Raw genomic sequence first — 57,671 nt, 5'->3', positions numbered from 1 at the left:
CATCCGCGTTAATTCTGTTCATCCTGGTCTTATTGAAACGCCTTTAACCGCAGATATCTTAAAGGATCCAGTCCAGAAAGAATATTATCTTTCGAGGACGCTCCTGAATCGACCTGGACAGCCAGAAGAAGTTGCTAAGGCTGTTCTTTTCCTTAGCTGTGATGATGCCTCCTTTATAACGGGATCTGAGATGGTTATCGATGGGGGATTTACGGCTCAATAGGGAGATGTTTAAAAGACACTATTTCTTAACTGGTTGGTTATAAAAGGAATTTTGTCATTTTATGACCTAATCGAAGAGAAGAGCCATAAAATGTTCGTCAATATAGTGATCTTCTCCCGCACGTTTGAACCAGTCTTTGAAGGTACCCTCATGTTTAAAACCAAGCTTTTGGTAGAACTCTCCCGTTTTAGGATTGTCAGCTTCGTAGGATAGTTCAATACGCTTAACGCCGCTTTTCTTCAAAACTTCTAGTACTTCCAAAATGAAAGTTGTGCCGATCCCTCTTCTCTGAAAAGCAGGATTTGTGGCAATGGTTTCAAGGGAGGCTACGTGATGCCGTCGAGAGGTATACCTTGTGGTTCTGCATGTTGCTGCTATTTTGCCATCCAATTCATAAACATAAAGATCATGAGCTGATGTTAATTCATCAAACACGGGCAAGAACTCTGTCTTGGACATTGTTTCAAATCCAAGGAAGGGATTTACGGATTGATCCATATAAATCTCATATAAATCATCAAAATCAGCTTTTGTTGCTTTTCTTAACATCGTATATCCTTCTCATTTCCTTGTAGGGGCATGTTTATGTGGGCAACTCTTCAGGATTCATTCCATCCTGGCAAGGTTAGTACTCTAATATAAAATTATCCCGGCCTCTGTACAACGCCCCCTAACACCGTGCATATTGAATGAGTTCTGTGCGACAGTATCCCAATCTCTTCTTGCCTTATCAATATGTTGATATAATTCACGAAGCAATTTTTCCTTCGTTGCCCATAAAACGACAAGCTCTTGCGGCAGGTTCTGACCATATTGGATTTCATCGACACCACTTGAATCAGAGAATTGATTATGAGGTTCATGGCTGATTTGATTGACTTTCCAGAACAAGCAGCGTCCCTCAAAATTGAGTTCCACTGTCCCCTCGCCTTCCCGAAAGCCTGCTTCGGTGAAAGCTGGTTGAACAACAGTAGATTCATAGAAAGAAAGCTGTGCGACTTTTTCCTTTAGAAAAGGGTTGTCTTGAAAAATCAAACCATTATCACCCTTCCAATATCCCCGTTCCTTAAAATACTGATCAACCTGTTCAGGCGTCATGTCCGGCACGGGACCCGTCCCTAATTCACCCACAATTTTTCGCAGTACAGATTTTGGTGTAGACTCATGAGCTGCCCGCAATTCGCCCTCCATGGCTTGCACCCCAGGTGTATTTGAAACCATTCCTATAAGAGCGACCCTGAAACCAAGGATATATTTTCTTAAAGTAATCGTCATCGATATGTTTCCTTTTAATTTTTGACCTCTTGAGGTCATCGTTGTATCAAGCATATTAATAGTTGTCTGTTCACCACTAGAATATTTTTATCCGAAGATTTATGTCTCATGATTCATCAATGAATCTGCCAAACCAGAATAGTGTCGTTCATTTTCTATCAGATTTCTCAGATTTTGTCTCGCAAATTTCAATGGTTCTTCATAGAGACTCATGGCCTCTTTACATAATTATTTTGAAACAGGCATATCTTTTCCATTTGTCCTAATGGCGGATATTATCCATATATTGTGTCGACCATTAACTGGACTCGTGCGACGTTCGATTTTAACGTCTTTAAATCCTATTTTCTCTAGGTATTCTTCAATATATTTTCTGTTAGTTAGCATTGTATACTCTTGCAGAGCAAACATAGACAATGATTCCGTTGGACTTTCAAAAAACAAAGGTATTTTTTCTTTATGATATAGGTATTGAATGATCTCTTTGTTTAACGTGCTTTTGATTTCCTCAGGTGTTAAGAATAAAAGTTTCGTAATGTTCTCTATCGCTAGCTGGAGTCCGTCGATATCATATCCAGACCACTTTTCTAGATTTTCAGTATTAATTAAACTGTGCAAAAGATTCATAAAAACATCTCGGTAAAAGAAGCAGTGAAAGGGATTAAGTTTTCGAAGAGGAATAACATTTGGTGGTAGCGCCCACACACCGGGCATCGTTTTAAGTATCTCAATTTCTGAGTCAGTTGATAAATTTGGCCAATGTTCGATTTCTAGCGTAGCACCATCACACATATGCTTTGCTAGATTTTCTATAGCCCGAGGCATAAACAATCCCCATTTTTCAAGTCGAGAATTAGAGTGTTTGGAAGATAAAACGCTGGTACCCATTTTCTGAGTAGTTGGAAACAACTCCATATAAACGGCGCGTATGGGAACATTTTTGTTAGGTTTAAACTTTGTTGCATCGCGCTTTATATGGCTTTGGCCTGGAATAGCGCAAGGCAAAATATCGAGTGTTGTGGCTTTCCCATCAAAAGTTTTCGTATGCGAAAAATCGACCTCTTGGCCAACCATCCTTTCAAAGAGTTGAGTTGTAAGCCCTTTTTCGCGCGTGCTACCGACGACCAAATATAAACCGTCTTCCTTAACCTCATTCATTGCTTGGGCTTGAGGTAGGGAGAGAATCATTAAAAAAAATAATGTAATCGTATTTTTCATAAGGTAACCTCCTAAAAATATGAGATAATTTACATGTTAAACAAGTTTTGTGAGGGACATATCAAAACGCAGTAACAAGTCAACTCGTTGCTTATGTAATTAGACTATATGTATCATTCATCAGTATCATTAGCCATAAAAACAATTTCATAAAATTCTGCTAATCATAGAGGTGCTCCTTCATGTCCTTGAGCTGCAGGACTTTGGTGCCACTTTCTGATTTCAGAAGGTTGGTATGGTACCCTACTTTCTATTTCATATATCAATCCCAACCTAAAGTGAGCATCAGGGATGTCTTTCTCTATCAGATTTCTAAGATTTTGTCTCGCAGATCTCAATGGTTCTTCATAGAGATTAATGGCCTGATTCAAGGCATGTATATTTTTTTCGATGATATAATTAAGGCACAATGCCTTCCCTAATAACAATGGCGGATGGGGTGAGATTACAGCACGAAGCTTCCAGTCCTTAGCTATCAAACAGGGGTTGATCTTTATACGGTTTCTAAAGTGTTGGGACATAAAACATTGCCACGACAACAAGGTATGCTCATTTGGAAATGAAGCAATTGTTGAATGCAACGAATGTCGTTGATCAGATTTGGCAGGAGAAGAGTTAAGGGGTGCTACAATCCTCACTTATTCTATTCAGCCACCAGAGAATTGATACTTTTTCAGACTGATCTTTGAAGAGCAATTTTATATAATTATATATTTTTTTCTAATTATGCTATAAAGGGAATCGCTCGTAGTTTTTCATCTTTTCTTAAATATAAAAAAGGTGCTAATTTGATCAAATTTTATCGTTCTCTATTCGTTTACTTACTCATCTTCTTTTGTGTAAATCAGTATGTTGTGACTTCCATATTTGCTATGGATGGCTTAGAGAAACCTCACGTAGACTACACCCCTCAAAAGGAAGGGTTGCCTCCTTACGGGGGGGCCAGGCAAAGAGAAACTATCGGAAAGGTCCGAGTTTCTTCCTGTATCTCCTTAGGGGGTGGGGTTATGGACAAAATAAATCAGGTGCTGAAAGGTGCTGATCAATTCATTGTTTGCTTTATGTATCGTTTTGATTCCCCAATTCTTATGAGAACCTTGGAAGATAAATACATTAAATCTGTCCAAGAAAGCACTCCTATGCCTGTTCTAGTTTTTCTGGATCATAATCAGACATACGAAAATCAGATTGAAGGTTCACAATATTATAATTACGTTAGGCGCCTAATTGATAGCGTTCCCACAAGCCTAGTAAAGCTTGGGAGCAGAGCTTTTCATCAGAAAGTTATTATTTCCAAGAAGGCTGGAGAAGAAGCCATTACCATCTTGGGTTCAGCAAATGCCACTTTTGAAGCAGATAATATGCATTCAGAAGATATCGTCCTCATTCAAAGCAATAAACTTGCTGCGTTCTATTTTGATGAATTTGGAAGGTTGCTCAGAAGTGAACCACAGAAAAAATCTACTGCGGAAGCATTCCCAGAGCAACAGGTAAGAGTTTTTCATGAGCACAGAGTGGAGGAAGGAAAGAGCAACATTGACCTGCTCACAGCATTGAGAAAGGGACTGCTGCGATCAGAGAAAGTAAGTATGGAAGGATATCTAGGGGATATTGTCTCTTTAGCAATCTCAACTGGTAATCCTGAGTTGGAAGGGACACAAAAATGCTTGGAAGTCGTTAACGAGGCGCTTGGAGCACAAGATAACGCTGCACTGTTGCTATTTGAGAATTACATAAGTTTAAATGAGGAATTAAAAAGAGGAGCTATATGGAGAAACTTAACAAGCCTCAATCCTAAATTTATCGTGCTCGATAATAATAAAAATAACCGAGGTGATGACAAAGAGAAAAGTGATGGTGCCCAAGCCTTAAGGGTGAACGATAACACAGTAATATTGTTTAATCCTTTTACAGGAAAAAAATTTCACCATAAGCTTATTGTTCGATATCCTCATAAAGGACCACCCACCGTATATACTGGGTCGTTTCATATTTCCACCAATGCGATAAAAAGAAATTCTGAGACCATTATAGGGGTTAGAAGTGAGGAACTGGCAGATGAATATGTAGCTTCTCTTTTGTTAAATTCAGGCTTAGGAGAACGTCCTGAAATTTGGACATTTATTAACGATTATCTGAGTATATTAAGGAGAAATGTCCCTTTGTTTTCTGAGCCGCAAGAAACAAAAGTACTACAAGCAGCTCGAATGTTATATGTAAAAACCCAAATTAATATGGGTAGATTCGCAGATCGATTAGATCGGGTCAGATCATACGTGGTAGGAACGGCTTCAAATGGAGATGAACAGTTGAAAATTAGTGGGTGTTTTGAGCACTACATGGTTTGTTTCAAGGAAGAGGAATATGCAGAAGGCAAACTAAAAGCGATCAATGATTTAAAAGAGAAGATTTTTAAGGAAGAAGAGATTTATAACATCTGGTTAAGTTATTTAACAAACTTGAGAAGAAATATAAAAGGGGTATATAAGGAGGTGGAGAAATTACCTACATACTCTTCAGGGCACCCAGAAATATGGTTGGAAGAGATGGGTACGTGGTTTGAAATGGAAACTAAAGAATATAAAGAGAAAAAACTAAAGATTAAGGAGGATATGGGCCTTATTGAGCGTTTGTATAGAGCCTTAAATGATCTTTATGGCTATAAAGCCACATTCATGCAGTATGTTGACCTAAGTGATGTTTTAGGCAAAATAATTCAGTAGTTTGAACTAACGTTAAGCAGGCTATGCCATCTAAAAACTTAATGCTTTATAAGTTTGTATTTATGCGCAAGCTGGTGCTGGACATTTTCACTAAGCCCCGTAGAATAGGCTCTAAGCATCTTTAGTTTAGTCTCTTCAAGAAGCTCATTTGCCACTTCGTCAGTCACTTCTTTATTCTGACGGATGTCTAGTTCAAGGAGGTTTGGCAAAGTCAAAACTCCCCTAAGACCTGCATTGGTAAGGCCAGTAGAGAAAAGAGAAAGAGAGGTAAGAGTTTTTAACGGTACGATAGAAAGGATGCCATCTTTGAGTCTACCATTACAATCTAAAATTAACATTCTTAATTTATTGAACCCACCAATCCCTTGAATTTGGTCAGGACCTAAACCGCAAACTGTTAAAGAGAGAACTTCTACCTCTGGATTAATTGTTTCCGGTGAGATGGTCAATGGACCATCGTTTACATATTCACCAGCTTCTTCAACAACCTTATAAACCCCGTTTAAATATATTTCCCTACTTTTTGTAACTCGAAGTTGATCTAATGCTTTAGCGTCACGTGGTCCCGTAATTTTTAGTGGATCAGGATTTATACGTTCTTCAGCACGTGTTTGTCTGACTGGAGATTGATGTGGGGAGACACCGGTGAAATACCCACCGGGACTTCTTTGAACAATGACTTCCTCAGAAGCGGTAACATGAGCCGTCGTGCAGAGTGTTAAAATAAGAAATAAGTTGGAAGTCTTAAGTGAAATCATTTTTTCCTCCTGATAAAACAAAATAGGGGAGTAGAATAGCATTTATATATATAGTCCTCTTTATATTGATGTTCAAGGTAAAAAGATAATACGCTTCAAGATGCGTGGCGTAAAATTCGCTCGTTAACAAATCTTGAAGACGTGCGCATTCACGATTTACGTCATACCTTCGCTTCTCTAGCCATCAAACAGGGGGTAGATCAATATACTGTGTCTAAGCTGTTAGGGCAAAAACATAGCCACGACGACACGTTATGCACACTTAGAGATGAAGCAACTCTTAAAGGCAACGAATGTTGTTGATCAAATTTGGCAAGACAAAGGTTAATGTAAGTCTTCTTATTGCTAAAAGACTGGGTTATAAGTAGGTAGCGTACTATCGACAAAGGTTTCTGTGGAGAATATGGAAACAAACCTACCCACTACTCAACCAAAAGCTTTATACACCTTATTCTTCGTGGAGCTATGGGAGAGGTTCAGCTATATGGGTCTGAGGGTGCTGCTCATCCTCTACATGACATCCGAGCTAGAGTATTCTGACTCATTTTCTTATGGCATTTATGGGATGTTTTTTACGCTCGTGTATGCCTCCAATCTTCTCGGTGGATATCTTTCTGATCGATACTTAGGCAACAGGAATGCGATTTTGATGGGTGGGTTCATCCTTCTCGTTGGCCACACATGTTTAGCGTTGCCCTTCAAGGAACTTTTGACCATTGGCCTTGCCTTCATCATCATAGGAACAGGGTTTTTTAAAGTAAATGTCTCCAGCCTTTTAGGTCAATATTATCATGCGCATGACCCTCGGCGGGATAGTGGGTTTACGATCTTTTATATGGGAATTAATATCGGCGGCCTCCTAGCGCCCCTCGCCTGTGGTTATGTCGGAAGAGTATATGGCTGGCATTATGGATTTGGGTTGGCGGGAATTGGTATTGCCCTTGGAATGATTACGTTGATCCTTGGTAAAAAATCATTGGGAGAGATGGGCCTTAGCCCGGATGAAGAAAAGCTTCATGAACAATATTGGTTAGGGATATCACGGTATCAATGGATTCTTATTTGTAGTCTTCTGAGTGTTCCTGTTCTCGCTTTGTGTATCCATCATCATGATAATATGGAGGGTATTTTGTATGTGTTCGGCGGTGTGATGCTCTTTTCAGTGATTAGGATAGCGTTGACCTGTAAGGGGGATGAGCGGAAGAAAATGTTTGCGCTCATTGCTATGCTCCCCTTCTATTTAGCGTTCTGGGCCAGCTTTGAACAGGCAGGGGCATCCATTAACTTATTCACAGAGCGCCATGTCGACCGAAGCTTTATGGGTATGGAAATATATACGACATGGTTTCAATCTCTTAATCCCCTTTTTATCATTGTGGTTGCCCCATTTTTGTCGAGTCTCTGGCTTTATTTAGGTAGGCGAGACAAAGAGCCCCTAACGCCCATAAAGTTTGCCGTAGCCCTCTTTTTAATTGGACTGAGTTTTGGGGTGTTAAAGTTGGGCGTACTAGAGGCATCGAGAGATGGCATGACATCCATGTTGTGGGTTGTCTCTGCATACTTTTTACAATCAACCGGGGAGCTGTGTTTGTCACCTGTGGGGTTATCCATGGTAACCAAACTCGCACCCGCTCGATTTGCAAGTTTTATGATGGGCTCTCTTTTCCTATCTATGGCATTTGCTCATTTTGTCGCCCAACAAATTGCCAAATATTTCACCGCTGCTCATGAAGTTGATGTTGTCCAAGACATCACAGACAAAGGAACCTCTCTTATGGTATTTGGGAATATTTTTGACTTCTTAATTTACTTTCCCATCCTCATGGGCTTGATATTGCTGTTGTTCTATCCTTTTTTAAAAGGCGTATTTAAACAATATCAATAGAAATCTAAGAAATTTTAAATCAAAGAGCCTATTGATTAAAGCCTGATACATAGTGTCGCAGGAGCTTTAAATTCCTATATGTTCTGCTGAGAAGAGCTATAATTCTAGATGCATCTTAAGAACAATAAATATGAGTAAGAATCATGTTAGCATCTTATCAGGATTTAAATTCTCAATTAATGACTGAAGGTACGGTTGTGGTCTCACAAGAGGATTTGCCAATTTCCTCAGGTGATTGGGAAACATTAAGTTCTCTCTTGGACAACCAGACTTACGAAAGAGTTGTTCAGGGCGATACCGATGAACGAACTTCGGTAAGTGTATATAGAATTAAAAAAGCTGGCGATTCGCATATTCGAAATCAACAAATCGTAGATATCATTAATACACCAAAAATTAAATCTAAACTTGCCGGTATTATGGGAGTTGAAGACTATAAGATTGATCGATGTCAATGCAATCTCTATTATGAAGGTGATTTTGTAGGTAAGCACGTCGATAAAGAAAGTTGTAGCAATCATACCTATGCATTTATGGTGTTTCCTTGTGATGAGTTTGAAGGTGGTGAATTTTGTGTTTATAATCCTGAAAATTCCCAGCCCTATGTTTACAAACCTGAACCACAAACATTAATTCTTACGAGATGTGATTTGCTCCACGAAGTTAGAGAAATTACAAAGGGTAAAAGGCGGGCGATTGTTTCATTCTTACAGCTTCCTCATTAATGAAGCTTATCTTTGATATATTCATACAAGATATTGATCGTTTTCGAACTTGCTCGCGTTTCCGGAAAACAAAAACCGATCGGGATATTGGGCCCATCAAGTAGGTCTGGTAGTATTCTGATAAGTCTCACGGGAGATATGCTAACCGCTTTCTGTGAAATTGAGCCAATTCCCACCCCGTTTTCAACCAGTTGATAGATAGCAACGCCTGAATTTATGCAGATATTAGCTTGCTTCCCCTCTGGTAGGTATTTTAAATGCCAGTTTACGTCTTTATAGGGAAAAGGGACATCGTTTCCGAAACCTATGATAGTATGACTCCGAAGTTCTTCAATTGTTTTAGGCATCCCTTTCCGTTTGATGTAACTTTCGCTGGCATATAAATTCATTTGATAATTTGTTAATTCAATTACCTTTAACCCCTTTTTTATACTTTCAAGAGTAGAAATTGATACATCTGCATCTCTCGATAAAAGGTCAAAGGATTCATCTGAAGCTTTTACGGCTATTTGAACTTCAGGATAGGCAGCGTTAAATTCTGTTAATGCCTCTGTTAACCATAAGGCAGCAATAGAATTCGTTGTTGCTATTGTAATACTTTTGCCAATGGATTTTGTGTCTTCTTCATATTCTAATAGTTTTTGATCAGTGAAGTTTAAAATGTCGTTTGCATATGAGTAGAATTTTTCACCCTCTTCACTGATAACGATTTTATTGTCCTGATTTTCAATAAGCTTAAACCCGAGTTCCTTTTCAAGATTCAGGACTCGCTTTCGCAAGGTGGCATATTTAACTTTTAGTAAGTTCTCTGTGTCATGAAGATTGCCGGTTTTTACAAGCTCACAAAAACTTCTCAGCTTCTCTATGTCCATTTTATCTTTTCCTCTGCTGATAAAACTTTAATAAAACGATTAAATTATGGGCATTTGACAAAAAGTAAAATAATGTTTGACCTTTTGTCAAATGCATGCTATTTATATACACAATACGCATGAAACTTATGCCATTTCGTTCTAGGAAGACAAAAGTATAGGTTTCTTTTGCACTAATCATACGGCTAATACGATTAGGGGATATTTTCGCGAGTATAAGTTTAGCAAATTTTCCCCTCCAACTTAATCAGCTTGCCTGTAGGATCTAACAGTATTCTATCCGAAATATAGAAAGCTGTCTTCTCCTATCAAGCTAGGGTTTGAAAGGGATAGACATGCGACAGACTACAACCCAAATAGAACGATCCACGTGCTCTGGAATCCGTACCAGTGTGGGCTATTGCCATTACAAAGCTCAAAAACTAACCCTATGGAAAGGAAAGTTTAATGCTTAAATTAATAGTCAACAACACCAATCCCATACATAGAAGTGCCTTGTCCCAAGGTCTTGAAGCAAAGTCAACTCCTACACTATCTCCCCATCAAAATAGATTCATTGTTGATATTCAAGAACTGTCTCAAAATCTATTTGTTTTTAGGGCTCAAGACTTCGTCCATGATTTAACATGTGAAATGACGTTGGAGCTGTCAGAAGGTTTTGCAATTTCAGAGGAAGAAGAGTATCTAGTGCGCATCTTGACATGCAACTTTCCCAGCATCGATGTATCGCGGTTTAATGAGAAAGTAGGCGTCGATGAATATCTTCAAGGGATCCTGATGGTTCAGTTTCAACTTAAAATATTGGAGCACCTTTTCTTGTTTTGTGAGGAGAAGGAGGCCGTCAATCTTATTCTGACCTTCAATGAGACCGATCTTGATTATCTAGAAATATATCGAGGATTTTTCATCTTTGAAGAGGAAGTTATAACGGCGAGGGGAATGCAAACAAAGATTATCATTCCAACAGAGGCAAAAACATATGATGATGTGATTGATTTTATAGATGACGTTGACACTGATCTTCGTCAGACCTTATGGCATGGCCAAAAATTTAATCCCGTTTTTCGCAAATATCTCATTAACCACTCCCTATCTGTGCATTGAGGGAAGATCAGACCATGTTGCCCTTAGAGACTTCTCCTTACTTTCGGGATTTAGATTGGGAAAAGCTCAAAGCCTTTTATTATGTGGCTAAGATGGGGAACATTTCCCATGCCGCACCCTTAATGAACCTTACCCAATCGGCTTTCAGTCGTCATATTACCGGGCTTGAAAAACACTTAGGGTTTCCGTTGTTTGCGCGCAAAAAAGGCGGGGTCATTCTGACGCGAAGAGGCGAGGATCTCTTCGGGATTGCCGAGAGCGTTTTTATAGACATGAAAGAATTTACCAGCCGTAACTATGAACCTGTAAAACAAGGAATCAAGCGAAACATTCGAATTGCAACCAGCCAAAATCTTGCGGCCTATCTCATCAACGATCTCATCCTGGAGTATAATAAAGATCATCCCAATTTTGTCTTTGAGATCATTGGGGTAGATCAAGCTATGGATGTTATTTTGTACGATGTAGACCTTGCAATCCAGCCCCATGATCCAAAGACAGATGAGGTGAAATGGCAAGTTATCCAAGAACCGTTTTTTACCCTCGAGAAGAAACTGTACGCGAGCACTCGATACCTGGAAAAGTACGGCGAACCCCAGACCATTGATGACCTGAAAGACCATCATTTTATTGTTCCTTCAATCTCTGAGGTTGATTCCTTCGAGGGTGCGAAAAGGGTTTTAGAACTCAGTACCGAGAGTGGCGATAGACGTAACCACGTATTCCTCTCCAACTCTCTTGAGTGCCTAATTGAGGCAGCACAACAGGGCAAAGGCATCATCAGTGCCTATGAGAAAACGAGGATCGTTCAAAACTCAAGTCTCAAAAACATCCTTCCCCATGTGATCCTCAACGTCCGTCAGGAATATTATGTATATCCGGTATATCTTAAGGAAGACAAGGATATCATGGATCTCAAAGAGTATTTGAAGGGAAGGATTGGCTATTGGGGTGAGATTACCGCACGAAGCTGCGCTTCTTAGCGTTGCCTCGCAAGCTCGGCCCGAACTCTCGACTGAGTTCTCATCTCCTGCCCAACCTTATAAAGAAAAAGTCTAAACATCCAGAGACGCTTCGCTTTTGCTCTGGACCTTTAGACTTTTCCTTTATTTGGCGGATGGGGTGAGATTACCGCATGTCGCTTACGCTCATGCGTTGCCTCCCGTTGGTCGGCCCGAACTCACATTTTAGATTTTCGTGAGTTCAAATTTCACACGCGATCAATATTATTATTAGGTAAGGCAAAATACCTTACCTAATAATAATGGCGGATGGGGTGAGATTCGAACTCACGAAGGGCTTGCACCCTCGCCGGTTTTCAAGACCGGATTATTCTCAAATCTCTGTGTTTCTCCCTCCGGCTCCTTAAGGATATATATTATTGAATTTATTGAACAAATTTAGTATTAAAATCCTTTTCAACGTTTTTGAGATGATCCTCGTTCTTCCTTTTCTGGTACAAATATGGTACAAATAATTCTGGAGGGAAGATAAATGACGAGATTTACCAAGAGCTATTTAGAAGCCTTAAAGCCAAAAGAAAAACTCTATGAAGTTTGGGATACAGAAATCAAAGGCTTGGGATGTATGATCCATCCTACGGGCAAGAAAACCTACTATTTTTTATACCGCTTCAACAAAGGCAAACGTAAGCAACGCTTGAAAGTTGGTGTTCATGGTCATATTACGTGTGACATCGCGCGTGAAATTGTTCGAGGGTGGATGGGCGATCTGGCTCGGGGAATCGATCCCAAGGAACAACACAAAAAAGAAGCATATATTGGCAAACAATATATAACAATGGAAGCATTTTTAGACCTCTTTGTTGAAAAGCATAAGAAGGTTCATAATAAACCAAGCACGGTAAAAAAGGATGTCGAAAGAATTAAGAGTGCGATTATCCCTTTTCTGGGGAGAATAAGAGTTTCAGAGGTTACCCAAGAAGATATTGTAAAATTTCAAGATCATCTCAAGAATGTCCCAGGGCAATTCAACCGCTGTCACGCTCTTTTAAGAAAAGCGTTTAATTTGGCAGAGCTGTGGGGCCACCGTTCAAAAAACAGCAACCCATGCTATGGGATTCAGAGGTTCATCGAGAAAAAGAAGGAACGCTTTTTATCAGAAGAAGAACTTATCAAATTAGATGAAGTTTTGAAGGTACAAGAGGCTGTCAAGGTGACTTCTCCTTATTCCCTAGCTGCTATTCGGATGCTGCTGTACACAGGTTGTCGGCTTAGTGAAATTCTGACATTAAAATGGGACGACGTTTTTTTGAAGGATGGTTATATCCATTTGAAAGATAGTAAAACAGGCGAAAAGCGAATTCCCCTCAATGAGTCAGCCAAAGCTGTTTTAGCAAGTTTAACACAGGAGAAAGATAATCCTTACATTTTCGTGGGCTCCAAACCAGGGACTTGTTTAGTAACGCTTCAAGATGCTTGGCGTAAGATTCGCTCATTGGCAAATCTTGAAGACGTCCGCATTCACGATTTACGTCATACCTTCGCGTCCTTAGCCATCAAACAGGGGGTAGATCTATATACTGTGTCTAAGCTGTTAGGGCATAAAAACATTGCTACGACCACAAGGTACGCACACCTAGAGATGAAGCAGCTGCTCAAAGCTACGAATGTCGTCGATCAAATCTGGCAGGAAAAGATTTAAGTAGATTAAAATGATTAAAGGTAACTCACTCGTGCGGTAACAAACGTGTATAACACTTTCTAAGACAGCTCACCTCAAAACACTCCCCTCACCTGCCTTAACAAAAACTCTTTAATATGCATAATATCTAGATCATCTTTGAGATGTTCGGGATAGATAAAATATTCCTGGCGTTTATCGAGAACCAGGTCGAGTAAGATGTTTTGAAGGTTGGCCTTTTGTAGAATGGTCAATTTATCAAATGAACAAAGGATACCTTTGCCTTTCTGGGCTGCTTCGATGAGACATTCTAAAGAATTCGACATAAAGATTGGGTCACGTTCTTGTTTTTCTTTATTAGGATTTTCTTCTATACCCAATCCTAAAATCCACCTTGCTTCATCATAAGGAAAGGCTTCAATAACAGAAGGCATAATAATATGATGGTTTCTAAGTTCTAGTACTGTCTTCGGCTTGCCATATTTTTCCAGATATTGGGCACTCGCATATAATTTTTTTTCCAGGGTGATAAATGGTTTCTGGATCATCCTTCGATTCAAAAATTCAGTTTGAGATGTATTGAGACCATGAGGCCAAATTGCAAGATCGATATCATTTAAGATGATATCCAGAACATCCTCAATTCCAATGACTTCAAACATAAGATCAGGGTACCTTTCATGATAGGTGAGTATATGATCATTGATGAGATACGCCACAAGGGCAGGACTCGCTGCTATCCTTATTTTACGCTTGTGCCTAAGGTGTGAGGGTGCGTAGATATAGCTGGTAAATTTCTTCATGCTGAAGAAGATATCCTCTGCAATCTTTAATAATTCTTCCCCCTTTCGGGTCAATATGACCCCATTTCGTTGACGAATGAATAAGGGATAACCTAGATGTTTTTCCAAGGCTGTGATGCTGCGACTGCAAGTGGATTGAGTGGTATTAAAGAATGATGCCGCATGAGATATATTCCCGACCTTGGCGACATAATAGAAAGCCTTCAGTTTTTCCCAATCCAGGTTAAGAAAATAGGGGGATGTTTCTAAAGCTAACATTCATCCACCTTCAGAAATTTAGGACAGTATGGGATTTCAAGTATTGCTTAAGCGAGAAGTTGCTTTTTTGCTCTCGCCATAATACGCGACAAAAATCAATCTTAAATTCATCCATAAAATCTATTACATCATCGTAGGTTTGAGTGTCAGCAGGAATGATGATCTGGATACAATCGCTGTGTGAATTGTTGATTTGTTTTTCAGAAATGCTGAATCTGCGAAAGATGTTCAAATAATCAAAAGTACGCTCACAGAAATTTAAGACAATGTATGTAGCCTTCTTCTCTTCACAAAATAAAAGAAGTTTCTCCAACACAGACATTTGGAAAATAACCATTAATGCCCCATGAAGATACTCATCGGAAAGTATGTGCTCATCAAATTTATCAATACTAATATACGGAAAATCACCCCCTATTATATGCTCTAGAGGAGCTTCAGAGAGATTTTGGCTATAATGAATGTAACTTTGCTTTAACTCTAAATACATTTCCACTCTGAGCTCATTCTCGATGTCTTGGGCTCGAAAAACAAATATATTCTTGGAAAGTTCGCGGATATCCGTCGCAATTGCTTGGGGCTCTGGGGGGTTGGTTGCAATTTGATAAAAATAGCTTTCTTGTTGGATCAATCTCTCTTGAACATGATGGGTATTATCAATAATCAACTTAAGCATCATCATTTTCCTTCCGATTAATATGGTTTATATTATGAATTATGCATCGAAAACGTATTTATGTCAATAAAAAATATACAAAATACGTTTATTGCCCAAAAACGTAAGAAAATAGGCAATCTTTAGTTATATCAGAAGGTGGTTTCGGGTAGTTATTACCTTTTCGACCTTGGGGGGTCTTATTCGTATTGCCTTTAAATACCTGGAATTATAAACTACCTGCCTATGTGAGATTGTTGTTCTTTACCTATAAGGTACCTTGGAACTTCCAACAGGACAGGCTCCAGAAACTTAGGAACTGTATTTATAAAACTAAAATTATTAAAAAATACGTTTTTTATTTGGCTTGGTATATATGAAGACAAATAGCAATTGTTTTTGTATACTAACAAGGATCGATATAAAAAATGAGATTGGCTGACAAAGGGAATATGGCGCGCGTTACTTCTTCAAACACCCCTACACTTGTATCTCAATCTACGGTTGGGTCCAAGAAGAAGCAAATAGCTGAACGCCTTAGGCAAGCTCGATCTCTTGTAGCTATGTCTCGAATCGATTTTTGTATTAAACATAATCTCAATCCAGATACCATTCAGTCCTGGGAACTGGGTCGCACCATGATACGCGACGCTAATGCGACAAAGTTTTGTGAGGCGCTTGCTCAAGAAGAAGTAGTTTGTTCAGAGAATTGGTTAATTGAAGGAGTAGGGCCGCCTCCTAGTCGTTTGTCATCTGAAACAGAAACATTTTATAGTCCGCAATTGTTTGTTCGATGGCTAAAGAGTAAGTCTTCTAACCCATTCATTTCAATGGTACAGGATGAAGCCATATTCTTCCAACAAAACTGCCAAGAAAAAGGATTGGATCCAATCATAACGAATCTCATCGATAAAGCTATGAATCCAGATTATGATAAGGGAGAATACATCGGAGCCATAAGAATAGCACCTGAGCAGGTAGTTAGTCTTAATCAAACAATTTGCCTTATTGAAACAAAGCCTGATTATTTCTTAGTTCGGAAGCTTTTAATTGAAAAAGACAAATATATTTTAATAGCATCGGATACAAATTATCCGATTCTCTATCAAGATTCTGTTGTAAGTGTCGGGGAAATTATCTGGCGTCGTAAAGTGCCGCATGCCATTCCTAAGAGAAACAAGATGCGCGATAAATAGCATCGATCCTAAATTATCTGCTATGAACCACTCTTAGCGTTTTGAATTTAGGCTTATCGTCAGACTCTGAACGATTCTTGTAATCATGGAATGATAGAATTCTTTCTTTTTCTATGTCTAAGATATTCTTTCGAAACACATGATAATAGTTATCCCGTTCCCCTTCTAAAACTTCAGGGGTATAAGAATATTTCTCCCATTCTGAACCTTGTGGAATATCAATTCGATGACGATCGTGGAAGCAAATCATTTTTTTATAATCTGCAAGTTCTCTTGCTAAACGATTTGGAACAGTATCAAACTCTAATGATTCTTTCCACCCGTCTAACTGGGATTTGCTATAGGTAAAAAGACCATAGTAATTTGATTTTTCATCAAGAAGCAGAAAACTTCCGTTCATCTCAAACAAATAATATTCTACAATTTTGTTTTTAAGGAGAAGCTTTTCGAAATAATTAATAAAAGCTGGATCCTCTATAAAACTTATACCAGGTTCGAAAGTGGTTGCTCCAAGCATTAATTGAGAGATATTTAAAAAATATGCTCGTTGGGCTTCGGCTATACTTTCATTTAAAAGTTCAAAAACATGTGGGTCTTGTTTCTGAATATAGCGATTAATGAGTCCTTTATTAAATGCTTGGACCGCAAGAGATTCATCTCCTTCTCCCGTTAAAAGTATTTTTTGAATGTAGGGATTTTTAATTTGTGCACAAACTTCTAAACCATTCATTTTTGGCATCTGATAATCAATAATAACTGTAGAAACATGCTCAAATCGGCTTGGATTATAAACCTCTTTCATCAAATCATATATATTTATATCTAATCGCTTATGTTGCCATTCTTCCTCGATGGGTTGAGAAATCAAACGCTTTTCAAATAGGTCTACCTTATATTCTTCATTCAAATACGATAAGGCTGCATGAGGTCTATCATAAAGCTGGTATGAGCATTTGGAATTATCTAAGCCAAGGGTTAACTTTTTAAACGATGAACGATCATCGTCTATAAACAATACTTTGGTAGGAAACATACAAACAGGGAGTTTTTGCATTAACAATTCCTTTCAGAGACTAACATAGCAGATGCTCGTGTGAATTTATAAATCCTCAAGTACATCGTCCGCTATTCCATTTCCATATATGTCCTATGTATACATAATTTATATATATTTAATAAATTAAGTATTAAGAAATGTCAAAAAATTAAATTGCCCATAACCCTATGGATTTATGGTTTAGGAAATCTAAGTATGAAGGTCGTGTGCTCATTCTCTTTTGATTCGCAAGCAATAGAACCACCAAGGCTTTTCATAACAGATTGACAAAATGAAAGGCCTATTCCTGTTCCATAATGGGTTTTGCTATAAAATGTATCAAATATGTGAGGAAGGATTGATTCAGATATCCCACTGCCTGTATCTTTGAAATAGAGTATGAAATCAGATGATTCAATCTCGCTCCATAGCACAATATAACCATTGTCGGTTTCTTTAACATAATACAAAGCATTCTTTAGAAGATTGAATAATACGTGCTTGATAAGAAGCTTATTGCCATAAAAGCTAAAGTCTTTAACATCCTCCCATGAAATGATTACTCTTTCCTCTTCAATTAATGGGTAATCCCTTATTGCTTCCTCTATGCACTCCTTAATAGATATAAGTTTTAAGTCTTTTTCTAAATTTTTAGGGTCCTTCAGATTCATCAGCAGCATATCAATAACCATAGAGGCACTTAACGTAATTTTCTCTAGATCTTCTGGTGTCTCAGCAATATTCTTGAGCTCTTCTTTAGAAATTTTGGTACCTACTTTATTGGCAGATCTTGCCTTTCTATAACCATCTACGAGCATTGGAAGAAATTTACTAATCACTTTTGCACTCGCTCGAATTCCTAAAAATGGAGTCCGCATTTCATGGGCTACGGTACCAGCTAAGGATTTCAATGCGAGCAGCTTCTCCTTCCGTATCTTTTCTTCTTTATAAACAAACAATCCGACATAGATAAGCATCCCAATATAGCTTGCGAGTATCCCAAAAATATTATCAGGTAGCTGGGGATAATATCCAAAGTAGAAGAAATAATATTTCCAAGCACTCACTATACCTATGAAAAGTATTAAAGAAGCGCTAATCCAGTCAGTAATAAAAATAAGTAAAGTTAAAGATATTAGGGCATTAAGACACCAGATCAAATCAAAATTGTTTTTGAACAACATGAATCCAAAGAAAAAAGGAAGTGTGTAAATGAGAGTGAGATTCCAGTAAATAGGCATGAATAATTTGGCTTGTAGAGGCCAATAGCGTGACAACATCAAACCTAATGATAAGAAAGTAGCGATAATTCTTAATGCAAAGTCCTCGTAAGCATTAGGGGCTGTTAAATATATATTTATAAAATAAAAGGAGGAAAAGCCAAAAAAGGAAATAAATCCATATAGGAAAAATCTGTGCTCTGCTTGGTATGTTCGCTTTGCAATTTCATGCCAGATTTGTCTGAGAAGAGGGGTGACCGTCAATGATTAACCTTTCTGTAAGTTAATCATATAATAATCAAGATTTCCCTCTTTGTACATTTTTATAAAATTTTCACCCCAGCCAACATCTAGGACTTGCTTGCACCATTTATCAAGACCTGGAAAAACCTGGTTGCCTATCTTTAGGACTTCTTTGACCTGGAAACCTTGTTCTTCAAAGTTATTAATCACTTCTTGAACGGGTATTAATAAATCAATTCCTTCATCGATGAGAGGAAAGTGGGCTCGATTCATATCAAATCCCTGGTTACTTGTTGAGAAATGAGCGGCAATAACCAATTGTCCTTGATGCTTTAAGAGGCGCCAAGATTCTTTTGCAAATTCAGGAATAGAGGGAATGTGTTGTGCAGATTCAACTGCATAAATTTTATTGAATTCACCATCAGAAAAGGGTGTGGAACCAGCTGCTGCTACTTCAAATTTTAAGTTTGAGGGGACTTCTGAAGAGAATAGATGCAAGTGTTTGGCTCTGTCTATTTGATTAGGTGTAATGTCAATGCCGACAACATATTCAGGCCCATATTTGTCAACCAACTCCCTACACCCATAACCTCTTCCACAGCCAACCTCTAAGATTTTATCGTCGAATTGTATATCAAGGTGTTCAAACACTAACTCATATAGGTCGTGTGATGATCTGATCCTTTCTTCTTGAGTGATTTGTCGACAATTTAAGTCTACATTCTTCCAATACCCAAAATTTATATAACCACCTTGAAATGCTGGTTTTTCGCCTAGATCATTCGTCCCATAGAGTGACTGTATAGCTGCCTTATTGTCGATTTTCATATTTTATTAGCTCGTTTTAGTGGTACATCTTTTCATTTGAGCAAACCAGCAAGCCAGTATTGAGTCCTTCACCAATACTTGGAATGATCTCCTCATTAGAATATGTAAACTGGTCTGTAATGCATTTGACAGAGTTCCTCACAAGTTTCTCGTAAGTTTGTATGACAAATATCAATCGCTGTTTAGAAAACGTATGTTTTACGCTTGCTATAATCTCATCAACTGGTGGACTTGTTTTTAATAAATCCAGCCCATCTTCGAAAGAAAGAGCTTGGCCCCAGGGAGGAGCAATAAGAACAATGAGGGGCTTATTATCAGGAAAATTCATCTTTTTGATATAGTTTAAACTATTTCCAAAGAAAACCTGGCACCTATCACCCATAATTTTTAGATTATTTTTTGTGTGAATATAAATTTCTTTGTTATTCTCTATGCCAATTGCTGGAGGAAATCCAAGAGCTTTTGCTGAGTGATATAATAAATTCCCAGAACCAAGAAATAAATCTAAAATGACGGCTTCTTCACGAGGGAAAAAGGCTCTTTTTAGTTTTTTTATGGATTTTGCCATTCCGATGCTATGGGCATCGATGGAGCACTCAATAGCACTCCTCCCTAGGATTCGAATACCCATGTTATAAAACGACTTAGGTTTTTTGCCGAAGAGGGACAGTAGCCCTTCATCTCCATAATATGAGCGACTTATAAACAAAATTTCATCAAGGGAGAGGACCCTACTTTGAGAAGACAACAACTCGCTTCTTATATCTTGAATTTGCAGAACCGAAGAACTGGTATTTAATAAATTGCTTTGAATAGGCATCGAATATCACTTAATGAGTTAGGTATTTATTGACTTACAAAGAAGCGCTAAGCTTTGTAATTTATTAATTATTTTGTAGTATATCTGACATAACATACGCTTGTCCCTGCGGCAGTTTGTCAGTTGGGATGCGTTATTTGGGATCACTTATTGAAATTTGGGCAGGAAACTACAGAAAGCCACCCTATATCGCCTTTACGCCAAACATTGATTTAGATTTAACTCAAGAAACGGAGGTGTGTCGATTGATGCACTTTTCACCATGTGCTGGTGAGGGGGGGTGATCCCGAGATAAATTATAAGATCGCCAAAAGTTAACTGTGCACTGCGTTTTCTTGCATTTCAGATACTAAAGTGTTAATACATTACTACATAGTTTAAGTAAAATGTCATAACAAATATTAGACAAATGGTGAATATGGAATTGAGAGTTTGTGTTAAGTGTGAAGAAGAAAAGCCTTTAGATGCATTTGCCAAGGTGTACACTTTAAGGAATCGAGGAAAAAACTATTATCAGCACACATGTTTGATATGCTATAGAGCTGCTCATGCTGAAAAGGAAAGAAAAAGACGAAAAGATAAGCCAGAGGAATATCGGGCTGCACGAAAAAAACATCGTGCAGCAAACCTTGAACATTGCAGAATGTTAAGAAGACTATCAGGCCATAAATTAAAAGAGCAAGCCTATAATGCTTATGGGGGATACGAATGTGTGTGCTGTGGAGAAACAGAAAAAACCATGCTATCTATCGATCATATAGACGAAGATGGAGCAAGGCATCGAAAAGAAGTTCTTAAGGTTGTGCGTCCTACGACATTTTGCCGAGGCTCAAGCGGAGACAATTTATATCGATGGCTAAAAAACAACGATTTTCCACCTGGTTTTCAAGTCCTCTGCTACAATTGTAATATTAGCAAGCATAGGAATAAGGGAACTTGTGCGCATAAGTATGCTAATAACATAACAACTAATCCCATTTAGGTGTTTTTACACTAAGCATAAGCTCACTTTTTTATTGCTGATGCAACTAATCTTTCGCAGTATTCTAACAGCAGATCGTTAAGATTCATTGTGCTCAATACCTTTATATCTGATGCATCTTTCATCAGTGCTAATAATTGATCCTTTGTGCAATTTTGGTAGCTCTCGACAAAAAATTTAAAGTGTTCGTATGGATCATCCTTTTTTGTTGGGCGATGCTTTAAGGAACCAAAAAAACCCTCCTTATGTGCTTGATAATCGTTGTATTCCTGTTCAGACATTGGTTTTGTCATAATTAGAGAATTTTTATTGGCTGTTTTGATTATAAAATAAATAGTTTTCTCTTCCTCAAGAACACAAGCCGTTGTTACGGTTCCAATTATCCCTTCTTGTTGATTTAGATTGTTAAAGAGGTATGTTTCACCGATAACAAGACGTTCAGATTCTCTACTAAAGGCAACGGATGGTAAACTTCCATCAAAAGTCGCTGGGAGCTGAGGGTATGTTTGAAAAGCCTTCATTATGTTGTGAGCGTCAGCGTGTTTTTGTTCAAGTCGGTATATTTCTGAAAGACGATAGCTACCTGGTTTTCCAAAATCGTCAATTCCTAAGCCATGTGCTAACATTGAGTGTCCAGGCCGCTCTTCTGTTAGGGATCGATGAAAACACATGTTGGTCACAAAAACATAAGCTTTTTCGTCTGTTGTGATGGTTTGTTCTCTTTTTTCAAGTTTTTTTACGGCACGCTCTACCCACAATGGAGGATCTTGTTTATCAGATTCTGCGTTAAGGTCTATAAAAATTAATCGCTCATCAGTCGCCGGTTTTTTTAAAGCTTGATTTAAGTGAGGAATTAGCTCAGATGTTGGGTCGACTTTTGTAGCTCCATTAGCAGTTTTTCCCAAAATACCGAGTACCGCTTTCATCTTCGCTTCTACCCAGTACTTTTTACCAGTTATTGTTGAAATTGCTGCAAATTCACAATGTTTTGAACTCCGATCGGTTTCATCTTCCAACACCAAATCAAAGCCAGCTCGTATCAAGCAATTAGCAATAATTAATTCATAGTATGCTCCTTGAAAATTATTAGAATCTTTAAGTCTTTTAATCAGTAGAGTTTGGAGTTCAACATTGTGGTCTAAAAGATATAGGCTGTAGGCGAGACCAAGATAACAATAAACAATCCCTGTCATAACAGCAGACTTAATTTCTCCACTTTCTATTAAACCTCGTTGTTGAAAGCGGCAATATTCTTCGTGCCATTGCATTATAGGGTGTCTTTGATCGAAAGGTTTTTCTGTTTCAGCTTCTCCCCAAGCCGATCCTAAAGTCACTTTTATGTAGTAGGATAAAAAATCAGGAAACGTTATCCAGTTTGGTGAAGAATGAATGGTATTTCCAACAGCAACAATCTGTTGATTCTTAATTTTTGCTCCAATAATAGGCTTACCGAGGCCTTGCTGTCCTTTACGGATGAGTTCATCAGCCTCATGCTGTTCAATTGCTCTCAATATTTCGGGCGGTAGTGATGAGAGGGGAGAGCTAAACTTATGCACATTTTCTGCACTTAAGGGGTTGCCGCAACACTTTTTGTATTTCAAGCCACTTTTGCAAGGACAAGGTTGGTTGCGACCAATTTTCATAATAAATCCAATAAATGTCTTTTTCTTGTTCCCATACGATACAGCAAACTTTACTGTACTCATAGGTTCAAGTTTTCTGAGAATAGATCTTGTGCTCTGAGCTTTCAAGTTTCCAACTAAATTTAAGTTCTTATCATATCTCGTAAATATTTAATCTTTAGGGTGTAATTTACCCCCCATACCCCCCTTAAATTTTCATTGTAGATGTATGTTAAAAACATATAAGTAAAATATATGCGATCATTCATTTCGAAAATTTGAGAAATGCGCGCTTACATGTTGCAATGCAACTTCGCTCAGTCGCAAGCGACGATACTTCCAATTTTAGATAAATTGTTATATCATAAAATCATGGCGAATTATCATCTCACAGTTAAGGCAATATCAAGGAATGGAGGGCGTTCTTGCGTTGCTGCATTGGCTTATAGAAGTGCAGAGATCTTGATAGATCAACGTACCGGTGAAAAGCATGATTATAGAAACAAAGAGAACGTGGAATATGTCGAAATTGTTCTTCAAGATAATTCTCCATTATGGATTCAAGATATTGCAAATGAATGCAAAACCTCTCGCCAAAGGGCTTTACAAAAATTGTCAGATATTTTTGAAGCGGCTGAGAAACGAAAGGACGCGCGGGTCTATCGAGAAATCGAGTTTGCTTTACCGCGTGAGCTTACAAAAGAACAAAACATCGCTTGGGCACGGGAGTTTGTGCATGACACCTGCGTGGCTAGGGACATGCTGGCCATCATGAATTTCCATTTTGACATCGACAAAAAAACAGGGGAGGAAAAGCCTCACTGCCATGTGCTTCTCTCCACGCGAGAACTCATAGAGGCTGGCTTTTGTTCTCATAAGCAAACAGATTGGGATCACGTTGAGTTGGTGGAGGAGTGGCGGGAGCAATATGCTCAATATCAGAACGCTGCCTTAAAAGCCCATGGGTTTGAGGAGCGAGTGGATCATCGATCCTATGAGGATCAGGGATTGGAAATCGATCCTCAACCCAAGCGCGGAAGGTCTCTCCTTGAGATGACTGGTCGCGGTATTCACAGGGAAAAAGCTGAACTCTTTGATATGGTAAGGCTACGCAACCAGTTTAGAATCCTCAAAAATCCTGAACTTGTTTTTTCGATTGTTACTGCCAAGCATTCGACGTTCACCCGCCAGGACATCGCCAAAGTTCTCAACCGATATATCGACGATGCGGATCAGTTTCGGATTTTGCATGATCGTCTTATGGGATCAAAAGAACTGATTGACTTGCAATCATCTTCGGCTCAAGGAGAATCCAAAGAGCCTGTTTATACCACCCGAGAGATGTTGCGCACCGAACTTGGTCTCATGCGTAACGCTGAAGCAATGGCGGCACAACAAACCCATAAGGTTGATACCAAAACTGTTGATGAGGTCATCGCTAACCATAACGCGAAACTTGCCAAATATGGGGGCTTAAGCACTGATCGAGATCTTGCTATCCGGCATATGCTGAACGGCGAGCAGATATCATGTGTCGTTGGCTACGCCGGTGCGGGTAAAACAACCTCTTTAGAAGCCGCGAAGGAGGGATGGGAACAAGCGGGCTACAAAGTCCTCGGATTAGCCCCAACGGGCAGAGCTGCCCGTAATATAGAGGCCTGTGGCATCCGCTCCATGACCATTCACAAGTTCCTATTGTCTCAAAGCCAGGATCGGGAACAAATCTCTCCAAAGACCATTGTGGTTCTGGATGAAGCGGGCATGGTTGATAGCCGCCGTTTTGCGGAGTTGCTGTCTATTGTTGAGAGTGCGGGGGCCAAGATTGTGCCCATGGGAGATGGAAACCAGCTTCAAGCCATAGAGGCAGGCCCTGCCTTCCGCCTCCTGACGGACCGTATTCATCCTGCAGTCTTGGAGACGGTTGTGCGCCAACAAGAGGATTGGCAGCGGGAAGCAACTCGTCTGTTTGGTTCCGAGCAGGCGGGAAAGGCTTTGGATCTCTACCAGGAGAAGGGAGCCCTTAAGATTGTTGAGGATAAGGGCACGAATTCTGGGCCAAATCAATTAGTGGATCAATATTGTCTTGCCCGTCAGATGTCAGGGCGTATCTGGAAAGAGATGATCGCGGATTATGAGCAGGAGCATGGAAAGGTTACGTTTGATGAGATTAAGTTTGAAACCTTGTCCAAACATCAAGATTTTGACTTTTATCAATCTTGGAAAGGCAAACGAGAGGCCTTGGTTGAAGGCATTCTTACCAATTATTCAGAGCAAAAAGGTGTTTTAGAAGAAAGGGGTATCGATACCAAACAATTCGGTAAGTTAGCTGCAAAATATATAGCGGCTGAATTAGGGCAGAAGGGCTCAATCTTGCAAGAAGTAGAATCCATTCTACGGACGATGAGCTATGAGAATATTTGCGATACACGGGTTGAGACGAAACAAGCACTTGTTGAGGCTTGGGCAAGACATCGCAATGAAACTCCTGCGCAGTCACATCTGATGCTGGCCTTTACCAATAAAGATGCCGCGAGTCTAAATCAATCGGCCCGTCAGCTGATGAGAGAAAAGGGAGAGATTAATGGTAGAGAGTTTACCTACAAGACTTGTTACTTGTCGTACGATGATTTTGGAAAAGAGACTCGGACCTATGAGAACAAAACATTCGCTTGCGGTGATCGTCTTTTATTCACCCATAACGACAAGGGGTTGGGTGTTACAAATGGAACGCTGGGAAGGATTGTAAAACTTGATCAAAACAAGATCACGGTCAAAACGGATGAGGCAGGAAAGGTTGTGTCCTTTGCCCCTAAACTTTATCCATATATCGAAAACGGTTGGGCAACCACAATTCACAAAACGCAAGGGGTGACAGTGGATCATGTGAAGAAACTTGCCTCATTTGAAGAATATCGGAATCTGGCTTATGTGGGCATGAGCCGTCATCGGCATACCTTAGAAATCTTCGGCTCCTCTCTCGATTTCTGGCGGGATGAGAAGGTTGTTGATCGTCTATCTAGAGTCCAAGAGAAACTGTCGGGCTTTGATTACTTGAGTGGAGAAAAGATTGAAGAGCTTATGAAAGAGGATACAGAAGTGCTTTGGCATGAGAAAAAGCTTCAAGAGGGAAAGGATTTGTTGAGTGCAGTGAAGATAACCGCTCTGGATGTGGTCGGTCAAATCCTGGATCATCAGAAAGTGAACGTAGGCCTCGATACTCTTATGTCGTTGGATCATAGCGAGGAAAAGCGTTCAAGCGAGTTATTTCAGGAAGCTATTTCGTTAGAGGGAGAAGAAGGAAGATTGAACAATATGAGGCAATCGTTTGAAAAGAAGCGCTTGCCATTCCATCAGAATTGGTGCTCAAAGATGGGGTTCTTAAATCAACACAAACGATTGCCAGAAACTGCCGAAGAGATCAGTACCGCTTTTTGGCAGGGTGAACGTTTAACGGTGATTGAAGGACGACTGTACTATGAAGCGCTGGAACGTGGTACGGAGATTAAACAAGATGACTTTATTCAACAGGCACGGCAGGAACTCCTTAAGAATCAGAAGGCACCCGATTATATTATGGCCTATACAAAGGCATCAGAATTTACCCTACCCCAGCAGGAACAATTTGAGCAGCATGTCCTGTTGCATCGGGATAAGACAGGGACTGTCCCTGAACCAAAACATCTCGAGGTTATCTGTACGGTGATAACAGCTCATTCTCAGATTCGAGGGCAAGGATCGGAAATTGACATTAATAAATCAAAAGACGACAAAGTTGCTTCTTATGAAGCGCTGATCGAGCAACAAGCGATTATTCATAGAATGGGCAAAGCTAAAGACGATGCGCGTTATGAATCACTAAATCTCCACGAGGTTAAAGAGGAATGTGCCGAAAAATCCCAGCGATTTACAGAGGAGGTTCAAATGCAAAACAACTTATCTCAATCAACAAACCGATTAAAGCAGCGCGGAATGGATTTCGAGCCTTAAAAAAGCAATATTTTATAGTGTGTTAAGATACATCCAGAATCACTTTATAAGAGAAGCCTTTTTTAAGAATCTCTGAACACGTTTGTTACCTTTTTCCTTTTCTAGCTCTCCTACCGGAATACTTGTACGTACACGAGATATTTCAAGTTGATCGCATAGTTTCACATAAATCTCTGAGGCATGCACTAATCCAACTATGGCTGTATTTATAGCTCCTTTTTCGGTTTTTTCTTTTAACTTTTGAGTCATTATTAAATCTCTTGGTTCAAGAGCCCAATCAGATTTCATAACTGCATCAATAGAAATTTGATTCCCGGTTTCTCTTGCCGCTTTTAAATGGGCTGCAAATGTTTTATCAAACTCAGCACTTTTGTAAGTAAATGATTTGTGACTTATAACTTCTTTAAAACTTGCATCGATAGGGACAATCTTTATGTTTGGATCACTAGAAAAATCTCTTAGAATTTTTAACAACCAAAAACGGTTTTTTATTAAGCCAGGCTGAGCTAATTTGGGGGCTTGAAATATGTTTCCATAAATACGCCCCGCTTCAGCAGGTCCCCCAAGATGCTCTTCTACACTTGGAAGATGATGCCTATAAAAATTTTCCAAAAATTCCTCATCAGAATTGTATTTTATTAATTCTGACTCCTTCTTAGCTCTTTGTAATCGTTCCTCATCTCTCTCAATGAAAAAGTTCATTTTTGCTGTCGATTGCTTGACTCTCATCATTTCATAACAATACTTCATTCCTTCAGGGGATGAATGAGCTTCAGCAATTAGCACTAATCTTTTTTGGTATTGTTCTCTACCTTCTATGGCATCCATCCCTTCAGAAACCGAAGATGTAAGGAAAACAATACACAACACAACTAGTTTAATAATCTCTCTCATATCAAATTACCTCCATATTTAGAACCACTACTGCTACACCCCAAAGAGGCAAGTTCCAGGCAAAGCTCAATTAATGTCCATTATTTATCAAAGTCAAAATCTTGATCAATGCCGTTTAGGTGAGCCCTGTGCTCTTGTTTCAGGGCTAAAATGTTGGCTAAACTAATCATCTCAAGATCAGGCAAAGGTATTGCTCGGAATAGATCTTTGACATTTTCCACTGTAACGGCTCCACAAGATGTACCATCTGGTTGTATCCTAGAAACTATTGGTACAAAATTTATGGTTCTTCCCAAATACATTCCCCTTAAAAACGCTAAAAATAAACGCGCCTCACTTTTTGAAGTTTCAAATAACGAATCAATATACCTAAACATAATATCACCCGCATTTGGGATCAAAATCTGAAATGTTACCCAATGTCCACCTGGATTAAAGGGGATGATCATTTCTTCAGGTGGGTGTGCAATCACAGTCTCATGCGTAAAAAATGAACTGGTAAGAAGGTCGATTAACGTTTCAGATGAACTTTTCTCTTCGTGTTCATCAGTATGAGCAATAATTGGTGGTAAGACATATCTGCTACTATTTAAACAATGAGTGATGTCATTTGTATCTGCATCACCATCAACATCTGCCCCGCTCAGAGAGAACTTAGAATACTCTGCATCTTCAGGAAGTTCTTCTGAAAGAGGTAGATGCAATAAACGATTGATATCCGTGGATGTATATTCATAGTTGGCTACTCCTTCATCAGAATGATCTTCGTTATCATCTGCTGAATTATCACTTTTCCCTTCTTTTTTAGATTTTTGGCTAGAGCTTTCATCTTCTTGCGTTGACTTTTTGCTTGAGGCCCTTTTTTTCTTTGTTGTATGATTTTTGTCTTTTTGATCCGAGTCTTCATCAATATCTTCTGGAGAGGTATCAACTTTTGTAGAGCCAAAAGCGTCCCAGTTAGGGCGTTCATTGTTTTCATTAATCACCACCAGGTTAAACTTGAAGCCAAATTTTTGCACCAGCTGGCGTGTTCGGTCTAAACCCCAAAGTTGTTGCTTATGAAAGAGTTCGCCCTCTTTCATTCTATCCTTAGCTTTTAGTTCCTCTACTTTTTTTGTAAATTCTTCTTTGTCTTTCTTAGACTTTTTCTCTTTTAGCGCCTTATCAGCCTTACGAATGGGTTCGATCTGCCGATCATCTATGACAGCCAACACAATAGTTGTTTTTTTCCTCGTGGCAGTTGTGAGTACTCCGGAGGGAAGCAATATTTCTCTGATCTCGATTAATTGTCTTATAGAGTCAAAAAATTCTTGAATGCGTGGTGTCGCTAATTTTTTTTCTTGGTTACAACAATCATGCAAAGCATCCAAAGCTACAATCAATTCTTCTTGATGGTTTTCAAAAAAGCTCAAGTCAACTTTTCTTAATAAGATCCTTAACTTTCCTTCGGGTGCTGAGGCTTCGCCCTTAGTGTTGTTAAATATTTTCGTGGTTAAATAATTGTTCCAAGCTGATTTTCCACGCTTTTCTGTAGTGAACTTTTCTTTAAAAATACTTCCAAGTGTGAGGTGTTTTGTCTTTTTTCCGGTAATAGGTACTCCATATTCTATATATAATCCATTGACGCAACCTAACAATAAAATATTTTTTGCATTTTTCTTGTTCAGCTCTGTTGCTAGATACTCTGCACACCGTTCTACTTGAGCGCGGTGATGATCAATATCTCCTGCTTCTTTCCGCTTTACATGAACAATGTAATTTTGCCCTTTATCACCATATAAAAGAAGGTCACCAAATTCAAACTTGTTTCCCTTGCCACTAAAGTATATGTTTAATCGATCCAGTAAGACGCCATTTTGTTTTTTCCCAGCAAGAGAAGCTACAACGCGCCTATTGTAGCGATCCTCTTGATAGAGTCCGCCAAACTTATCTTCTTCGCCTATGGCGTCTTCTAAGGTATAAGGCAAGAGGGTTTCAATATTAACTTTTACATCTGGATCACGCATTTTTCGTATGATTGCATTGAATCTTGTAGAGGCAACTTTAAACCAACGACCACGATCAAATCGAAAGAATTCTTCCCCAACTTCTATTGGCAACGAATAGACTAATCTACTAACGATTTCGTCGTGACTCGTTTTTGATCTAGCTTTTTTTATTGAGACTAAAGAATTTAGTGTAATCTTTTTGCCCTTAAATACTTTGAATAGATCTCCTTTTGAAGTGCTTTTCTGATAAGAAAACTGAGGTTTATTCCCATAAGATTTCCATATATCGTCAGAGGGAAATAGTACTTGATCTACGGTTGAAGATGTCAAAATCGCCGAAAGATGTTTATTAAGCTCTTTTATCCTAACAGGGTCAGTTATCTCATCATCAAGATAATACTGTAATTTTGGATGTATGGTACGTTCATCTCGATATACACGAAATAAATAATTAGCCATATTAACTAAAGAACTGATTGTATCTCCTCTTTTTCCATCCCCTACTTCTGGTAAGAAGAATTTATACGTATCGCTACCAACCACAAGACGCTTAAAATTGGCTTGTAAGGCATATTTTGGGAGTACAGTTAAGGTCTGTAGCCCTTCAGTTCCAACTTCAAGTGCAAAACTTTCAATAGGGGCTAAGCGCTGCTTCTTTTCTTTTCTACTCGTTGGGTTTGAGTCAAAGTTGTTTTTCCCAAGTAATGTCTTAATGTTTTTGTCACTAAAGATAGCTTTCGTAGCAGCCAATCGTAATCCCCAATCATGAATCACAGCATGGGAATTGTAGAGTTGTCTCCATCCACCAAATAAGTAAGCTAAAGCTTGTGTGGTGGGTGGTCGAGGAAAAATGAGCATAGAAGCGCTATATTGAAGATCTGCTATTTGCCGTTTGCTTCCCCCCCAAATGCGAGTTGTAAAGTGTTCTGCAGAAGAAATAATGGGTTTAGCATAGAGTCTCACTAAGTAATAATTACTCCCGTCTGTATGCTCCCTTGTTTCAACATGAAGGGTTCCCGAGGCTTCCTCATTGTCTGCTTTTTCTAATAATTCCTTACGTAACCAATTTCTTATGGGATTAAATTGCTTTCGCTTTTTAAGTTCTTCTATTTGTTCTGGTACTGGAATTAGGTTTGAATCAAGGCATGCAAGAGTATATGAGTCTGGATCTCCAGTTTCATGAGCAAGAGTTGCAAATTTAAATTCTGTTTTTATATTTTCATGCTCACCATCTACACTATAAGCAATTGGAGAGAAGAATATTATAAGAGCCCAAATGAAAAATAAATGAAATATTGTAGATATTTTCCTCATTTTAACCCCGCTTCTTTTTTATTAAATATATGCTATTCAACGTATTGGTGTGTCTTCTTGAAAACACAACACAGATTACTTAGAACAAATTTTGAGGAGGCCATTTTGGGTGATGATGTTCGTCTTCCCCTGCTTCTTCAAGGCTCGCTTTTAGAACTGCTGGAATGCTGGCTTTTGGTATTTTTACGTGTACAATGAACATTTTATCAGTCTCTTTTTGGATAAGAGAAATAGCACCTGCTAATTGTTTGACAGTTTCGACTACAAAACCTCCTCCAACGCCAAAAACATCTACAAGCTTTTCGTAATTCCACAGGCATAGGTCATTGTACTCATAAACCTCTTTATTTGAATGCTCAGCAGGAGGTTGACGAAATGGGTTTGGGTTAACAAGCTTTTGTTCAATCCCATAAATGCCATTGGCAAGGACAAATACAACTGTATTTTGTTTAAGGTGACCATAGCTAGAAACAGCTTGGCACGTTTCTTGAAACGCCCCATCTCCTGCAATGACTATCATACGTTTATTTTCTAAGCGGTTATCCTTAATGGCGCATTTAACCCCTATAGCTGCAGGAGCTGCATAGCCAATAGCAAGCCAAGATGCTTGTGCCACGAAACCATTTGCGGATTTGATGTGCAAACCTTGCTGTGACGCTATGAGTGGAAATGAGGAATCAACAACAACTGTTGTATCGATGCTGTCTCTCACCCATTGATCATTGAGAATTTTAAAGAAATTATCATAATCTAATTTATCGGCTGGTTCAGCTACAAGTCTTTCAATTTGCAAACGAGATGGGGAATAAATAGGTTCTGCCCACAAATTACGAGCCAATATTCCCCTTGGAGCAGCGTCGTCCTCTGTGCCTTTACATTCAAGCTCTAATCTTCTCTGAAGTTCTTTCATAAAAAACTCTAAAGGTACATTCGGAAATAATGCTCCCCCCACAAAAGCACTTCCTTGTGAAACAATAGCTTTATCTCGGTCCCCAACGATGCTCTTGCTCCCAATATCTTTACCTGTTGTCCAAGCCCCAAGGCCTATTACACAACTGGCATTCAACGGCAAACCAACTCTAGAAAATCCTGGTGTATCCTCTGAAACTAAAGATTTGCCTAACACAGCAGTGGTATATTGAAAGCCACTTGCTTTAAGAAGGGACAAAAAGGTATCTTGGATACCGAGTCTTTGAATCTCGATTCCAGCCCAAAACATTGGTTTTGACTTTCCTTTATTTGCATTTTCTTTGATCAGTGTCAGTGTTTGTTCAACAGCTGCCTCTACATCGCTAATTATGATGCTAGATTGTGTTCTGATAAGAGGTTTGAGATGAGCGGGAACTCTGCATTTCGCCCTCCATACATCTTCAAAAACTTCAAGGTAAACGGGTTGGCGGCGGGTGATGCATGCGCTCAGAGCGGCGTCAATCTGCAGAGGAGCTTCGTTGGCATTGCTAATACGCTCTGCAGCTGCAGTTACGGAACGGAATACATCTATATTAGAGTTAGGGTTTGGCATCATATGAGAATATAAAAGGCCTACAAGTCTTTGGTTAGCAAATTCCTTGTTCGTTGGGGCCCCATTAATAACCACAACTGGAACTTGTTCCACAAATGAACCAGCGACTGCGTTTAATACACTAAAAGCTCCAACCCCATAGGTAACAGCTATAGCTCCTAGGCCACTTTCTCCTTGGATTCGCGCATAGCCATCAGCTGCATACCCAGCACAGAGTTCGTTAGACGTTCCGGTAATTTGGATGCGATTGGGGTTGGTGTCTTCCAGGATTGTATCTAAAAACGGAGCGGTATAGTTGCCTGCTACTCCAAATATACGTTTTAATCCGAGAGATTCAAGACGCATTTTTAGATAGCTTGCTACCGATATTTCTTGTGTATCTTCAGCAGCCGTTGCAACAAAGTAGGCATTAGTGAGAAGCCAGAAACTGATTACAAGTGCTAATATTCTACATATCATAAATTATCTCCTTCTAAACTTGTCTTCATCCTATGTGTTACTACAAGGCGGCTTTATCTCTTTCTATAATCTCCAATGCGGCCCTTATTCCTGATTCAATGGCTCCTTCAATCCACGCATGTTTCATAGATGTATGTTCACCTGCAAAATAAATCGGGCCTTCAGGAGTAGAAGTATTTGGATATAATCCTAGAATTTGACCAGGTGAGAACACAGCCGCTTCTCCGTAAGCATAAAAATTCTGCATCCAACTTTCTGTTTGGCTTTTACCTGTGAAAAAGCGAAGTATTCCTTTACCATAGATGTCTGTGAGACCTCGAAGAGCGTAAGCAACTCGATCGCTTGGCAATATTGAATCCCAGCGATTGGCGTCATCAGACCATGTGTAGCTAGCTAATATTATACCGCCAATGCTACCCTCCTTGGGTGGAATACCTGGGAAGTAAATGAAACGATTTGGGGAGTCCGTAACAACTCCTCCTCCAATGGAATTATGTCCTCTATACTCATCAGAAAGCCGTTTTATCCATTCACCTTCATTCCATTCCCAAAAACGCTCGCTAAATTCCAAAAACACTTTGGTAGCTGAGTCATAATGCATTTCCGTAATAGCACGATGCTTGTCATAACTGAATCTTGGATGAACATCTACAAAGCGAAGGGCAGAGAACGGAATGGAAGTAATAAGATAATCAGCTGTAAATTCACGATCCATAGGCTGTGACACAGTTTTGTTATCCTCATCTACCCTTTCGCCAACTGTTCGTACATAAACTCCGTCTCTGCCTCGATTTATGGCTTTTATATTCTTATTTGCTGGTAAGGCAGGGTTTTGAGAACTCGCCCACTGAATTTCGACGGCGCGAGCATTCATAACGATATTATGCCTACCAAACTCATCAGCTATTGCATAAGGAAGTCTATAATTTCCTCCGATAACCTCTCTATATTTCGTTGTTGGGCTAATATAAAATGTGTCCACAAAACTATGTATAAAAGATAAAAAAAGTCGTGAGGATAAGTTTTGTAGAGTTCCTATGTAATCTATGACAACTCGCTCTGGATATTTTTCTTGAAGATATTCAAGCATGCTCCATTTATCATATTTGTTAATTACTGCCTCCCAAGCACCGACTAATCGCTCATTTTCTCCTTTGTCGTTATCGGGAAGGTCTGGATTACGAGTGGTTGCTATTAGTAAAGGATCTGAAGCAAAAGCCTCATCTAAAAGACGTTTTGCCGTTTTACCATAATACTTTTCTGGTAGAGCAAAGCCTAAGTGGCGTTCTGCTGGGGGTAGATCTAATGATGCATATTCAGAAGGGCGTTTTTGAACACCATTTGCGCAATACCAGGTATGGTTACCCGGGATCCCTGGGGCATCTCTTTTCTCATCAACATTGTAAAATTGTTGATGTTTTAAATGAAGAATATCTATTAGCGTTTGTACAAGTGGGTGAGATGTAGGGATTCGCATTGCTCCAGCTTCAGCATACAGGTCATTATCCATGAAGGGTGCTTCTTGTCCATCTTCATGATGAAATGTTTTGATGCGCCCACCCACACGGTTCCCATTAGCCTCTAAGATAGTAACGTAATAACCTTCTTTTTGAAGAATTTTTCCAGCAACTAAGCCTGCTATACCTGCTCCTAAAATAAGAACGTCCTTTTTAGATGAAGGGGCAGCTATAGAACGACTAAAAGCTATATTAAGAACTTCCTCATACCTATCTTTAAGATTATCAAATTTTTCATCAACCATTACAATTTCTCTGGCAATTTTTCTACATGCCTCCTCGTATGCAGGTTCTGTCATAATTTTTTGGGTTGAATGAGACTCAGAGATAGAACTTAAAAACCAGAAACATCCTAGAACTATTGTTTTTTTGAACTGACTCATGTTTATCCTCCATACATAATTGTTACCAACAGCTGGCTTCTATAGTATATCGTGTGAAATTTGCTGAGATATTTGTTGTAAAGCTTAGGTAACAAATTAAATTGCAAAAATTTTTTCAATAATTTAATTAAAATCAATATAAGCTTTCGGGGTTGGTTGTGCAAGTCCATTTAATAGACTATTTCACATTATCTCTTTGTCCTAGTATCCAGCAGGATTTTCAGGTCATACCATGGCTTTAAGAGAGGGCCCTAAACAAATTGATTGCAATTTATTTTGGAAAACCATTTTTTATCAAATCATTAGATAGCATTAACCTGAAACTTCAATTTCGTAACGGGCAAATTTCCTGGCAACTTAAGATAAGCTTCTAGGTCATTGAGGCTCATGATCTCGGTAGCACTAACCACGGGCTTCATTCGTTTTTGCTCATTTAAGGACACGCCATCGCGCATTTGGTGCGCCCCATAAGATATACCCTCAACAGATTCCATGATCTCTTGTTCACCTAACATCTGAGACATGTACTTCGCTGTTTCAGGATCGCCATTTCTGAAAATCACTTTAGTGTTAAATAAGCTCGTGAGGGACTTGGTCTCCGAAAGACCATATTGCTCCTGCAATTGAGGAATGTTCTGTACGCCCGCCGCGATACAGCCGCCATACTTACGTATTTCAGCTAAGGCTTTTGGGATGGCTTCCTGCTTGTTTAGGGATATCAACTCATCGATCATGAACCAAACTCTTCTGTCCGGATTTGGCGCCGTACTCATGACGCTATTGACGGCGATCGTCATTAATCCTGTTATGAGTGGTCGCAATGTTTCCCGCTGATCTGGTGTCGATGTGATAAAGAGCCAACTGTCATCATGCTCATTATCTGCCCAATTTTCGATCCATTCGCGTATGGAAAAAGAAAACTTGTCTTTAGGTAAATACTTGAGAGCTTTAAGGTAAGGTGCCAGGTGGGAACGAATTGACATGGCAGTCTTTTCACCCGAAGGGTCTAATAAATTGGCTGCAGGGGTATCTTTGAGATTCTTATAAATATCAACGAGGGGGCAGTACAATACTAAATTTAGAAGAGCTTCAACGCTTTTCGTTCTTTGACTATCAAGATATCTCAAACATTCCGCAAAGACTGTTCTAGATGAATCCGCCCAAAAGCTATCATCCCCCGTTTGCGGAATAAATCCGTGAGCAATTTCGTCATAATGGTAATCCTTTAGACATTCATCCCAAGGGCTCCATCCAACCGAACGTTCGTCAAATGGATTAATCAAGATATCTTTTCCTTCTCGATAAAATCGATTGACGAATTCACCTGTTGTGTCCACCACAATTGCCCGCTGTTTCATTGCTCTTATTTGAGGAAATAATTGCATGAAACAATTGCTTTTACCCGTCCCCGTTGTTCCACAAAGCATAAGATGTTGGGTCTCTGAGTTGAGCCGCAAGCTGACATTGCCTAATTTTAAAGGAGAGGCAATTTTTTGACGTCGCAGGAGTTTTTGGAGAAGCTTTGGTTTGATAATCTCATTTCCTGACAATATTTCTTTAGCTTTCTTAGCCTTTCCGCGCCAGGCCCAACCCGTACAGACGATCAAGAAGAAGGACACCATGACCCATAAAGTTAGCCAAGCATTCTTGACAAGTTGGTTGTTGATATCTTGAACCAGCCATCGATGCCAACGATTCGTAACAATATCGATAGAGCGAACAGTGCCTTGCTTCCCATTGTCATATGTATAGAACTGAGTCATTTTTCTCCTTTGTTCATTCCTAACAAATGGAAGGTTCAATTTAAAATCTGCCCAATAATACGCAACGGCTGAGGAACGCTCATAAGGCGTGAAATCATACCAACTCTTTGTTCCAAAAACGACACCTCCTACGATTAATGTCGCCAAAAGGGTTACACTCATGACTTGCCGGATCATATGAAAATTGTGCAGGGTAACCTGCCCGCCCTGTGTGAAATTTTTCGTAAAACCCATGATGCTAACTCCTTGGAATCCTCTTTTGGTAGGATGCGGTTGAGGGCTATTCCTTCGAATTTTCTAAGCGAATTAGAGGAACGCCAGTGGTTTGAAACGTCTTGCTTTCTTCAAAAGCCACCACATCTTCGATTGGATATCGTACCAGCTTGCCAAACTTGCAATAGTGAGGGCCATGTCCGTTCCAACGCCATTGACTAAGGGTCTTAGGGGCTAATTTCCAACGAGATGCCAGAGCTGTGGGGGTTAAGAATGGTGGCTGCATACATGAACTCCTAAAATTGAACTCACTTTTTATACTTATATACAATTTTAATTAAAACAGTAATAATATGAGTCTGTCAAGATAATTACTTAGTTCTCGTTCAATGCTATTTAATCTATATTGATCTATTTCAACTATGTTTCAGTCTTTCTCGTTCTCTGTGGATCTCGGAAAATGCATGAAAAAGATTATAGCTTTAGAATGATAAAAGATTTAAATGCGGAGGACTTCTTTGTTCAGTAGTATGAAGCCAATTTTTTTGAGGAGAATAGCATGAGAAATTCATAGGCATTCTCTCAATTTCGAAACTAATAAAGCACATACGTAAAACTACGAGGTATGAATTATTTCTCTTGATAGTTGCATGGGAAAATGATTCAATGTCTTCTTTATGAGGAAGGATAATTTGGATATTTCAAAATAATTTGCGTTTGGATTAACTCATACAATGTAAAGTTATTGACATGGACCTACCACACTTTAAATATCACCCAGACCCTTTGAAAACAGGTCTTGTCAAAAATATAACATTTCAATGCATATGTTGTGATCAAGAAAAGAACTATTTATATGTTGGTCCAGCACATCCTTTACAAGCCGATATAGAAAATAAAATTTGCGTCTGGTGTTTAGCCGATGGATCAGCAGCTAAAAAGTTTGATGCAGAATTTGCAAGTGAGCTTGATAATTTCACGAATATTAACCCCCTTGCTATTAAAGAATTTGCAGAAAGAACGCCAGGATATATTTGCTGGCAAGATCCCCTTTGGTTAACACACTGTGATGATATCTGCGAGTTTCACGGTGACTTTTCAAAACAAGAACTCCTCGAGCGCTTTGATGAATTAAAAATATATGCCATGAAGTCCCTCAGGTGTAATGAAGACCAAGCGAGGGAAATAATTTCATACTATGATCCTGAAGGAAATATTAACCCTGCTTTTTATAAATTTGTATGCCGCAAGTGCAACAAAATTTTACTTCACTCTGATTTCACTTAGGATCAAATGCCATCGCTATTAGGCGATGCGATGAAAAGCTCAAAAGAAAATCTATAAAGAGATGCTCATTGAAGGATTAAAAGAACGAATCAAAATCAATATTTAGAGGTAAAACAATATGACCGACGCAACAAAAGAAGATGTTACAGAGGAAGGAGAAGCATGGGGGTTTTATAAGCCAATTGATACGGATATACCCATCTTCATTTCATTTAATAGTACCGTAGCAAAGAAAATTAATGAATTACCATATAATCAAATGCTTAGAGTTAAAGTTACTATTAAAAATCCAACAGATAATGGTTTACCCCACGGAGAAGAATTTACAGCTTTAAATGAAATGGAAGACTTTCTTGACGAATACATTGAAAGACAGCCAAGCATTAAAGCAGGTAGAGTAACTACTGATGGATGCCGCTATTTCTATTATTATGGCATCTTTGAAGAGAATATAGTTGATCAATTCCTCAAAAACTTAGCAGAGAAATTCAGCTACCATATAGAGTATGCCTTAAAGGAAGATGCAGAAAAGACATCTTATTGGAACATCCTATATCCCACACAAGAAGAATGGCAGCTTGTCTCAAACCAAATGGTCTTGAAAGGTATTGTTGAACATGGCGATGAACTTATTGCTCCAAGAAGAATCGATCACTGGATTTATTTTAATGACCAGGCTCACCTTTACAATTTTTCATTATGGGCAGAAAGTAACGGGTTCGAGATAGAGCCAATTCGTGCAGAAAATGAGAAGGAAGCGGAAGATGAAGTGGAGGTACTCCCTCATAAATTCACTCTTCAAATATTTCATACAGCGATTCCACAGTCAGGTTTCATTGATCAAACAACCATAACCCTTTTTAGGAAAGCAAAAGAATATGAAGGCGATTATGATGGCTGGGAAACACTTGTTGTTTCAGATAAAAGTGCGAGTGATGAACCTTTGAAAGTTAGTTTTACATATGATAGCCGCCAACAAAAATAATTAGACCATAATTAAACGATAAAACAAAGAAATATACATGCTGGACAGATTTTATAGATCTTTAATACTACATCCTCGCTTCGTTAAGAAACAAAATGAACGTTACTTATTAAGCCAAGGAGCTCGCATTTGTAAGTGGCTCCCCTACACAGCGCATACAAATGTTTCAAGAGCATCTATTGAAGTAGGAAAACGTGCAGCAATTGTTTGTGGAATGGTCAATATTTACTTAGGTGCCCCCACTTCTACAGTAAAGGAATGGATGGAAGGTAATAATCTATTTCCATATTTATCTGATGAGGAGCTCTCTCTTATTAGCAAGCCGGAAAATGCTATAAGTGAGCGGGAAATGTGTGAGATAGGATGGTACGTCGAATCTTTATGCGCATTGTTATGGGCAGGATCAATTTTTGATACACTTTCTCCACAAAAACATGTCCCCGACACAATGGTTAACTTTGTACCTAATCTCCAAAATGGTGATGCTGCAGAAAGCTTTATCAAATCAATAAAACTTAGGCCATATGGCCAGCTCTATAAAATGCTAGATTTATACTATAGAGCGCATTGGTACGTTCGTGATGCGGGTTTATGCAGAGAAGACACGAAAGATTTTGATTTTGGAATTATTCAATCGCGCAGAAGAGCACTTGAGTGGATTTTTTATCCAACAAACGATTGGGATGAAGTTGATCTATCTACCTAATATAAACCGCTTAAAAAGCAAATGCTTTTTTATCCTTTTCAGATTATTAATTTTCTTAATTCATCACATTGTTCCTTATGGAAAGAGGAATGAGATAGCGTCATTTCAATTAAGGACTCAACAATATGCTGTGGCATAAGTGGTACCCGATCTTTTAAAACATCAAACTCCGCCTTTTTATTCATGATTTTTACAAATTCACGCTTTGCGGCTTCCGGTTTATTTTCATCGAACAAAGCCATAATACGTTCATCAGGTAATTGTTTGGCTATTGTTTTACCATCATATTCCTTTAGTTCTATCATTTTAAATTTAGAAAAATCTTGAACGAAATAATAGTATTCATCATAAAGCCCTGCATTCACATCTTTTAAGCTATAAAAGATTGAACGATCTTCTTCGTAAGCAATAATATCAAATCTTTCATTTTGGTCCATTGCCCACAAAAAATTTGTCAGTGTCCTATCAATACTATCTATAACTATGTCTTTTACGACATCACGCTGCTCCGGACTAAAAGAATCTAATTTGCTATAGATGTCTGTATAATAATCATCCGTAGCAGCATCTACTTGCTTATGACCCTGGCAAATTGTTTCATCTCTTGTTTCTTTAATGAGCGCTTTGCCAAAATCATTTGTTAATGCTTTAAATTTATCTTTCATGAGAATCTTCTCCATTCTTCAATAAAGAATTTTAGCTACCTCTATAAACAAGAAGGTTTGTGGTGATCTTCTTGGGCTAGTTTTATATCTTTATCTCAGACTATACCCAAATTTGCCATAGCCTTTGGTGCGCTACTGGTACAAATATGGTACAAATACAAATTCATAAGGGGTAAAAAGTGGCGCTTTATTATTGACTATAAATCCAAAATAACTCAATAAAATCAATGGCGGATGGGGTGAGATTCGAACTCACGAAGGGCTTGCGCCCTCGCCGGTTTTCAAGACCGGTGCTTTCAACCGCTCAGCCACCCATCCGCAATGATAATAAATGTGCCCGACGTGGGGTTCAGCGTCAAGTATTAAGTTAAATTCAAAAGACAACTTCTCGATGTTTCCACAATTTTTGAAAGATAAGGGTCGCTCAAATATACTTCGAGGTGACGTCGACGGATGGTTCGGGGAGTTGGTGCAAGAGGGGAATGATTTCCTCAACCGTGGAAACAAAGAGTAGGAGCTTTTCGTCCAAAGGCCGGGCAAAGCGATGCTCAACCACATTGTGGATGAGGGCCTTTAAGGGGTCCCAATAGCCATTAATATTGGCGATAATGAGGGGTTTGTCGTGCATTTCCAGCTGACGCCAGGTCAGAATTTCAAAGAGTTCGTCAAGGGTCCCAAACCCACCGGGCAGGATGACGAACGCGTCCGCATTTTCAGACATTTTTAGCTTTCGGGTATGCATGGTATCGACGATGTGAAGCTCACTTAACTTGCTGTGGCCACCTTCGATGTGTTCTAAATCTCTTGTAATAAAGCCAATCGCGCGACCGCCATTATTGATGACGCCATCAGCGACAAGTCCCATAAGGCCCAATTGGCCTCCGCCATAAACCAGCTGAATGCCGGCGGCTGCCAACTCTTTGCCCAACTCAAAGGCGGCTTTCTGATAGACAAGTTCTGAGCGTGAAGAAGACCCACAGTAGACGCAAACGGACTTAATATCTTCCACAATCAACTCCTTACCGCTGGCTATCTGCCAGGTCAGCTATTCATCGTCAGTAAATTGGCCATGACAATGCTTGTATTTCGACCCAGATCCGCAAGGGCACAAGGCATTGCGTTGGACACGTCCCCAGGTTGTGGGGTCTTTGGGATCAATTTCCTCATCAAATTGATCGGAACGGCGTGTGCGTACCGGTTCCGCTGAATAATCTGTATTGGGAGCCATAGTTGTTGGATTCCAAATCGGCGTGCCACCGGGAACCTCCAACTCTTCATTTTCTTGAAGCCAATTGGGGGTCTCTTCTTTAAAGCGTGAGAAATCAGCTTCTTCCAGAAGATCCTCGAGGGCGTCTTCGCTGGGGTCTTGAAGAGAAAAGTGAGACAAGATCGTCGTTGCTTCTTCGCGTACTCGAACCAAGAGCTCCTTGAACAAGTTAAAGGCTTCGCGCTTATACTCGTTGAGGGGATTGCTCTGGGCGTAGGCGCGCAAATTGATCCCCTGGCGCAAGTGGTCCAGCATCAACAGGTTCTCTTTCCAGCACCGGTCGAGCGTTTGCAACAAGAGTGTCCGTTCAGCTGAGCGCATCAATGCTTCGCCATACTTCTCTTCCTTCTGGGCTGCAGCATCATCAACGGCCTTTATAATCCGAGCATAAAGCTCAGATTCTGCAATACCTTCTTCAGACGCCCAACTTTCAATTGGCAAATTCAAATTGAAAATACGCAAACATTCTGTTTGTAGTCCTTTGAGGTCCCATTGTTCTGCAAGTGCATTTTCTGGAATATGAATTTTTACAATGTCATCAACAACGTCGCTGCGCATTTCGTGGATGAGCTCTTTGGCATCTTCTTCAGTCATCAACTCACGGCGTTGCTCATAAATGATCTTTCTTTGGTCATTCATGACATCGTCGTATTTCAACAAATGCTTACGAATGTCAAAGTTGCGGGCTTCCACTTTTTGCTGCGCACGAGCCAAAGCCTTGCTGATCATGGAGTGAGAGATGGCTTCACCTTCTTGAACACCTAATTTGCGCAGCATGCTATCGAGACGTTCGGATCCGAAAATCCGCATCAAATCATCTTCGAGAGAAATAAAGAACTTAGAGGCACCGGGGTCTCCTTGACGACCGGACCGTCCTCTCAGCTGATTGTCAACGCGACGACTTTCGTGGCGTTCCGTGCCGATGACATAGAGTCCTCCAGCATCTTTGGCAATTTTCTGCGCTTTTTCAATTTCTTTGCGAATTTGAGAGATCCGCTTTTCCCGTTCTTCAGGATCGGTTATTTCTCCTAATTCCCGTTCAATGCGCATGTCCAGATTTCCACCGAGCTTAATATCGGTACCGCGTCCCGCCATGTTTGTGGCAATGGTGACTGCGCTTGGATATCCTGCTTCAGCAATAATGAAGGCCTCTTGATCATGATAACGGGCGTTCAAAACTTGGTGAGCGATCTTCTCTTTTGTGAGCAGGGTGGACATGACTTCTGACTTTTCGATGCTGGTTGTTCCAACCAACACAGGTTGCTTTCGGTCCTGACACTCGCGAATCAATTTGACCACAGAGTTATACTTTTCCTTGGCGGTGAGATAAACTTCATCATCAAAATCCAGGCGCTGAATGGGGACGTTTGTTGGAATTTCAACCGTAGCGAGTTTGTAAATTTCATCAAACTCAGGCGCATCGGTCATTGCAGTTCCGGTCATGCCTGCCAATTTTGGGTACATACGGAAGAAGTTCTGATAGGTGATGGAGGCCAAAGTTTGGTTTTCCATCTCAATGGTCACTTTTTCCTTGGCTTCTAAAGCTTGGTGTAAACCTTCTGAATACCGGCGTCCTTCCATCATGCGTCCCGTAAATTCATCAATAATAACGACCTTGTCGTCCTTAACGATGTAATCGACGTCACGCGTAAACAACTTATGCGCGCGCAAAGCCTGGTTCACATGGTGCACAAGGCCAATGTTATGAACATCATAAAGAGTTGCTCCATATTGAAGGAGACCGTTTTGGCGAAGAAGGTCTTCGATATGTTCAACGCCTGCTTCTGTCAAGGTCACGGTGCGTTGTTTTTCATCCTTCTCAAAATCCGTGTCGATTAAGGAGGGAAGCAACTTGTCAATTTGCATGTACAGATCAGATGAATCTTCTGCAGAACCGGAAATAATCAAGGGAGTTCGGGCTTCGTCAATAAGAATACTGTCGACTTCGTCCACAATGGCGTAATTGAAAGGGCGTTGAACCATTTCGCTCAAGCGAAATTTCATATTATCGCGCAAATAGTCGAACCCAAATTCGTGGTTTGTTCCATAAGTGACATCGGCGCCATAGGCTTGTCGACGTTGTTCGTCTGTGAGGCCGTGAACAATACATCCGACGGTTAGGCCCAAAAATTCATATATTTGACCCATCCACTTAGAGTCGCGATGGGCCAAATAGTCGTTAATCGTAACGACGTGGACACCTTTTCCACTCAAGGCATTGAGATAGACGGGCAAGGTTGCTACAAGAGTTTTTCCTTCGCCAGTCCGCATTTCGGTAATCATCCCCCCGTGAAGAACCATTCCTCCGACGAGCTGAACGTCAAAAGGGCGCTGTCCGAGCGTGCGCATTGCTGCTTCCCGAACGGTGGCAAAGGCTTCGACGAGAAGTTCATCTAAGGTTTCCCCATTCTTTAGACGCTCCCGAAACAAATCGGTTTGGCCTCGCAATTCTTTATCAGAAAGCTTCTTAACTTCCTCCTCAATGGCGTTGATTTTCTCTGCCGTCTTAAAATTTTTCTTAACCATACGGTCATTGGCGGAACCAAATAGTTTTCTAAAAGCCTTTTCCAACATACTCGCCTCAATTTAATTTTTGTTATATTCTCAAAAGTCAGGGTGTTTCCTTATAACATTTTTAAGGACTCTGTTTCCAGCGATCACATGACATCTTGCGTTCATTCTAATTCTATTTTATAAAAGACTCAATGGTTATAGCCCGATATGGGGCCATTGTGTTATATAATTTTTAATTGCCTGGTATAGTCATATATGTATTTGCTGCCAAGGTTGTCCTGTTTCCTGACGTTTGTGCGGGTTTCAGCACTCTTTTCAGTAATATCTTTATGGCTTATAATAGAGTCAGTTACCATTGAATTTTGAGTTGTTACATTTATTTATAAGGAAATCGGTTACATGAAATCATTTATCTCTTCCAAAATCACCTCCAGAGTTGGAGTATTATCCCTTGCCTTGGTCTCAGCTGTACCGATGCCATTATGGGCGGCTGCTGCGTCTACAGATACAACATCTCAAGCGCCAGCAGCTCCTGCGGCTGCAGAACCAGCTGACAGTACGGTTGTTGGAAAAGCCGTAGTCGATGGCAAAACACTTGAAGTTACCTACGGCGAAGTAAAGGGCAAATTGAAATTGTTGCCTCCTCAACTTCAAAGCGCCCCCTTTAAAGATATTTTTCCTTTGCTTCTTAAGAGTGTTGTGACAGAGAAGATCATTTCTTACTACGCAGAACAGTCTGGCATTAAAAATGATCCTGACTACCAAAAAATGGTTGGTGAATGTCAAAAGGGCGTCTTGCAGAAGTTGTTCCTTGATAAAGAAATTGATAAGAGAGCAACGGATGATGAGCTGAAAAAAGCTTATGAGGACGTGAAGAAATCTGCACCAAAAGAAGATGAATATGACATCAGCATGATTACATTGACGGACAAAACAAAGGCCGAAAATGTGTTGAAAGAGTTGAAGAAAATAGGTGTCTCTAAGTTTGCTGAAGTTGCCAATAAAGAATCTATGAACAAGATTCCAGATGGAAACTTGGGCTATGTTCGTTTGGGCGAGTTACCTGAAGCATTCCGGGATAAAGTTAAGAATGCTGCTAAAGCAACAATCGTGCAAAATGTTGTTGAAATATCGATGCCAGATCCAAGTGATGCCAATAAGAAGGTAACAACTTACAATATCCTAATGGTAAAAGACAAGCGCGCGGCTACATTCCCACCGTTTGAAGCCGTTAAGGGTGAGTTGAAATCAGCCGTTGGTTCTAAGTTTGCCAAAGAAGCGATTAAAGAGTTTGAAGGCAAAGCAAAGATTGAGCTTTTTGGCATGGATGGTAAGCCACTGGAAGCCCCAAAAGCTGACGCTCCAAAGGTTGATGCTTCTAAAGTTGAAACGACAAAGGCAGCACCAGCAGCCTAACCGTTGTCAAGAATTAATAAAGCCCCCACTATTTGGGGGCTTTTTTTATAGGAATTCACATGACTCTACCGGTAATTTATGTAGTTGGCGCCCTGATGCAAGATGAGGCTGGGCGTTACCTCTTGGCCCAACGACCTGCGAATAAGAAAATGCCTTTTCTTTGGGAGGTTCCTGGGGGAAAGATAGATGCGGGCGAGACCCCTGAGCAGGCCTTGGTGAGAGAATTGCATGAAGAAATCGGCGTCGTTGCTTGTTCCACTGCCTTTAAACCCTATACTTTTGTGAGTATGACTTACAGTGAATTCCATATCATCTTGTTGGTGTATACTTGCTCAAGATGGACAGGGATCCCTACGGCTCGAGAAGGGCAAGGTGGACTTGAATGGGTAAGGCCGGAAGATATGGATGAATACCCCATGCCTGAGGCCAATCGGTCCTTGATTTCCTTATTGAAAATGAAGTCAAGAGAGCAGAACCTTGCCGTTGTGGAGCAAGTTGCCTAGAGGTCTAAAAGGTCTCAGTTAGCCGCCAGAACACGGCATTCCTTGCCCTTAGGGGCATATCTTTTGCACACTGTTGTTGCTTCTTCCCGTGAAATCCCGAAAAGTCGTGCTCCATAGGACGATTTTCTGCCTTTGGATACTTTCGGCGTAGAAACTTCCCCCGACTTTAAGATTCGCAAAGCTTTTGTTGCGATATGCCTAGCTTCTTCACGGGAGTTATAAGTTCCCATTTGAACAGCCCACAAATCTGATGCGCTAGCTTTCTTAACCGACGGTTGAGAAGAAGGCGGAGGCCAGCTCACAGCGATCGGGCGAAGGGGACTTTTGGGCGCTTCTCTTTCTTCTTTCAAAAACTCAGTTACTTCTGAGTCATCCTCATCGTCTTCCTTTGCGATACTGACTTTTGTCGCCCCACGTCCGATGCCGATCCTTCTAAAATTGCTATCAAACAATTCTAGAACGCGGCGATCCCGCCAGTGGCGGTTGGGTCCCCCTAAAACAACAGTAATGAGTCTTCGAGGTTTATTATCTTCTCCAGTCAGGACGGCAGACGCGGCTAAATTGAAGCCAGAGGCGGCAATGTAGCCCGTTTTAAATCCATCGATTTTGAATGCGTCTTTTCCATTACGATTAAGTAAATGGTTATGATTTCGGTGAACGATGCCCCGAAAGTGGAAAGCTTTGAGGCGAAAATGGTGGTAATCCTTGGGAAAGTGCAGATAAAGAGAGCGACCAAGCGTTGCCATATCACGAGCGGTCGTGATTTGGTTGGGATTGGGCAAGCCGGAGGCATTTTTAAAAATTGTGTTAGGCATTTTGAGAGCGCGTGCTTTGCGGGTCATTTGACTTGCGAAGTTGGATTCACTTCCCCCAAGGTATTCTGCAATGGCTGCCGCACAGTCATTGGCTGATTTTGTGGTTAAGGCCTTTATGATGGTTTCAACGGTAACGGACGATCCTGGGCGCAATCCCAATTTAGATGGACTCTGGCGCGCAGCATGGGAAGATATAGGGACTCGGGTATTCATAGTGATGCGGCCAGATTTTAGGGCTTCAAATACCATGTATAAGGTCATCATTTTTGTCAATGAGGCGGGATGGCAGGTTTTATCGGCGTCCTCTTCGTCCAAAACTTTGCCAGAGTGAGCGTCGATGACAATAGCTGCATACCTTCGTGTTAAAGACAAAGTCGTATTGAGACAAGCAAATACAATTAAGCAAATTAATAATCTAAAGTAGGTCATGAGTGTGTTAGGTTCTCCATTGATGGGCCCTTATTTTCATTATCATCCCTATTTACATTAGAAAATAATTCTCAGGGTTTGTCCAGGTTTGATTCATAAAAAGTAGGAGATTTTTGAACATAATTCTCTATTAACTTTAAACACCAAATGCGGCCTCGAGTTTCTTGAACCCTTGAGGGTCAGGATTTGCTTGAATAAATTCAAGAATTTGCTGCGCACATGCTTTGGAGGGCGTATGTGTTGTATTGATTTCAAGATCATAAAATCGAGTGGGCCCATGAACTCTATTGATTTGGTCACGTCCAAGGCCAAGGCTGTACCCCCCCCTTTTTTGTTCGCGACGAATCAATTCTTCTAAATCGCAATGAATCCCAATGCAATAAGCTTTTAAGCCCTTGAAGGCTTTTGTGTATTCCTTTAAGTAATAATCATGGAATATGACCTCGTCACAGGCTATGTTTAAGCCGCGAGACGCCATCTTCGCAATAACGGGAGGAATGGTGTGGAGAACAGCGCGTCCAAAATCCCCGTTATAGACACGGGTAATGGGGCCTCCTTCATCTTCTTCTCGAACAAATTGGATACCGTCTTTTGCTTTTTCACCCCATCCATAATAATCTGATGGCATCATATCCAAAAAGTTATCGACCCCAAGCTTCATAATAGGGGAGGGGGAAATCTTCTGTAATTCGTTGATAATAGATGTTTTTCCAGATGTTGCGACACCATTTAGAAATATAATCATCTCCATTATCCATGCCTCCTAGTATTTCGTCGTCAGGTTCAAGAGCCATTGAGGGCTGTGGCTGACTAACCAAGTCTCAACGGCCTTGTCACTTCCAATTAATATCAAAAAACTAATAACAATTAGTGAATATCCAAGCCATTTACGTCCCGAATATCCCCGTTTTAGAAGCTTTTTCTTCTTTAAATATTTTTTGGATAGGTAGGAGAGGCCTAACAGTGGGGTCGTCACGCCCAACGCAAAAACCGTCATCAACAAGGTAGCCTGACCAAAATGGTCCCCTCTTCCTGCTAAGGTGAGGGCCAGGGATAGGGTAGGGCCGGCGCAGGGAAACCAAATAAATCCGATAAGGGCACCAATGAGAAAGTTAATGGCGAGCTTCTCAAGGGGAAGCTCTTTTAAATGGGGAGGATAGAAGGTTTTTCGAGCTTTCAAAGCCAAAGGTTTGCCATGCTTCAATAAGAAAATTTGGAGGGATTGTTGGCTCAAGACGATTCCAATGATGAGGAGAAGAAGGACCGAAATGAGACGCAGCTTCTTAATTTCAATCCCGACAACCGTATGGGTAGTGGCAAGAGCAAACCCCATAATTGTGAAGGTAAGGCAAAGACCAACGATTAAGGCAAGAGGACCTGACCGGTGGCGTTGCCATGTGCTGGAAATGAGGACTGGAATCAAAGGGAAAGCACAAGGATTGAAAAGGGTAAAGGCACCTGCAAGAAAGGAGAGGCCGACGAGAGTCATAAAGTTCTCAATACAATAAAATTATAATTAATTTAAGGGTATCAGGAGAAAGGTATAAAATACAAGAGGTTGAATAAAAATAAGTAAAGGATAAAGAGGAGTGAAAAGGGTAGATGTTTATACTACCCTTTATTTATTAACCTTGGCGGGCTTTAAAGCGCGGCGCTTGCTTGTTAATAACATAAACCCGTCCGCGACGACGAACGATTTTGCACGCCTTATGGCGGGATTTCAATGTTTTGAGAGAGTTTGCGATTTTCATAACAGAAAGTCCTTAAAAAATTAATTTAACCATACCTACCGCATTTTCACGCCCCTGTCAAGGATTTCTCCTGACGTTTTGGTGTTTATTCGTTACCAAGTGCCTCGAGAGTATTTTCTTGTTTCTGGTGTTTATAGAGCATTCTCAAGTTGTCGTTAGGAGATGTTTTGAAAGCAAGATATCCCCCTTCTCCAATTGGGTTGTCACCCAGAGATAGAGCATTCAGGGTTTCGTTTCCAGCCAGTATTTTCGCCCCCTCATCATCGATCATATTATGCTTTAGCCTTAGGAATTTTAATTTAGCACTTAGTTGAGAAACCCCTTTTGATGTGACGCCATTCCGCCCAAGATCAAGGGAGACGATGCTATTGCTTCTTGAGATCGCGAGTGCGCCATTGTCACCGGCATTATTATTTCGTAAATCAAGGAAAATAAGTTTAGCACATTGATTAAACCAGCAGGCCCCCTCAGGCTCGATTTGGCAGTTTTTCAGGATGAGGTGACGCAAATGGGGCATTTTTGATATCCCGCAAGCCCCACTATCTCCAATACGATTATGGGATAGGTTTAAGGTGTTGACGACGGCCATATGTCTTAGAATATTCGCCCCAACGTCAGTGATCTGGTTGGAGGATAGGTCTATATCCTCTATTTGAGAGGCAAGCAGTCCATACAATCCCTCATTACCAATACCGTTTCTTGCGACACTAAGGGTGCGAATGGTTACATTCGGATTAAACCATAAGAGTCCTTGGTTACCGACATTGTTTCCATTTAAGGTCAGAACAGTGATTTTGGAATGCCGAAACAAGCTGCGAGCACCCTCGGGTCCTATGCTGTTGTTAGATAGATCCACTTCATTAAGGTCTGGCAGTGTTGAGATGAGCGTCGCTCCTTCATCTGACATGTGACTGTTTTCAACAATCAAAGTAGTGAGGCCCGTAAAAATTGGAAGAGACCTGATCGCAGGCGGCATGAGATGAGAAAATGCTAAATAGAATAGTTTTCCATTCTGAAGTCTGTTGAGGACTTCTCCGAGATTATTGCCAAGTGAAGACTGAACGAGGCGGGGAAATAATTTGCGAAGGTCAGGGTGGGCCACGCCAGGGCATTTATCGCAGGAAAGCGTTTCAAGATCTGGGCATGTTTTTGCAAAGGTGTCGAGTATTGGATCGGCGACGAGAGGGGTGTAATCAAATAGAGCTGTTCTTAAAGAATTGGTCTCTAATGAAAATTTTTCTAAGGCTCCATTTTCTTTCAGTTCGACGTGTTTGAGACCATACTCCTCCCGGGCGCTCTCCAGTTCCATGTTATCCTTCTTCCTTTTGTATTTAATAGAGAGTAGCCGCCTTTGCTTTCTCATAAGCTCCACGGGGGGTTTTTCTGCTTTTACCGTTACTTCCTTTAAGGTGAAACAGCCATTGAGCTTTAGGGTTCTCAAGGTGGAAAATTTCCCTGCAAATCTCTCTAAATTATAACAACGGGAGCCATCAAAGTAGTAGAGACCCGTGCATTGCTCAGGTAATTCAGCAACCATTTTGCCGTTAACCCAGGGGCATCCTTGGAGGGTGAGGTGAGTTATATATCTGATGTGAAATTGACGAAACAGCTTTGGGTCAAGAGTATCGCAATAGTTTAAGCTCAACTGATTCGTGTATTGGCCTTGTAAAATACCGATCATTTTCGTTCGGAGTTCAGGGCTTAAGGCTCTTAATCTCCCTTTGCTATCCTTTGGTTGTTGCCAGTTAAATCCCTTGAAAAACTCTTCCAATGCAGTCGGTTTCGTTTGAATGTCCTCATTAATCAAACCCAAATCTTCGATGTCCGTAAGGGGGGCGTCTGCCTTCTGGTCAGGGGTTGGAGGGCGAGTACCCACAGCTTCATCATCAAGGAAGGAAACCCCGACCCAAACTTCCTCTTCTTGAACATCCCCTTGAACATCCCCTTGAACATCCCCTAGGAGTTGTTCCCCTGCAATTGTATCTTCTGAGGTAACTTCGATTTCAACGCCACTAGAATAGTCTTTGGAATCATAAACGGCTTCGCTTGCTGGATCCCCATTCTTCATCAATTGTCCAGGGTGTCCCTTGTCATCAAAATAACCTTTAGGAATTTCTTCATCCCCTGAGTGCCAATCCTCAAAGCCGCTTTGTAGACTTAATCTTGATGGTTTATTTTTACGAGGCGGGGGTTTATTTTCTATCACAAAGCCGAGACTTTCAAGATCAATCCCCTCCATGCAGCTACCCTCCATGATATTTAGAGAGAAGATGAGGGCAATGAACAGAATGTATGGTAAGGTCTTCATTTGAGTCAATCCAACCCAATCTTGGTACCGTCAAAGACCCCCGCTAAGACAAGTTTTGCTTCTTGGAGGTTTTTGTTTGCAGATTTGGTTAAGTGTTTGGCGTGATTGGGTTTGATATTTCTATTCCCGGATAAATATAAGAATCGAAGAGACGGGTTCCCAGCTAACATGATGACAGCCTCTTCATCCAGATTATTATTTTGCAGAACAAGGGTTTTCAAGCTTGTGTTCAGCACAAACTTGTTGGCCCCAGAGCTCGTGAGCTTGTTATTGCTGAGATCTAAAAGTTGAAGAGTCGTGTTCCTTGACAAGGGATCTGCCCCATCATCATCTATGTTATTTGATCCTAAGGTCAAGATTTGGAGCACTGTGTTAAGCTCAAACTCTCTTACCCCTAAGCTTGTGATGCCATTTCTTCTTAAAAATAACTTGGTGAGGGTTCTGTTTCTGGCGATTTGAGCAGTCCCAAAGTCTTCAATAGCATTATTGTCTAGGTCGAGGAACAGGATGTTGGTGTTGCGTTCAAACCACCCGGCGCCATATTTGGTGACCTTGTTGTTTCTTAATATGAGAGTTTGGAGTTTTTTAGAACCTTGGCCTAAGAACTTGGCGCCCTCAGGCCCTACTTGATTATCCGATAAATTTAGTAAATGGAAGTCTCCCGTTGATAAAGTTTGAGCACCAGCATCACCAACTCTATTGTTACTTATGTCTAATTCTCTGATTTGTTTATTGGACCATAAGGGTTTTGGGTTTTGAATCATATTATTTGATAAATTTAAGTACGTGACTTTCGAGACTGTCCCGAACCCTTCAAGCCCATCATCGTCGATTTTGTTTCCTGATACGTTGAGAGTGTTGATAACTGATTCCTCCCCAAAATTCCCTATTCTTCTAATATTGTTGTTGGATAGGTCTACTATAAAGAAAGAAGCATTTTGAAACAACGCTTGGGCGCCAGTTGAGGTAATGCCATTGTTGGAAAGATTGAGATCAGTGATTGCATGATGTTGTGACAATATGAGAGCGATCTCATCCGTGATATGGCTTCCTGGTAAATTTAAGGTTGTGAGGAAGGAAAGCTGCAAAAGGGCTTCTGGTGGGAGATTATGGATTCGGCCTAAAGTTAACGAGAATTCCTTCTGACGGTCCATATTTGTAGAAAGAAGTCCCAAAGTTTCCTCGTCAAGTGAGCTTTGTTTGAGTAAAGGTGCTGTCTTGCGAAGGATAGGGTAGGCAAGTTGTGGACACTTGTCACAAGCTATGGTTTCTAGGCTGGGACATTGTGAGGCTACCTTCTCGAGAATAGAATCGGTTATGCCAACCGTAAAATACATGTCTATTGATTTTAGAGTTTTACTTCTAAGGATTAGTTTACGCAGAAGTTCATTCTCCCTGATATGGAGAATTTCAAGAGCATTTCCAGGATAAGGGTCATCACTTCTGCTTTCCAAAATAACTCTTTTTGGTTGAAATTCAATATCCGTGAGATTAGAACAACAATTCAACTCTAAGAACACGAGGGTTGGGAAATCGCCTTTGAAACTGGTAAGGCAATCACAAAAAGACAGGTCCAAAGTCAGAAGGAATGGACAATGGCGACGATTGTTTAGTTCAGTGACCATTTCTTGCGTTACTTGAGGAATCCCTCGTAAACGCAGTTCAGTTGTATTCACAAGCGTAAATTCGTCGAAAAATATTCTTGGTTTAAAGGCTTTGCAAGAATTGAGAACAAATATGACGTGGTCGCATGATTGCAGTATGGCAAACAAAGCCTTTTGAAGATCTAGATCCAAACCACCACAGACCAACTTTGAAAAAAACTCTTCCCGAAAAAACCGATTTTCTTTTAACTGTGCTTCATTAACACCTAATTCTTCGAGGCTGGTGATAGGTTTTCTTTCAATGAGGTCAAGTTCAATCCGCCCCTTAAAATGTCCCTCTCTTGTTGCTTCGTCTAAACTTGCAAGAAGATCTCGAGGGCGTACGCTTTGCGTATCGGTATCTTCATCGGACAGAGAGGTCTGCTCATGAACCTCATGGGGCCTAAAATCAGTTACGGTTTGTCCCGCCACGAAAGGAGAATCTCTGCGAGGACTCCTTGGTTGAACGGTTGGGGTATTGACGCCACTTCCTGCGAATTCAGAATAGACGCGAGGTGATTTCATGAATTTTTCACCTGCTGTTTCTCCACTCTTCGTTGTGAAAGAAGGGCCGCGTCCCCGCGGTGTTGTCAACCCAGAGAGAGACGCCGAGTTGGCGCTTTCTACTTGATCTTCCAGGGATCCCTCTCTCACTAAAGCTGCCGGGGTTGAGGCGCGTCTTACTTTGAGGGGGGTACTTGATCCTGTTCGTGATGATACAGAGTCTCGTCTTGGAGAAAGGTTTTTAAGAGATCCGGATGAGGTGGAGGATTGATTGGGTGTAGAAGTGCCAATTCGTGCGCTGATGGAAGCAGATTGACCAAGTAAAGACATGGGACTGACTTTCATTACGGGTGGCCCTTCACTATTATCGTTGGGACTACTTCCCCTTATGGGGGTGGCGCTTCCTGTTACGGTTGAAGACAGAGAACTCAAAATTTTAGACGCCCGCCTTGACCCTGGTCGGGTGTTCGACCCTTTATCTCCAGATCCAGGGATGGGTATTGGACCGCTGGTTTTACTTCCTCCCTTCTTAGATGAGGTAATTAGGGGAGGGGGTGGTTGGCGTGTTTGGGGTGGATCCCTCAGATCAACTTCCTCAAAGTTATGAGGGTCAGTAAAAGGGTCCGTCATCTCTTTGAGCACATCACGCTGTGAGCGAGGACCCAAAGACTCTGTATCCATAGCTTCAGCTTTGTTTTCAATGCAATAAAGAAAAAGTAAAGATAAAACGCATAAAATACATCTTAAATATTTCACGAATTAAACTCCTTTAACTACTGAATTGCATTTCTTATAATGCTACAATAATTGCTTTTCTATTAAAATTGGGTTTACTTTTGCGAGAAGCGTATAAAAAGAACTAAAAGTCATGAGCGTTGTCTCTTTAATCTGCTGCAAGGGAGAGTCATCTCCATTAAAAGTCTTGACGACCGTCCATGAGCGGGCTATACAATTAGAAATGCATTTAAGAGGAATAGTATCGTGAAAAGAACATTTCAACCAAGCAATCTCGTACGTAAACGCCGACATGGCTTTCGTGCACGTATGGCCACGGCAAACGGTCGTCGGATTATCAACGCTCGTCGGGCAAAAGGGCGCAAGCGCCTGTCGGCCTAAAATCAATTAGTAAGGCACCTCAATGTCAATGATTCCGCGCTTAAAGAAGCGATCGGATTTTTTGCGAGTTGCCGCTTTTCAACGGAAGGTTGTAATGCCAACAATGATTGTTCAGCTTGCTGAGCGTTCCAAAGTCGATAAGAGCGGCGAAGACTTGCCTCTTTTACGTGTTGGTTATACATCCAGTCGAAAAGTGGGAAACGCTGTGAAACGCAACCGAGCGCGTCGTCGTTTGCGGGCTGTTGTCGAAGCCGTATGTCCACATTTCAAGTTTTCTGAAGAAGATATTGTCTTAATTGCCCGCACCTCAACGGTAACGGCGCCTTTTGCGGCTCTTCTTCGGGATTTTCATCAAGCTCTCAACCGTTTGGAAATACCAACCACATGATTAAACGTCTTGTTGTCTTCTCATTATATGGCTATCGCCGTCTCATTTCGCCGTTTTTACCTCCCCGTTGTCGGTTTGATCCAACGTGCTCCCGCTATGCTATTCATGCCATTGAGCATCATGGCTTGCGCCGCGGCAGTTGGATGGCCGTTAAGCGAGTATTTCGATGTCATCCTCTTAATAGTGAGTGGGGATACGATCCAGTTCCAACCCCGCTTCAAAACGAAAACACCAAATCCTCCCATGCCGCACCTTATCTAGGGTCTTCTTTAAAATAATACGAGTAGAGAAATCACATGAATGAACAAAAAAATCTGATCCTTGCTGGAACCCTCGCCATCTTCATTTGGCTTGGATTTAATTATTTTTATGAACGCCCAAAGGTCGAAGCCCTGAATCGTCAAGCAGAAGCGACTGTTCAAGTGAAAGGGGAAAGTCCCGCCAGTCCTTCAGGCACAGCCCTGCCAGTCGTTAAGACAAATCTGCCACCGAAAGAAGCCCTTGCCTTAAATCCGCGCTTAGCAATTAAGACAGGCGTTTTGAAAGGATCTATCAATTTAAAAGGCTGCCTCTTGGATGACTTGATGTTGTTGAATTATCATGAAACAACGGACAAATCCAGCCCCCCCATTACGCTTCTGTCTCCGGAAGGAACGAAAGGGGCCTATTTTGCGAATTTTGGGTGGATTGCCAAAGAATCATCCATCAAACTCCCGGATGCCACAAGCGTTTGGAAAACCAAGGCTACGGCCTTGACTCAAGATTCGCCGGTCGTCTTGGAATGGGACAATGGGGATGGCTTGAAGTTTGAGCGCACCATAACGGTTGACGACAAATATATGTTCACGGTGACGGACAAAATTACCAATACCAAAGAAACGTCAGTTTCTTTAAGTTCTTTTGGACAAATCAATCGTTTAGAAACACCAGAAGTGGGTGGGTTCTTTATCTTACATGAAGGTCCCATCGGCGTTTTGAACGGAAAGCTGACCGAATTAACCTATTCCAAGCTCAAGGAAAAAGGAACGATTGAAGAAACATCTACCGGGGGATGGGTTGGTATTACAGATAAATACTGGCTGGCAGCCCTGATTCCAAACCAAAAAACGACCGAGAAAGTAGTATTTAAGGGCCAAACCATTGAGGGACAAGATCAGTATCAAACACAAGTCTTAGGCCCTGTGCTTGAGGTGAAACCGGGCGTTGGCGTTGAGATAAAGCACCACTTCTTTGCAGGTGCCAAAATCTTAAGAGTATTGGATGATTATGAAGCCAAACTCGGGTTTGATAAGTTTGATCTGGCGGTTGATTTCGGCTGGTTCTACTTCCTGACCAAGCCGCTGTTCTACATATTAGAGTATTTGCATAACCTTTTGGGTAATTTTGGCTTGGCAATCTTGGCATTGACCGTTTTGTTCAAAGTGGCGTTCTTCCCACTCGCTAATAAATCCTACCGATCCATGTCGCACATGAAGCAGGTTCAGCCCAAGATTGAAGCTTTGAAAAAGCGATTTGGGGACGATAAACTGCGCATGAATCAAGAGTTGATGGATTTGTATCGCAAGGAAAAGATCAACCCGTTAGCGGGCTGCTTGCCCATGTTGATTCAAGCACCAGTATTTTTCTGTCTCTATAAGGTATTGTTTGTCACACTCGAAATGCGACATGCTCCCTTCTATGGGTGGATTCAAGACTTGTCTGCGCCCGATCCAACAACGGTCGTTAACTTGTTTGGTCTGCTTCCTTTCACGCCGCCGTCAATGTTGATGATTGGTGCTTGGCCGATCCTTATGGGTGTGACCATGTTCTTGCAACAAAAGTTGAATCCACAACCTGCGGATCCAGCACAAGCCAAAGCATTCATGCTCATGCCGTTTTTCTTAACTTTCCTTCTGGCTTCATTTCCAGCGGGGTTGGTCATTTATTGGGCCTGGAACAACGTTTTGTCCATGGGTCAGCAGTGGACTATTATGCGCCTTGAGGCGAAAAGAGTGCGTTAACTGCCTCGCTTATGGGCGATGTTTGTTAAGAAAGAGAACCTGTATTTTTTACCTCTCCCACAAGGGGAGAGGTGAAAGCAGCCTTACCGATCATTGATACCTAACCCTCAATCCCTAAATGTGTTAACACCCAAGGGAATCCAAAGGATTAACCGAATGTCAGAAGAGTTTAACCAGGAAGCTTTAGAGTGGGGAAATTGGCTATTTGCACAAGGATGTGACTTCCTGAGAGGTGCAGCTTCATT

Annotated in this window: 48 protein-coding genes and 1 tRNA gene (2 of these 49 cut by a window edge); 21 read left to right on the top strand and 28 right to left on the bottom strand. The window is 40.6% G+C overall.

The features are described 5' to 3' along the window. Positions 1-223, top strand: partial view of a glucose 1-dehydrogenase gene (locus K2Y18_00485; protein ID MBX9804214.1) — the 3' portion only. It extends 530 nt beyond the left edge of the window; the window shows 223 of its 753 coding nt (coding positions 531-753); its start codon lies off the left edge, out of view; its stop codon occupies positions 221-223. Between the two features lie 66 nt (positions 224-289). Here K2Y18_00485 and K2Y18_00480 read toward each other — a convergent pair whose 3' ends face one another. From K2Y18_00480 to K2Y18_00470, 3 genes are all read right to left on the bottom strand, one after another. Next, positions 290-772, bottom strand: coding sequence for a GNAT family N-acetyltransferase (locus K2Y18_00480; protein ID MBX9804213.1), 483 nt, complete (start codon positions 770-772; stop codon positions 290-292). Positions 773-856: 84 nt separating this feature from the next. After that, positions 857-1,498, bottom strand: coding sequence for a hypothetical protein (locus tag K2Y18_00475; GenBank protein MBX9804212.1), 642 nt, complete (start codon positions 1,496-1,498; stop codon positions 857-859). A 228-nt stretch (positions 1,499-1,726) separates the two neighbouring features. After that, complete coding sequence (locus K2Y18_00470) at positions 1,727-2,716, bottom strand: hypothetical protein (protein MBX9804211.1); 990 nt, start codon at positions 2,714-2,716, stop codon at positions 1,727-1,729. Positions 2,717-3,723: 1,007 nt separating this feature from the next. Here K2Y18_00470 and K2Y18_00465 point away from each other — a divergent pair. After that, complete coding sequence (locus K2Y18_00465) at positions 3,724-5,439, top strand: hypothetical protein (GenBank protein MBX9804210.1); 1,716 nt, start codon at positions 3,724-3,726, stop codon at positions 5,437-5,439. Between the two features lie 38 nt (positions 5,440-5,477). Here the strand turns inward: K2Y18_00465 and K2Y18_00460 are convergent, their stop codons facing one another. Continuing rightward, positions 5,478-6,197: a hypothetical protein gene (locus tag K2Y18_00460; GenBank protein MBX9804209.1), complete on the bottom strand. Its 720-nt coding sequence runs from the start codon at positions 6,195-6,197 to the stop codon at positions 5,478-5,480. 114 nt (positions 6,198-6,311) lie between these two features. On the opposite strand from K2Y18_00460, the gene K2Y18_00455 reads away from it, so the two are divergent. The 3 genes from K2Y18_00455 (at position 6,312) to K2Y18_00445 (ending at position 8,807) form a co-directional block, all read left to right on the top strand. Then, positions 6,312-6,500, top strand: a complete 189-nt coding sequence (locus tag K2Y18_00455) for a hypothetical protein (protein MBX9804208.1) — start codon at positions 6,312-6,314, stop codon at positions 6,498-6,500. 100 nt (positions 6,501-6,600) lie between these two features. Then, positions 6,601-8,082, top strand: coding sequence for an oligopeptide:H+ symporter (locus K2Y18_00450; protein MBX9804207.1), 1,482 nt, complete (start codon positions 6,601-6,603; stop codon positions 8,080-8,082). A gap of 143 nt (positions 8,083-8,225) precedes the next feature. Continuing rightward, entirely contained in the window at positions 8,226-8,807 is a 582-nt protein-coding gene (locus K2Y18_00445) for a 2OG-Fe(II) oxygenase (protein ID MBX9804206.1), read from the top strand. Here the strand turns inward: K2Y18_00445 and K2Y18_00440 are convergent. Then, a complete protein-coding gene (locus K2Y18_00440) occupies positions 8,804-9,679 on the bottom strand; it encodes a LysR family transcriptional regulator (protein ID MBX9804205.1) in 876 nt (291 codons plus the stop codon). The genes K2Y18_00445 and K2Y18_00440 overlap by 4 nt on opposite strands. A gap of 447 nt (positions 9,680-10,126) precedes the next feature. Here K2Y18_00440 and K2Y18_00435 point away from each other — a divergent pair, with 447 nt between their 5' ends. The 3 genes from K2Y18_00435 to K2Y18_00425 all read left to right on the top strand — a co-directional run bounded on the left by K2Y18_00435 (position 10,127) and on the right by K2Y18_00425 (position 13,447). Next, entirely contained in the window at positions 10,127-10,783 is a 657-nt protein-coding gene (locus K2Y18_00435) for a hypothetical protein (protein MBX9804204.1), read from the top strand. A gap of 14 nt (positions 10,784-10,797) precedes the next feature. Continuing rightward, a complete protein-coding gene (locus K2Y18_00430; GenBank protein MBX9804203.1) occupies positions 10,798-11,766 on the top strand; it encodes a LysR family transcriptional regulator in 969 nt (322 codons plus the stop codon). 511 nt (positions 11,767-12,277) lie between these two features. Further along, on the top strand, positions 12,278-13,447 hold the full coding sequence (locus tag K2Y18_00425) for a tyrosine-type recombinase/integrase (protein MBX9804202.1): 1,170 nt from the start codon (positions 12,278-12,280) through the stop codon (positions 13,445-13,447). Between the two features lie 74 nt (positions 13,448-13,521). Here the strand turns inward: K2Y18_00425 and K2Y18_00420 are convergent, their stop codons facing one another. Further along, complete coding sequence (locus K2Y18_00420) at positions 13,522-14,487, bottom strand: LysR family transcriptional regulator (protein MBX9804201.1); 966 nt, start codon at positions 14,485-14,487, stop codon at positions 13,522-13,524. 10 nt (positions 14,488-14,497) lie between these two features. After that, positions 14,498-15,169 (bottom strand): hypothetical protein, encoded by a 672-nt coding sequence (locus K2Y18_00415; GenBank protein ID MBX9804200.1) that lies wholly within the window; start codon positions 15,167-15,169, stop codon positions 14,498-14,500. 401 nt (positions 15,170-15,570) lie between these two features. Between K2Y18_00415 and K2Y18_00410 the strand changes: the two genes are divergently transcribed. Further along, complete coding sequence (locus tag K2Y18_00410; protein MBX9804199.1) at positions 15,571-16,338, top strand: helix-turn-helix domain-containing protein; 768 nt, start codon at positions 15,571-15,573, stop codon at positions 16,336-16,338. A 13-nt stretch (positions 16,339-16,351) separates the two neighbouring features. Here K2Y18_00410 and K2Y18_00405 read toward each other — a convergent pair whose 3' ends face one another. The 4 genes from K2Y18_00405 to K2Y18_00390 all read right to left on the bottom strand — a co-directional run bounded on the left by K2Y18_00405 (position 16,352) and on the right by K2Y18_00390 (position 20,233). Next, a complete protein-coding gene (locus K2Y18_00405) occupies positions 16,352-17,392 on the bottom strand; it encodes a response regulator (GenBank protein MBX9804198.1) in 1,041 nt (346 codons plus the stop codon). Between the two features lie 176 nt (positions 17,393-17,568). Continuing rightward, positions 17,569-18,858, bottom strand: a complete 1,290-nt coding sequence (locus K2Y18_00400; protein MBX9804197.1) for a HAMP domain-containing histidine kinase — start codon at positions 18,856-18,858, stop codon at positions 17,569-17,571. Between the two features lie 3 nt (positions 18,859-18,861). Next, on the bottom strand, positions 18,862-19,665 hold the full coding sequence (locus K2Y18_00395) for a methyltransferase domain-containing protein (GenBank protein ID MBX9804196.1): 804 nt from the start codon (positions 19,663-19,665) through the stop codon (positions 18,862-18,864). Between the two features lie 16 nt (positions 19,666-19,681). Beyond that, a complete protein-coding gene (locus tag K2Y18_00390) occupies positions 19,682-20,233 on the bottom strand; it encodes an RsmD family RNA methyltransferase (GenBank protein MBX9804195.1) in 552 nt (183 codons plus the stop codon). Positions 20,234-20,903: 670 nt separating this feature from the next. On the opposite strand from K2Y18_00390, the gene K2Y18_00385 reads away from it, so the two are divergent. Continuing rightward, the gene (locus K2Y18_00385; protein ID MBX9804194.1) at positions 20,904-21,467 is read left to right on the top strand and encodes a hypothetical protein; all 564 of its coding nucleotides are present in this window, start codon (positions 20,904-20,906) and stop codon (positions 21,465-21,467) included. A gap of 23 nt (positions 21,468-21,490) precedes the next feature. Here the strand turns inward: K2Y18_00385 and K2Y18_00380 are convergent, their stop codons facing one another. Continuing rightward, complete coding sequence (locus tag K2Y18_00380) at positions 21,491-23,110, bottom strand: SEC-C domain-containing protein (protein ID MBX9804193.1); 1,620 nt, start codon at positions 23,108-23,110, stop codon at positions 21,491-21,493. Between the two features lie 351 nt (positions 23,111-23,461). On the opposite strand from K2Y18_00380, the gene K2Y18_00375 reads away from it, so the two are divergent. Continuing rightward, complete coding sequence (locus tag K2Y18_00375; GenBank protein ID MBX9804192.1) at positions 23,462-27,076, top strand: AAA family ATPase; 3,615 nt, start codon at positions 23,462-23,464, stop codon at positions 27,074-27,076. A 39-nt stretch (positions 27,077-27,115) separates the two neighbouring features. On the opposite strand, the gene K2Y18_00370 is transcribed toward K2Y18_00375, so the two are convergent. The 6 genes from K2Y18_00370 to K2Y18_00345 all read right to left on the bottom strand — a co-directional run bounded on the left by K2Y18_00370 (position 27,116) and on the right by K2Y18_00345 (position 37,415). Further along, positions 27,116-27,970: a hypothetical protein gene (locus tag K2Y18_00370; GenBank protein MBX9804191.1), complete on the bottom strand. Its 855-nt coding sequence runs from the start codon at positions 27,968-27,970 to the stop codon at positions 27,116-27,118. Between the two features lie 80 nt (positions 27,971-28,050). Then, on the bottom strand, positions 28,051-31,272 hold the full coding sequence (locus K2Y18_00365) for a TIGR04141 family sporadically distributed protein (GenBank protein MBX9804190.1): 3,222 nt from the start codon (positions 31,270-31,272) through the stop codon (positions 28,051-28,053). Between the two features lie 79 nt (positions 31,273-31,351). Further along, on the bottom strand, positions 31,352-33,253 hold the full coding sequence (locus K2Y18_00360) for an alpha-keto acid decarboxylase family protein (GenBank protein ID MBX9804189.1): 1,902 nt from the start codon (positions 33,251-33,253) through the stop codon (positions 31,352-31,354). 40 nt (positions 33,254-33,293) lie between these two features. Continuing rightward, positions 33,294-35,153: an FAD-dependent oxidoreductase gene (locus K2Y18_00355; GenBank protein MBX9804188.1), complete on the bottom strand. Its 1,860-nt coding sequence runs from the start codon at positions 35,151-35,153 to the stop codon at positions 33,294-33,296. A 302-nt stretch (positions 35,154-35,455) separates the two neighbouring features. Further along, the gene (gene traD / locus K2Y18_00350) at positions 35,456-37,150 is read right to left on the bottom strand and encodes a type IV conjugative transfer system coupling protein TraD (GenBank protein MBX9804187.1); all 1,695 of its coding nucleotides are present in this window, start codon (positions 37,148-37,150) and stop codon (positions 35,456-35,458) included. A gap of 46 nt (positions 37,151-37,196) precedes the next feature. After that, entirely contained in the window at positions 37,197-37,415 is a 219-nt protein-coding gene (locus tag K2Y18_00345; protein MBX9804186.1) for a helix-turn-helix domain-containing protein, read from the bottom strand. A 464-nt stretch (positions 37,416-37,879) separates the two neighbouring features. Between K2Y18_00345 and K2Y18_00340 the strand changes: the two genes are divergently transcribed. The 3 genes from K2Y18_00340 to K2Y18_00330 all read left to right on the top strand — a co-directional run bounded on the left by K2Y18_00340 (position 37,880) and on the right by K2Y18_00330 (position 40,107). Then, entirely contained in the window at positions 37,880-38,416 is a 537-nt protein-coding gene (locus tag K2Y18_00340) for a CbrC family protein (GenBank protein MBX9804185.1), read from the top strand. Positions 38,417-38,534: 118 nt separating this feature from the next. Continuing rightward, entirely contained in the window at positions 38,535-39,401 is an 867-nt protein-coding gene (locus K2Y18_00335) for a DUF695 domain-containing protein (GenBank protein MBX9804184.1), read from the top strand. Positions 39,402-39,438: 37 nt separating this feature from the next. Then, entirely contained in the window at positions 39,439-40,107 is a 669-nt protein-coding gene (locus K2Y18_00330; protein MBX9804183.1) for a DUF4272 domain-containing protein, read from the top strand. 38 nt (positions 40,108-40,145) lie between these two features. Here the strand turns inward: K2Y18_00330 and K2Y18_00325 are convergent, their stop codons facing one another. The 4 genes from K2Y18_00325 to secA all read right to left on the bottom strand — a co-directional run bounded on the left by K2Y18_00325 (position 40,146) and on the right by secA (position 44,613). Next, positions 40,146-40,772, bottom strand: coding sequence for a hypothetical protein (locus tag K2Y18_00325; protein ID MBX9804182.1), 627 nt, complete (start codon positions 40,770-40,772; stop codon positions 40,146-40,148). Positions 40,773-41,000: 228 nt separating this feature from the next. Beyond that, positions 41,001-41,090 (bottom strand) — tRNA-Ser (locus tag K2Y18_00320). Positions 41,091-41,196: 106 nt separating this feature from the next. Further along, entirely contained in the window at positions 41,197-41,781 is a 585-nt protein-coding gene (locus K2Y18_00315) for a TIGR00730 family Rossman fold protein (GenBank protein MBX9804181.1), read from the bottom strand. A gap of 36 nt (positions 41,782-41,817) precedes the next feature. Further along, complete coding sequence (secA, locus tag K2Y18_00310) at positions 41,818-44,613, bottom strand: preprotein translocase subunit SecA (GenBank protein MBX9804180.1); 2,796 nt, start codon at positions 44,611-44,613, stop codon at positions 41,818-41,820. Between the two features lie 339 nt (positions 44,614-44,952). Between secA and K2Y18_00305 the strand changes: the two genes are divergently transcribed. Together K2Y18_00305 and K2Y18_00300 are read left to right on the top strand one after the other, a co-directional pair. Then, a complete protein-coding gene (locus tag K2Y18_00305) occupies positions 44,953-45,969 on the top strand; it encodes a peptidyl-prolyl cis-trans isomerase (GenBank protein ID MBX9804179.1) in 1,017 nt (338 codons plus the stop codon). 59 nt (positions 45,970-46,028) lie between these two features. After that, on the top strand, positions 46,029-46,472 hold the full coding sequence (locus tag K2Y18_00300; protein MBX9804178.1) for a (deoxy)nucleoside triphosphate pyrophosphohydrolase: 444 nt from the start codon (positions 46,029-46,031) through the stop codon (positions 46,470-46,472). 14 nt (positions 46,473-46,486) lie between these two features. Here K2Y18_00300 and K2Y18_00295 read toward each other — a convergent pair whose 3' ends face one another. From K2Y18_00295 to K2Y18_00270, 6 genes are all read right to left on the bottom strand, one after another. Then, entirely contained in the window at positions 46,487-47,716 is a 1,230-nt protein-coding gene (locus tag K2Y18_00295) for a D-alanyl-D-alanine carboxypeptidase (GenBank protein ID MBX9804177.1), read from the bottom strand. A 136-nt stretch (positions 47,717-47,852) separates the two neighbouring features. After that, on the bottom strand, positions 47,853-48,461 hold the full coding sequence (locus K2Y18_00290) for a chloramphenicol phosphotransferase CPT family protein (protein ID MBX9804176.1): 609 nt from the start codon (positions 48,459-48,461) through the stop codon (positions 47,853-47,855). 18 nt (positions 48,462-48,479) lie between these two features. After that, positions 48,480-49,205: a sulfite exporter TauE/SafE family protein gene (locus K2Y18_00285; GenBank protein MBX9804175.1), complete on the bottom strand. Its 726-nt coding sequence runs from the start codon at positions 49,203-49,205 to the stop codon at positions 48,480-48,482. A 136-nt stretch (positions 49,206-49,341) separates the two neighbouring features. Further along, positions 49,342-49,467: a type B 50S ribosomal protein L36 gene (gene ykgO / locus K2Y18_00280; GenBank protein MBX9804174.1), complete on the bottom strand. Its 126-nt coding sequence runs from the start codon at positions 49,465-49,467 to the stop codon at positions 49,342-49,344. Between the two features lie 85 nt (positions 49,468-49,552). Further along, a complete protein-coding gene (locus tag K2Y18_00275; GenBank protein MBX9804173.1) occupies positions 49,553-51,775 on the bottom strand; it encodes a hypothetical protein in 2,223 nt (740 codons plus the stop codon). Between the two features lie 5 nt (positions 51,776-51,780). Next, positions 51,781-54,678 carry a hypothetical protein gene (locus K2Y18_00270; GenBank protein MBX9804172.1) on the bottom strand — a complete coding sequence of 966 codons (2,898 nt, stop codon included), beginning with the start codon at positions 54,676-54,678 and terminating at the stop codon, positions 51,781-51,783. A 225-nt stretch (positions 54,679-54,903) separates the two neighbouring features. On the opposite strand from K2Y18_00270, the gene rpmH reads away from it, so the two are divergent. The 5 genes from rpmH to yihA form a co-directional block, all read left to right on the top strand. After that, the gene (rpmH, locus tag K2Y18_00265; protein MBX9804171.1) at positions 54,904-55,038 is read left to right on the top strand and encodes a 50S ribosomal protein L34; all 135 of its coding nucleotides are present in this window, start codon (positions 54,904-54,906) and stop codon (positions 55,036-55,038) included. A 22-nt stretch (positions 55,039-55,060) separates the two neighbouring features. Further along, positions 55,061-55,426 (top strand): ribonuclease P protein component, encoded by a 366-nt coding sequence (gene rnpA, locus K2Y18_00260; GenBank protein ID MBX9804170.1) that lies wholly within the window; start codon positions 55,061-55,063, stop codon positions 55,424-55,426. Continuing rightward, a complete protein-coding gene (yidD, locus tag K2Y18_00255) occupies positions 55,423-55,704 on the top strand; it encodes a membrane protein insertion efficiency factor YidD (GenBank protein MBX9804169.1) in 282 nt (93 codons plus the stop codon). The genes rnpA and yidD overlap by 4 nt, the downstream gene beginning before the upstream one ends. An 18-nt stretch (positions 55,705-55,722) precedes the next feature. Beyond that, positions 55,723-57,426 (top strand): membrane protein insertase YidC, encoded by a 1,704-nt coding sequence (yidC, locus tag K2Y18_00250; GenBank protein MBX9804168.1) that lies wholly within the window; start codon positions 55,723-55,725, stop codon positions 57,424-57,426. 156 nt (positions 57,427-57,582) lie between these two features. Next, a protein-coding gene (yihA, locus tag K2Y18_00245; protein MBX9804167.1) for a ribosome biogenesis GTP-binding protein YihA/YsxC crosses the window boundary here: on the top strand, positions 57,583-57,671 show its start. It continues 565 nt past the right edge of the window; the window shows 89 of its 654 coding nt (coding positions 1-89); its start codon is at positions 57,583-57,585; its stop codon lies off the right edge, out of view.

It is taken from the genome of Alphaproteobacteria bacterium, from assembly GCA_019746225.1.
Taxonomy (GTDB): Bacteria; Pseudomonadota; Alphaproteobacteria; order Paracaedibacterales; family VGCI01; genus VGCI01.
Note: the sequence above shows the minus strand (reverse complement) of the source record. Positions and strands in the feature narration are given on the sequence as shown.

Bases quoted from the DNA above. Each gene is read 5' to 3' on its own strand.
- K2Y18_00480 (MBX9804213.1), bottom strand. From the start codon at position 772: ATGTTAAGAAAAGCAACAAAAGCTGATTTTGATGATTTATATGAGATT.
- K2Y18_00475 (MBX9804212.1), bottom strand. From the start codon at position 1,498: ATGACGATTACTTTAAGAAAATATATCCTTGGTTTCAGGGTCGCTCTT.
- K2Y18_00470 (MBX9804211.1), bottom strand. From the start codon at position 2,716: ATGAAAAATACGATTACATTATTTTTTTTAATGATTCTCTCCCTACCT.
- K2Y18_00465 (MBX9804210.1), top strand. From the start codon at position 3,724: ATGGACAAAATAAATCAGGTGCTGAAAGGTGCTGATCAATTCATTGTT.
- K2Y18_00460 (MBX9804209.1), bottom strand. From the start codon at position 6,197: ATGATTTCACTTAAGACTTCCAACTTATTTCTTATTTTAACACTCTGC.
- K2Y18_00450 (MBX9804207.1), top strand. From the start codon at position 6,601: ATGGAAACAAACCTACCCACTACTCAACCAAAAGCTTTATACACCTTA.
- K2Y18_00445 (MBX9804206.1), top strand. From the start codon at position 8,226: ATGTTAGCATCTTATCAGGATTTAAATTCTCAATTAATGACTGAAGGT.
- K2Y18_00440 (MBX9804205.1), bottom strand. From the start codon at position 9,679: ATGGACATAGAGAAGCTGAGAAGTTTTTGTGAGCTTGTAAAAACCGGC.
- K2Y18_00435 (MBX9804204.1), top strand. From the start codon at position 10,127: ATGCTTAAATTAATAGTCAACAACACCAATCCCATACATAGAAGTGCC.
- K2Y18_00430 (MBX9804203.1), top strand. From the start codon at position 10,798: ATGTTGCCCTTAGAGACTTCTCCTTACTTTCGGGATTTAGATTGGGAA.
- K2Y18_00425 (MBX9804202.1), top strand. From the start codon at position 12,278: ATGACGAGATTTACCAAGAGCTATTTAGAAGCCTTAAAGCCAAAAGAA.
- K2Y18_00420 (MBX9804201.1), bottom strand. From the start codon at position 14,487: ATGTTAGCTTTAGAAACATCCCCCTATTTTCTTAACCTGGATTGGGAA.
- K2Y18_00415 (MBX9804200.1), bottom strand. From the start codon at position 15,169: ATGATGATGCTTAAGTTGATTATTGATAATACCCATCATGTTCAAGAG.
- K2Y18_00410 (MBX9804199.1), top strand. From the start codon at position 15,571: ATGAGATTGGCTGACAAAGGGAATATGGCGCGCGTTACTTCTTCAAAC.
- K2Y18_00405 (MBX9804198.1), bottom strand. From the start codon at position 17,392: ATGCAAAAACTCCCTGTTTGTATGTTTCCTACCAAAGTATTGTTTATA.
- K2Y18_00395 (MBX9804196.1), bottom strand. From the start codon at position 19,665: ATGAAAATCGACAATAAGGCAGCTATACAGTCACTCTATGGGACGAAT.
- K2Y18_00390 (MBX9804195.1), bottom strand. From the start codon at position 20,233: ATGGCAAAATCCATAAAAAAACTAAAAAGAGCCTTTTTCCCTCGTGAA.
- K2Y18_00385 (MBX9804194.1), top strand. From the start codon at position 20,904: ATGGAATTGAGAGTTTGTGTTAAGTGTGAAGAAGAAAAGCCTTTAGAT.
- K2Y18_00380 (MBX9804193.1), bottom strand. From the start codon at position 23,110: ATGAAAATTGGTCGCAACCAACCTTGTCCTTGCAAAAGTGGCTTGAAA.
- K2Y18_00375 (MBX9804192.1), top strand. From the start codon at position 23,462: ATGGCGAATTATCATCTCACAGTTAAGGCAATATCAAGGAATGGAGGG.
- K2Y18_00370 (MBX9804191.1), bottom strand. From the start codon at position 27,970: ATGAGAGAGATTATTAAACTAGTTGTGTTGTGTATTGTTTTCCTTACA.
- K2Y18_00365 (MBX9804190.1), bottom strand. From the start codon at position 31,272: ATGAGGAAAATATCTACAATATTTCATTTATTTTTCATTTGGGCTCTT.
- K2Y18_00360 (MBX9804189.1), bottom strand. From the start codon at position 33,253: ATGATATGTAGAATATTAGCACTTGTAATCAGTTTCTGGCTTCTCACT.
- K2Y18_00355 (MBX9804188.1), bottom strand. From the start codon at position 35,153: ATGAGTCAGTTCAAAAAAACAATAGTTCTAGGATGTTTCTGGTTTTTA.
- traD (MBX9804187.1), bottom strand. From the start codon at position 37,150: ATGGGTTTTACGAAAAATTTCACACAGGGCGGGCAGGTTACCCTGCAC.
- K2Y18_00345 (MBX9804186.1), bottom strand. From the start codon at position 37,415: ATGCAGCCACCATTCTTAACCCCCACAGCTCTGGCATCTCGTTGGAAA.
- K2Y18_00340 (MBX9804185.1), top strand. From the start codon at position 37,880: ATGGACCTACCACACTTTAAATATCACCCAGACCCTTTGAAAACAGGT.
- K2Y18_00335 (MBX9804184.1), top strand. From the start codon at position 38,535: ATGACCGACGCAACAAAAGAAGATGTTACAGAGGAAGGAGAAGCATGG.
- K2Y18_00330 (MBX9804183.1), top strand. From the start codon at position 39,439: ATGCTGGACAGATTTTATAGATCTTTAATACTACATCCTCGCTTCGTT.
- K2Y18_00325 (MBX9804182.1), bottom strand. From the start codon at position 40,772: ATGAAAGATAAATTTAAAGCATTAACAAATGATTTTGGCAAAGCGCTC.
- secA (MBX9804180.1), bottom strand. From the start codon at position 44,613: ATGTTGGAAAAGGCTTTTAGAAAACTATTTGGTTCCGCCAATGACCGT.
- K2Y18_00305 (MBX9804179.1), top strand. From the start codon at position 44,953: ATGAAATCATTTATCTCTTCCAAAATCACCTCCAGAGTTGGAGTATTA.
- K2Y18_00300 (MBX9804178.1), top strand. From the start codon at position 46,029: ATGACTCTACCGGTAATTTATGTAGTTGGCGCCCTGATGCAAGATGAG.
- K2Y18_00295 (MBX9804177.1), bottom strand. From the start codon at position 47,716: ATGACCTACTTTAGATTATTAATTTGCTTAATTGTATTTGCTTGTCTC.
- K2Y18_00290 (MBX9804176.1), bottom strand. From the start codon at position 48,461: ATGATTATATTTCTAAATGGTGTCGCAACATCTGGAAAAACATCTATT.
- K2Y18_00285 (MBX9804175.1), bottom strand. From the start codon at position 49,205: ATGACTCTCGTCGGCCTCTCCTTTCTTGCAGGTGCCTTTACCCTTTTC.
- ykgO (MBX9804174.1), bottom strand. From the start codon at position 49,467: ATGAAAATCGCAAACTCTCTCAAAACATTGAAATCCCGCCATAAGGCG.
- K2Y18_00275 (MBX9804173.1), bottom strand. From the start codon at position 51,775: ATGAAGACCTTACCATACATTCTGTTCATTGCCCTCATCTTCTCTCTA.
- rnpA (MBX9804170.1), top strand. From the start codon at position 55,061: ATGTCAATGATTCCGCGCTTAAAGAAGCGATCGGATTTTTTGCGAGTT.
- yidD (MBX9804169.1), top strand. From the start codon at position 55,423: ATGATTAAACGTCTTGTTGTCTTCTCATTATATGGCTATCGCCGTCTC.
- yidC (MBX9804168.1), top strand. From the start codon at position 55,723: ATGAATGAACAAAAAAATCTGATCCTTGCTGGAACCCTCGCCATCTTC.